The sequence below is a fragment of the Oceanobacillus sp. B139/18 genome, assembly GCF_055524595.1.
The window spans coordinates 1,441,786-1,499,456 of record NZ_JBVFXI010000001.1; the positions used below are offsets into that span (position 1 = coordinate 1,441,786).

General features: G+C 37.4%; 64 protein-coding genes and 1 riboswitch (1 of these 65 running past the window's edge). Of the genes, 13 read left to right on the plus strand and 51 right to left on the minus strand.

What is annotated here, in order from left to right:
- The 6 genes from ACZSMY_RS06985 to ACZSMY_RS07010 all read right to left on the minus strand — a co-directional run.
- On the minus strand, positions 1–346 hold the 5' portion of the coding sequence (locus tag ACZSMY_RS06985; protein WP_042533551.1) for a nucleotidyltransferase substrate binding protein. 74 nt of this gene lie to the left of the window's left edge; the window shows 346 of its 420 coding nt (coding positions 1–346); the start codon lies at positions 344–346; the stop codon falls past the left edge of the window.
- A gap of 678 nt (positions 347–1,024) precedes the next feature.
- The gene (locus tag ACZSMY_RS06990) at positions 1,025–2,518 is read right to left on the minus strand and encodes a tripartite tricarboxylate transporter permease (RefSeq protein ID WP_042533550.1); all 1,494 of its coding nucleotides are present in this window, start codon (positions 2,516–2,518) and stop codon (positions 1,025–1,027) included.
- 15 nt (positions 2,519–2,533) lie between these two features.
- Positions 2,534–2,986 carry a tripartite tricarboxylate transporter TctB family protein gene (locus tag ACZSMY_RS06995; protein ID WP_042533549.1) on the minus strand — a complete coding sequence of 151 codons (453 nt, stop codon included), beginning with the start codon at positions 2,984–2,986 and terminating at the stop codon, positions 2,534–2,536.
- Between the two features lie 13 nt (positions 2,987–2,999).
- A complete protein-coding gene (locus ACZSMY_RS07000; RefSeq protein ID WP_042533548.1) occupies positions 3,000–3,974 on the minus strand; it encodes a tripartite tricarboxylate transporter substrate binding protein in 975 nt (324 codons plus the stop codon).
- Positions 3,975–4,166: 192 nt separating this feature from the next.
- Positions 4,167–4,850, minus strand: coding sequence for a response regulator transcription factor (locus ACZSMY_RS07005; protein WP_042533547.1), 684 nt, complete (start codon positions 4,848–4,850; stop codon positions 4,167–4,169).
- Complete coding sequence (locus tag ACZSMY_RS07010) at positions 4,847–6,433, minus strand: ATP-binding protein (protein WP_212929311.1); 1,587 nt, start codon at positions 6,431–6,433, stop codon at positions 4,847–4,849. The genes ACZSMY_RS07005 and ACZSMY_RS07010 overlap by 4 nt, the downstream gene beginning before the upstream one ends.
- A 319-nt stretch (positions 6,434–6,752) precedes the next feature.
- Here ACZSMY_RS07010 and ACZSMY_RS07015 point away from each other — a divergent pair, with 319 nt between their 5' ends.
- Positions 6,753–7,934 carry a metal-dependent hydrolase family protein gene (locus ACZSMY_RS07015; RefSeq protein WP_212929312.1) on the plus strand — a complete coding sequence of 394 codons (1,182 nt, stop codon included), beginning with the start codon at positions 6,753–6,755 and terminating at the stop codon, positions 7,932–7,934.
- A gap of 63 nt (positions 7,935–7,997) precedes the next feature.
- Here the strand turns inward: ACZSMY_RS07015 and ACZSMY_RS07020 are convergent, their stop codons facing one another.
- From ACZSMY_RS07020 to ACZSMY_RS07030, 3 genes are all read right to left on the minus strand, one after another.
- Positions 7,998–8,336, minus strand: a complete 339-nt coding sequence (locus tag ACZSMY_RS07020; protein WP_052485037.1) for a DnaJ family domain-containing protein — start codon at positions 8,334–8,336, stop codon at positions 7,998–8,000.
- Positions 8,337–8,572: 236 nt separating this feature from the next.
- Positions 8,573–9,007 carry a hypothetical protein gene (locus ACZSMY_RS07025; RefSeq protein ID WP_042533545.1) on the minus strand — a complete coding sequence of 145 codons (435 nt, stop codon included), beginning with the start codon at positions 9,005–9,007 and terminating at the stop codon, positions 8,573–8,575.
- Positions 9,008–9,140: 133 nt separating this feature from the next.
- On the minus strand, positions 9,141–11,306 hold the full coding sequence (locus ACZSMY_RS07030) for a DNA topoisomerase (RefSeq protein ID WP_289585197.1): 2,166 nt from the start codon (positions 11,304–11,306) through the stop codon (positions 9,141–9,143).
- 232 nt (positions 11,307–11,538) lie between these two features.
- On the opposite strand from ACZSMY_RS07030, the gene ACZSMY_RS07035 reads away from it, so the two are divergent.
- Positions 11,539–11,688, plus strand: coding sequence for a hypothetical protein (locus tag ACZSMY_RS07035; protein ID WP_175297047.1), 150 nt, complete (start codon positions 11,539–11,541; stop codon positions 11,686–11,688).
- Between the two features lie 479 nt (positions 11,689–12,167).
- Complete coding sequence (locus ACZSMY_RS07040; RefSeq protein WP_042533543.1) at positions 12,168–12,923, plus strand: hypothetical protein; 756 nt, start codon at positions 12,168–12,170, stop codon at positions 12,921–12,923.
- Positions 12,924–13,150: 227 nt separating this feature from the next.
- Here the strand turns inward: ACZSMY_RS07040 and ACZSMY_RS07045 are convergent, their stop codons facing one another.
- The 14 genes from ACZSMY_RS07045 to ACZSMY_RS07110 form a co-directional block, all read right to left on the minus strand.
- Positions 13,151–14,497 carry a DUF6612 family protein gene (locus tag ACZSMY_RS07045; protein WP_289585198.1) on the minus strand — a complete coding sequence of 449 codons (1,347 nt, stop codon included), beginning with the start codon at positions 14,495–14,497 and terminating at the stop codon, positions 13,151–13,153.
- A gap of 241 nt (positions 14,498–14,738) precedes the next feature.
- Positions 14,739–15,650 carry a sensor histidine kinase gene (locus ACZSMY_RS07050; protein WP_042533541.1) on the minus strand — a complete coding sequence of 304 codons (912 nt, stop codon included), beginning with the start codon at positions 15,648–15,650 and terminating at the stop codon, positions 14,739–14,741.
- A 15-nt stretch (positions 15,651–15,665) separates the two neighbouring features.
- Positions 15,666–16,415 (minus strand): ABC transporter permease, encoded by a 750-nt coding sequence (locus tag ACZSMY_RS07055; protein ID WP_465147598.1) that lies wholly within the window; start codon positions 16,413–16,415, stop codon positions 15,666–15,668.
- Complete coding sequence (locus ACZSMY_RS07060) at positions 16,412–17,329, minus strand: ATP-binding cassette domain-containing protein (RefSeq protein ID WP_212929374.1); 918 nt, start codon at positions 17,327–17,329, stop codon at positions 16,412–16,414. Before ACZSMY_RS07060 ends, ACZSMY_RS07055 begins: the two co-directional genes overlap by 4 nt.
- Positions 17,330–17,434: 105 nt before the next feature.
- Positions 17,435–18,115: a response regulator transcription factor gene (locus ACZSMY_RS07065; RefSeq protein ID WP_465147599.1), complete on the minus strand. Its 681-nt coding sequence runs from the start codon at positions 18,113–18,115 to the stop codon at positions 17,435–17,437.
- Positions 18,116–18,272: 157 nt separating this feature from the next.
- Positions 18,273–18,644 carry a cupin domain-containing protein gene (locus tag ACZSMY_RS07070; RefSeq protein WP_042533537.1) on the minus strand — a complete coding sequence of 124 codons (372 nt, stop codon included), beginning with the start codon at positions 18,642–18,644 and terminating at the stop codon, positions 18,273–18,275.
- A gap of 36 nt (positions 18,645–18,680) precedes the next feature.
- Positions 18,681–19,481 (minus strand): GNAT family N-acetyltransferase, encoded by an 801-nt coding sequence (locus ACZSMY_RS07075; RefSeq protein ID WP_465147600.1) that lies wholly within the window; start codon positions 19,479–19,481, stop codon positions 18,681–18,683.
- Between the two features lie 104 nt (positions 19,482–19,585).
- The gene (locus tag ACZSMY_RS07080) at positions 19,586–20,560 is read right to left on the minus strand and encodes a quinone oxidoreductase family protein (RefSeq protein ID WP_193064577.1); all 975 of its coding nucleotides are present in this window, start codon (positions 20,558–20,560) and stop codon (positions 19,586–19,588) included.
- Between the two features lie 16 nt (positions 20,561–20,576).
- Positions 20,577–21,050 carry a GNAT family N-acetyltransferase gene (locus ACZSMY_RS07085; RefSeq protein WP_465147601.1) on the minus strand — a complete coding sequence of 158 codons (474 nt, stop codon included), beginning with the start codon at positions 21,048–21,050 and terminating at the stop codon, positions 20,577–20,579.
- Between the two features lie 509 nt (positions 21,051–21,559).
- Complete coding sequence (locus tag ACZSMY_RS07090; RefSeq protein WP_289585201.1) at positions 21,560–22,675, minus strand: 5-methyltetrahydropteroyltriglutamate--homocysteine S-methyltransferase; 1,116 nt, start codon at positions 22,673–22,675, stop codon at positions 21,560–21,562.
- Between the two features lie 96 nt (positions 22,676–22,771).
- Positions 22,772–22,874, minus strand: a riboswitch (SAM riboswitch).
- A gap of 114 nt (positions 22,875–22,988) precedes the next feature.
- Positions 22,989–23,462, minus strand: a complete 474-nt coding sequence (locus ACZSMY_RS07095) for a hypothetical protein (RefSeq protein WP_289585202.1) — start codon at positions 23,460–23,462, stop codon at positions 22,989–22,991.
- 287 nt (positions 23,463–23,749) lie between these two features.
- Positions 23,750–24,091: a Fic family protein gene (locus tag ACZSMY_RS07100; protein WP_354005231.1), complete on the minus strand. Its 342-nt coding sequence runs from the start codon at positions 24,089–24,091 to the stop codon at positions 23,750–23,752.
- 322 nt (positions 24,092–24,413) lie between these two features.
- The gene (locus ACZSMY_RS07105) at positions 24,414–25,817 is read right to left on the minus strand and encodes an MDR family MFS transporter (protein ID WP_289585203.1); all 1,404 of its coding nucleotides are present in this window, start codon (positions 25,815–25,817) and stop codon (positions 24,414–24,416) included.
- Positions 25,818–26,131: 314 nt separating this feature from the next.
- Positions 26,132–26,608 (minus strand): DinB family protein, encoded by a 477-nt coding sequence (locus ACZSMY_RS07110; RefSeq protein ID WP_256706079.1) that lies wholly within the window; start codon positions 26,606–26,608, stop codon positions 26,132–26,134.
- Positions 26,609–26,699: 91 nt separating this feature from the next.
- On the opposite strand from ACZSMY_RS07110, the gene ACZSMY_RS07115 reads away from it, so the two are divergent.
- Positions 26,700–27,395 (plus strand): ArsR/SmtB family transcription factor, encoded by a 696-nt coding sequence (locus ACZSMY_RS07115; protein ID WP_256706078.1) that lies wholly within the window; start codon positions 26,700–26,702, stop codon positions 27,393–27,395.
- 212 nt (positions 27,396–27,607) lie between these two features.
- Here the strand turns inward: ACZSMY_RS07115 and ACZSMY_RS07120 are convergent, their stop codons facing one another.
- The 5 genes from ACZSMY_RS07120 to ACZSMY_RS07140 all read right to left on the minus strand — a co-directional run bounded on the left by ACZSMY_RS07120 (position 27,608) and on the right by ACZSMY_RS07140 (position 30,885).
- Positions 27,608–28,153, minus strand: a complete 546-nt coding sequence (locus ACZSMY_RS07120) for a ClbS/DfsB family four-helix bundle protein (RefSeq protein WP_042533529.1) — start codon at positions 28,151–28,153, stop codon at positions 27,608–27,610.
- 88 nt (positions 28,154–28,241) lie between these two features.
- The gene (locus tag ACZSMY_RS07125; protein ID WP_042533528.1) at positions 28,242–28,646 is read right to left on the minus strand and encodes a VOC family protein; all 405 of its coding nucleotides are present in this window, start codon (positions 28,644–28,646) and stop codon (positions 28,242–28,244) included.
- A 41-nt stretch (positions 28,647–28,687) separates the two neighbouring features.
- Positions 28,688–29,689, minus strand: coding sequence for an alpha/beta fold hydrolase (locus ACZSMY_RS07130; RefSeq protein ID WP_256706075.1), 1,002 nt, complete (start codon positions 29,687–29,689; stop codon positions 28,688–28,690).
- Between the two features lie 31 nt (positions 29,690–29,720).
- Entirely contained in the window at positions 29,721–30,044 is a 324-nt protein-coding gene (locus tag ACZSMY_RS07135) for a MazG-like family protein (RefSeq protein ID WP_256706074.1), read from the minus strand.
- Between the two features lie 58 nt (positions 30,045–30,102).
- Positions 30,103–30,885, minus strand: a complete 783-nt coding sequence (locus ACZSMY_RS07140) for an MBL fold metallo-hydrolase (RefSeq protein WP_256706073.1) — start codon at positions 30,883–30,885, stop codon at positions 30,103–30,105.
- Between the two features lie 85 nt (positions 30,886–30,970).
- On the opposite strand from ACZSMY_RS07140, the gene ACZSMY_RS07145 reads away from it, so the two are divergent.
- The gene (locus tag ACZSMY_RS07145; protein ID WP_289585207.1) at positions 30,971–31,504 is read left to right on the plus strand and encodes a hypothetical protein; all 534 of its coding nucleotides are present in this window, start codon (positions 30,971–30,973) and stop codon (positions 31,502–31,504) included.
- A gap of 223 nt (positions 31,505–31,727) precedes the next feature.
- Positions 31,728–32,288, plus strand: a complete 561-nt coding sequence (locus tag ACZSMY_RS07150; protein ID WP_289585208.1) for a GNAT family N-acetyltransferase — start codon at positions 31,728–31,730, stop codon at positions 32,286–32,288.
- Between the two features lie 597 nt (positions 32,289–32,885).
- Here the strand turns inward: ACZSMY_RS07150 and ACZSMY_RS07155 are convergent.
- Positions 32,886–33,143 carry a hypothetical protein gene (locus ACZSMY_RS07155; protein WP_465147602.1) on the minus strand — a complete coding sequence of 86 codons (258 nt, stop codon included), beginning with the start codon at positions 33,141–33,143 and terminating at the stop codon, positions 32,886–32,888.
- A 257-nt stretch (positions 33,144–33,400) separates the two neighbouring features.
- Between ACZSMY_RS07155 and ACZSMY_RS07160 the strand changes: the two genes are divergently transcribed.
- The gene (locus ACZSMY_RS07160) at positions 33,401–33,973 is read left to right on the plus strand and encodes a DUF2087 domain-containing protein (protein ID WP_465147632.1); all 573 of its coding nucleotides are present in this window, start codon (positions 33,401–33,403) and stop codon (positions 33,971–33,973) included.
- A gap of 75 nt (positions 33,974–34,048) precedes the next feature.
- Positions 34,049–35,278 carry an MFS transporter gene (locus ACZSMY_RS07165; protein ID WP_465147603.1) on the plus strand — a complete coding sequence of 410 codons (1,230 nt, stop codon included), beginning with the start codon at positions 34,049–34,051 and terminating at the stop codon, positions 35,276–35,278.
- A gap of 423 nt (positions 35,279–35,701) precedes the next feature.
- On the opposite strand, the gene ACZSMY_RS07170 is transcribed toward ACZSMY_RS07165, so the two are convergent.
- From ACZSMY_RS07170 to ACZSMY_RS07210, 9 genes are all read right to left on the minus strand, one after another.
- Positions 35,702–36,532, minus strand: coding sequence for a GNAT family N-acetyltransferase (locus ACZSMY_RS07170; RefSeq protein ID WP_465147633.1), 831 nt, complete (start codon positions 36,530–36,532; stop codon positions 35,702–35,704).
- A 23-nt stretch (positions 36,533–36,555) separates the two neighbouring features.
- The gene (locus ACZSMY_RS07175) at positions 36,556–36,639 is read right to left on the minus strand and encodes a hypothetical protein (protein ID WP_425313064.1); all 84 of its coding nucleotides are present in this window, start codon (positions 36,637–36,639) and stop codon (positions 36,556–36,558) included.
- A 987-nt stretch (positions 36,640–37,626) separates the two neighbouring features.
- Positions 37,627–38,079: a GNAT family N-acetyltransferase gene (locus ACZSMY_RS07180; RefSeq protein WP_455725890.1), complete on the minus strand. Its 453-nt coding sequence runs from the start codon at positions 38,077–38,079 to the stop codon at positions 37,627–37,629.
- Between the two features lie 143 nt (positions 38,080–38,222).
- Positions 38,223–38,699: a GNAT family N-acetyltransferase gene (locus tag ACZSMY_RS07185; RefSeq protein ID WP_465147604.1), complete on the minus strand. Its 477-nt coding sequence runs from the start codon at positions 38,697–38,699 to the stop codon at positions 38,223–38,225.
- Positions 38,700–38,936: 237 nt separating this feature from the next.
- Complete coding sequence (locus ACZSMY_RS07190; protein ID WP_465147605.1) at positions 38,937–39,626, minus strand: DUF4097 family beta strand repeat-containing protein; 690 nt, start codon at positions 39,624–39,626, stop codon at positions 38,937–38,939.
- A gap of 110 nt (positions 39,627–39,736) precedes the next feature.
- Positions 39,737–40,318: a TetR/AcrR family transcriptional regulator gene (locus ACZSMY_RS07195; protein WP_256706064.1), complete on the minus strand. Its 582-nt coding sequence runs from the start codon at positions 40,316–40,318 to the stop codon at positions 39,737–39,739.
- Between the two features lie 388 nt (positions 40,319–40,706).
- A complete protein-coding gene (locus tag ACZSMY_RS07200) occupies positions 40,707–41,309 on the minus strand; it encodes a TetR/AcrR family transcriptional regulator (protein WP_256706063.1) in 603 nt (200 codons plus the stop codon).
- A gap of 239 nt (positions 41,310–41,548) precedes the next feature.
- Positions 41,549–42,271, minus strand: coding sequence for a hypothetical protein (locus ACZSMY_RS07205; RefSeq protein WP_465147606.1), 723 nt, complete (start codon positions 42,269–42,271; stop codon positions 41,549–41,551).
- Positions 42,268–42,975 (minus strand): fluoroquinolone export ABC transporter permease subunit, encoded by a 708-nt coding sequence (locus ACZSMY_RS07210; protein WP_465147607.1) that lies wholly within the window; start codon positions 42,973–42,975, stop codon positions 42,268–42,270. Before ACZSMY_RS07210 ends, ACZSMY_RS07205 begins: the two co-directional genes overlap by 4 nt.
- Positions 42,976–43,104: 129 nt before the next feature.
- On the opposite strand from ACZSMY_RS07210, the gene ACZSMY_RS07215 reads away from it, so the two are divergent.
- Positions 43,105–44,343 carry an IS256 family transposase gene (locus ACZSMY_RS07215; RefSeq protein ID WP_289584860.1) on the plus strand — a complete coding sequence of 413 codons (1,239 nt, stop codon included), beginning with the start codon at positions 43,105–43,107 and terminating at the stop codon, positions 44,341–44,343.
- A gap of 17 nt (positions 44,344–44,360) precedes the next feature.
- On the opposite strand, the gene ACZSMY_RS07220 is transcribed toward ACZSMY_RS07215, so the two are convergent.
- Positions 44,361–45,209, minus strand: coding sequence for an ABC transporter ATP-binding protein (locus ACZSMY_RS07220; protein ID WP_465147608.1), 849 nt, complete (start codon positions 45,207–45,209; stop codon positions 44,361–44,363).
- 228 nt (positions 45,210–45,437) lie between these two features.
- Positions 45,438–46,034 (minus strand): TetR/AcrR family transcriptional regulator, encoded by a 597-nt coding sequence (locus ACZSMY_RS07225; protein WP_465147609.1) that lies wholly within the window; start codon positions 46,032–46,034, stop codon positions 45,438–45,440.
- 93 nt (positions 46,035–46,127) lie between these two features.
- Between ACZSMY_RS07225 and ACZSMY_RS07230 the strand changes: the two genes are divergently transcribed.
- Positions 46,128–46,661, plus strand: a complete 534-nt coding sequence (locus ACZSMY_RS07230; protein WP_042533524.1) for a 2TM domain-containing protein — start codon at positions 46,128–46,130, stop codon at positions 46,659–46,661.
- Positions 46,662–46,834: 173 nt separating this feature from the next.
- Here the strand turns inward: ACZSMY_RS07230 and ACZSMY_RS07235 are convergent, their stop codons facing one another.
- From ACZSMY_RS07235 to ACZSMY_RS07260, 6 genes are all read right to left on the minus strand, one after another.
- Positions 46,835–48,259 carry an aspartate ammonia-lyase gene (locus ACZSMY_RS07235; RefSeq protein ID WP_374705755.1) on the minus strand — a complete coding sequence of 475 codons (1,425 nt, stop codon included), beginning with the start codon at positions 48,257–48,259 and terminating at the stop codon, positions 46,835–46,837.
- Between the two features lie 45 nt (positions 48,260–48,304).
- Positions 48,305–48,541, minus strand: coding sequence for a hypothetical protein (locus tag ACZSMY_RS07240; RefSeq protein WP_465147610.1), 237 nt, complete (start codon positions 48,539–48,541; stop codon positions 48,305–48,307).
- Between the two features lie 357 nt (positions 48,542–48,898).
- Positions 48,899–49,288: a hypothetical protein gene (locus ACZSMY_RS07245; protein WP_465147611.1), complete on the minus strand. Its 390-nt coding sequence runs from the start codon at positions 49,286–49,288 to the stop codon at positions 48,899–48,901.
- 215 nt (positions 49,289–49,503) lie between these two features.
- Positions 49,504–49,857, minus strand: a complete 354-nt coding sequence (locus ACZSMY_RS07250) for a hypothetical protein (RefSeq protein ID WP_465147612.1) — start codon at positions 49,855–49,857, stop codon at positions 49,504–49,506.
- Positions 49,858–50,016: 159 nt separating this feature from the next.
- The gene (locus tag ACZSMY_RS07255; protein WP_465147613.1) at positions 50,017–51,003 is read right to left on the minus strand and encodes an alpha/beta fold hydrolase; all 987 of its coding nucleotides are present in this window, start codon (positions 51,001–51,003) and stop codon (positions 50,017–50,019) included.
- Positions 51,004–51,199: 196 nt separating this feature from the next.
- On the minus strand, positions 51,200–51,340 hold the full coding sequence (locus ACZSMY_RS07260) for an FbpB family small basic protein (RefSeq protein WP_289585226.1): 141 nt from the start codon (positions 51,338–51,340) through the stop codon (positions 51,200–51,202).
- Positions 51,341–51,691: 351 nt separating this feature from the next.
- Between ACZSMY_RS07260 and ACZSMY_RS07265 the strand changes: the two genes are divergently transcribed.
- Together ACZSMY_RS07265 and ACZSMY_RS07270 are read left to right on the plus strand one after the other, a co-directional pair.
- Positions 51,692–51,904, plus strand: a complete 213-nt coding sequence (locus tag ACZSMY_RS07265; protein WP_465147614.1) for a helix-turn-helix transcriptional regulator — start codon at positions 51,692–51,694, stop codon at positions 51,902–51,904.
- On the plus strand, positions 51,901–52,299 hold the full coding sequence (locus ACZSMY_RS07270; RefSeq protein WP_193064558.1) for a hypothetical protein: 399 nt from the start codon (positions 51,901–51,903) through the stop codon (positions 52,297–52,299). The genes ACZSMY_RS07265 and ACZSMY_RS07270 overlap by 4 nt, the downstream gene beginning before the upstream one ends.
- A 67-nt stretch (positions 52,300–52,366) precedes the next feature.
- Here the strand turns inward: ACZSMY_RS07270 and ACZSMY_RS07275 are convergent, their stop codons facing one another.
- From ACZSMY_RS07275 to ACZSMY_RS07285, 3 genes are all read right to left on the minus strand, one after another.
- Positions 52,367–53,161 (minus strand): AAC(3) family N-acetyltransferase, encoded by a 795-nt coding sequence (locus ACZSMY_RS07275; protein WP_289585227.1) that lies wholly within the window; start codon positions 53,159–53,161, stop codon positions 52,367–52,369.
- Between the two features lie 127 nt (positions 53,162–53,288).
- Complete coding sequence (locus tag ACZSMY_RS07280; RefSeq protein ID WP_226895045.1) at positions 53,289–53,615, minus strand: permease; 327 nt, start codon at positions 53,613–53,615, stop codon at positions 53,289–53,291.
- 76 nt (positions 53,616–53,691) lie between these two features.
- Positions 53,692–53,901: a helix-turn-helix transcriptional regulator gene (locus ACZSMY_RS07285; RefSeq protein ID WP_193064555.1), complete on the minus strand. Its 210-nt coding sequence runs from the start codon at positions 53,899–53,901 to the stop codon at positions 53,692–53,694.
- A 256-nt stretch (positions 53,902–54,157) separates the two neighbouring features.
- On the opposite strand from ACZSMY_RS07285, the gene ACZSMY_RS07290 reads away from it, so the two are divergent.
- Complete coding sequence (locus ACZSMY_RS07290; protein WP_193064554.1) at positions 54,158–54,361, plus strand: hypothetical protein; 204 nt, start codon at positions 54,158–54,160, stop codon at positions 54,359–54,361.
- A 140-nt stretch (positions 54,362–54,501) separates the two neighbouring features.
- On the opposite strand, the gene map is transcribed toward ACZSMY_RS07290, so the two are convergent.
- Together map and ACZSMY_RS07300 are read right to left on the minus strand one after the other, a co-directional pair.
- Complete coding sequence (gene map, locus ACZSMY_RS07295; RefSeq protein ID WP_193064553.1) at positions 54,502–55,242, minus strand: type I methionyl aminopeptidase; 741 nt, start codon at positions 55,240–55,242, stop codon at positions 54,502–54,504.
- Between the two features lie 285 nt (positions 55,243–55,527).
- A complete protein-coding gene (locus ACZSMY_RS07300) occupies positions 55,528–56,535 on the minus strand; it encodes a ketoacyl-ACP synthase III (RefSeq protein ID WP_193064552.1) in 1,008 nt (335 codons plus the stop codon).
- Positions 56,536–57,671: the final 1,136 nt, after the last annotated feature.

The following is a 57,671-nucleotide window of genomic DNA, read 5'->3' on the forward strand; positions in this document are numbered from 1 at the left end:
GGAAATAACCTGCAATATTTTCATAAATATCTCTTGCCTTCTTTTCATCATATACATGGGAGGTTTCATTTCTATCACGGAGCATTTGCAGCCAAGCTTGTTCATTTTGAATCCAATCTACTGCATATGCTTGTTTTAATGTCTCTCTGGGGGATTTTGCTTCAATCCCTTCTTCTTCAAGCATTCGTTTTAACGTTTTCCAATAAAGCTCAAACGCAGTCTTAAAACGTTGAATTGTTCCATCGATAAACAAGCTATTCTTTGCACCTTCATTTAGAGCATCTTCCAGTCTTCCGATTGCTTTCTCCAAGTTAGCTAAGCTCTGCAATGTCTTTCTTGCCGACATATATTATTGCTCCCTCTATATATTTAAACGCAACAAGTTTATTGTTATGTATTTTACTATAATGCACGCTATATGGGCAGACCGATGGTAATTCAAAATAGTTCGCAGAGTTAAATACTTTTTCATTAGGTCTTACTACTCTTTTAAAATATTCCCAAATATTTTATCAAAAGCATATAAAATATGTTCTATCTGATCAAACGTCTATTTGGTTAGTTGTTTTTCACGGATAGAATATCCTGCTAGCAGAGGCGGATCGTTTTGACTTTTGACTCCTGAGGAATCAGCACCATCTGAAGATTCACTTTTGCCAAGTGCTCTTCTTGGCAAAAGTTAGCTGAAGAGCGTGCCCCTAGGCAGACTAACATCGCAACGTCCTGGGGTTGCGATTACTCACCCCATCGAAAAGAGTTGTTGCAACGTCTGCACTAGTACGTCCTGGGACTGCGATTACTCGTCCCATCGAAAACATTTGTACGTCGGAAAGCAAAATGGTTCGCCACAGCGGTGCTTTACACTTCACCTTTTATTCTTTGTCAAGGGTGTTATCGAAGGAACGATCAACGCCTGTTTCTATAGAATTGAAATTACTTTTTAATGTGCGAAAGTTGAATTACAAACAAAAAAAGCGGCACCTATTTGTTAATAATAGATGTTCGCTTTTTTGTATATGATATTTTATTTCACTGCCTTTCTTCTCTTAAAAACCTTCGCAATCAATGGATAACAAAGGGATAAAACAGTCAGCAAAGCAAGAACAATCGCAATCGGAGAAGCAAATAAAATATCCATTGGAGAATCATAAACAATCATTGCTCTCTGGAAATTTTGCTCCATATCTCCTCCAACAATCAAAGCAAGAATTAACGGTACAACAGGGTAATTCAGAATACGCATCAACAACCCAATAACACCGGCAATAATTAAAATATAAAAATCAATTGTACTGTATCCAAGCGTATATGCCCCTAAGAAGGAAAGAATAAGAACAATCGGATAAAGCACATTCGGCGGTGTTTTTAAGATTTTCACCAGCATACCGACCATTAAGATATTAATAATTACTAAGATAATGTTTCCAATAAACATACTGTTGATCAGCGTCCAAATCGTATCCGGACTATTTTCAAATAACAAAGGTCCCGGTGTGATTCCAATCATAACAAGTGCTCCCAGCATCACTGCTGTTGTCCCGGACCCAGGTATCCCCATGGTCAGCATCGGAATCAGCGAGCCGACAGCCGATGCACTGTTTGCGGATTCTGGTGCAACCAGTCCTTCTACAGCACCCTTGCCGAATTCATCTTTATTTTTGGATATTTGTTTTTCTGTACTATAAGATAACAAAGAAGCAATCGTTCCGCCAGAACCGGGAAGTACACCGAGGAAGAATCCGATCGGGCCGCTTCGGATAATCGGGGCAAGCGATCGCTTCCACTGCTCCTTCGTAAACCACTTGCTCCCGATGTCCTGCCCATTTGATTTTCCAGAGTATTGCGGTTTAAGTAAATTATAAAGCACTTCCCCTATGGCATAAATACCGATGATAATCACAATAAAATTAATACCATCTGTTAAATGCGGCAATCCAAAGGTGAAGCGGTGTACGCCGGATTGCAAATCCACTCCGATTGTACTGATACCCAATCCTAAAAACATGGTTAAAAAGCCTTTAATAATATTTCCTTGCGATAAGGTCACCACAGCAGATAAGGCAAATAGGAACAACAGCAAAAACTCAGCCGGCCCAAAATTTAATGCAAAATTTGCCAGCGGTATTGCTAAAAAGATAAATCCGAAGATTGCCATCACACCGCCAATCAGCGAAGCCATCGCAGCAATAGACATCGCCTGCCCTGCCAGTCCCTTCTTCGTCATCGGGTATCCGTCAAACGTAGCTGCAATCGAAGAACCATCTCCCGGCGTATTAATCAGAATAGAGCTGCGGGAGCCTCCAAATAAAGCTCCGTAGTAAATCGCTGCCATTAAAATCAATGCGCTGACCGGCTCCATTCCAAACGTTAATGGAATAAGCACTGCCACTCCTGTTGCCGCTCCAAGCCCCGGCAGAATACCGACAATTGTACCAAGAACTGCTCCAAGTAAAAGCCATAACAAATTAGCAGGCTGGAGCGCTGTCCATAATCCATCTAAAATAATATTTACATCCATTCTCGCACTCCTCCTCTAAGGCAGACTTATTTGCAGCAGCTCTGTGAAGCCATACCAGGTTGAAACAGAAACAACCAGTGTTACAACTACATTCAAGAGCCATTTCTTCATTCCGTTTAAATAAAACATAAGTGCTCCCATAAATAATATCGTTGCAATCAAATAACCGACATGTTCAAAAATAAGCGTATATATCACGCAAATTCCAATAATGATTGCAATTAATTTAAATGATTTCAGCTGGGCAATCAGCTCTAAATCTTTATTCTTCGCATATATTTGTTTACGTACATTGACTAAATCTGCGATAGAAAATACCAGCAATCCAGCACAAACAAATAAAGGAAAAAACTTTGGTCCATCCGGGTTGCCTAATGTTGCCGGATCTAATTGTATAATCATCGTGCCATAGATAACGCTGCCAATAATAAACATGACAGGCATGGCATACCGTATTGCTACCTGCATCCTATTTTCCCTCCTAAGGCGTTAAGCCAGAATCCTCTACTATACCTTCAAAAAATTCATTTTGATCTTGTAAAAATTCCTTTGTTTCTTCACTGTTCATATAGAATTCTTCCAAATTATTATTCTCTAAATCTGTTTGCCATTCTTCTGTTTCTACCATTTCACTCAAATAAAGGTCCCAGGAAGCAATTTCCTCCTCACTCATTCCCGGAGGGCCCATGATTCCGCGCCAATGCGGAAATTCCATATCAATACCCTGCTCTTTCCAGGTTGGTATATCCGGAAATGCGTCTAGTCTTTCTGGCGATGTAACAGCTAATATATCCACTTCTCCTGCTAAATATTGTTCGGACAGGTCAGATAACGAATTGCTGGTGACATCGATGTGTCCGCCAAGTAATGCATTCATAATATCGCCGCCGCTGCTGTAAACAAGGAACTGTAATTCTGTCGGATCAATGCCGTATTCAATCACAGCTTGGACAAAGGCCAGATGATTCCCGCTTCCTAAAGATGGACTGACACCAATCACCAGCGACTTTGGATCTTCCTTCAACTGCTCCAATAACTCTGTACCGCTGTCAATCCCTGCATCTTCCCGGACTGCCACAGCAAGCCATTCCGTAGATAACATGGCTAATGGCGTAAATTCTTCATGGGTTAATTCTGTCTGACCAAGCAATGGACCTGTAATTAATAGACTGGAATTTAATGCAGCAAAATGCGCATCCTGCTGCATCAAATATTGCCAGCCTACTTCCCCGCCGCCTCCAGGCTTGTTCACTACTGTAATATCCTCTTCTACGGTCCCGTCCGCATTCATCGCCCGCTGTGCAGAACGCGCTGTCCTGTCCCATCCGCCGCCCGGACTTGCCGGAGCAATAATCTCTATGTTTTTTTCAGGAAAGGTCCCTTTCCCTTCACTGGTATTCTCTGAACATCCTGCCAGAAGAATACAGCCAATAAATAATAAGCATAAACGCTTCATGTCAACACCTCTCAAAATAAATAATTAAGTAAACGCTTTCAATGATAGGGTAATTATTGCAAACCCAAAGAGGAAAAACAATATTTCGAATTTTATTCACTTAACATTCTTTAATGCCTTTTCGTCCTTTTTATCCATTAAGTGAAAAAAAGAGAATAAAAAAACACCCTGATACCAGGATGTTTTGAGGTTTTACTGTAAAATATATCTTCTTTCCGGCCGGCCGATAACCCCATAATTTAAAATGGTAGTAGCTTCTTCGTCAGATACGATATGCTCCAAATATCGTCTGGCCGTTGTTCTTGAAATCCCGACCAGCTGGCACATCTTATCGATGGTTACCCCTTCTGGATGCTCCCTTAACGCTGCTTTTACTTTTTCTAATGTAATGGAATCAATCCCTGTCGGCAAAGGCATATTTGTCCCTTTTTCTTCTATGCTTCGCTGGTATCCCCCTGTCAAAAAATAATCGGTATCGTTCGCTTTAAATTCTCCCGTTTCTTCAAACCATATCCGATCCTTTACATATTGTTTTACCGTATTTGTAAAATCATCCACCGTCACTGGTTTAATTAAGTACTGGTATACGCCATAACGTTTTGCCAGCTGCAAATGCTGCCGGTCTGTAGATGCAGAGACCATAATAATATCCAGATCCGGAGAATGCATTCGCAGGTAATGAAGCAATTCTGTCCCTAATATATCAGGAAAATAAATATCAAGGATGATCAGATCTACTTTCTCTTTTTCTATCAGCTCCTTGAGTTCTTTGCCATTCAGCGCTCTGCCAACAACTGTGATCTCTGAAAAAGCCTGCAGATACTTTTCATGCAATAAAGCTACCCGATAATCATCTTCTGCAATAACCACATTCATTTTTTCACCTCTTCTCCTTTTGGTAAATAGATAGAAAACACAGTTCCACCTTCAGCTGGGGAAGTCACTTCCATCTCTCCACAATACTTTTTCACCGCTTCATAGACATGAAACAGACCATAGCCTCTATTTTCCCCTTTGCTGGAATATCCTCTGGTAAAAATCTGCCCAGTCTGTTCTTTCGTCATTCCCGGCCCGGTATCTTCTATATCTATCACAATATCACTTCCAACATCAGTAACCATCACGGTGATTCTCTGTTCCTCCGATTCTAGTACAGCATCCATGGCGTTATCTAATAAATTGCCAAGCATGATAGCCATATCTGCAGCAGCTATTTTCGTTTTATCCAGATGACTTGCTTCTTCTATGATAAGTGCTATTTTTTTCTCAGCCGCCTTCGCTAGTTTCCCTAATAAAATTGCCTGCGCTCCAGGGTCTTTAATGTTCTTTAACATTGGGAATGCTTGTCGCTTATCAGCGGTTTCTTCTTGAATCACTTTTAACGCTTCCTCATATTGCTCAAGCTGGATTAACCCCAACAGCACATACATCTTATTTTTAAATTCATGTGTCTGGGCACGCAGGCTATCTGCATAGCCCTCTATCTGCATCACTGTTTCTTGAAGCTGCTTCATATCTGTTTTATCTCGAAAACTGCAAATCGCACCGACAATCTGTTTATTTTCATATAAAGGAATGCAATTCGTAATAAATGTTTTCCCTTGGTAGACTTTTTCCTCATCATAGCTCGGCTTTCCAGAGAAAAGCGTCTCCGGCAGGCCAAGCAGTTGAATCGACTGCCGGAGCTCCATCGATGAATCTAGTAATGCCTTCGCAGAGGGATTAATCAAGGAAATCGCTTGCTTATCATCAATCACAATAATCCCTTCTTTTACTGCGTTTAACATGGCCTCCCGCTCACGGAACATTTCTGCGATAACTGCAGGCTCAATGCCCATCGTATCCTCCTGAATACTTCTGGCTAAAAACAACGCTCCGCCAACGCAAAGAATCATCCCAATGGATGCCACGATAACTAATCTTGTGAGCTTACTTACTATGATAGCGTTGATCGATTCTTCCAAATACTCGACTGTAACCGCACCGATAATTCTTTCCCCGCCATTGGCATCCACCTCTTCATAGATTGGTGCAGTGGTCATAATAGCAGGTCCAAGCGCCCCTTCCCCAGACTCTGTCACATAAGAGCCATATAACAGCGTCTGGTCAAATTGCTCTGTTTCTTCCGTTATACCGATGTGGTTTTCATCTGGATGGATAATATATTCTCCGTCTCGTGTAACTACGGTCACAACCGGATTTTCTGCCTGCAGCCGCACACGGTCAATAATTCCCTGTAATTCGTCATGGTCACTGCTGCTGACAGCTTCCTCCAAAGCCGGCATAAAGGCCAGTCCATTAGCCGTCTGTCTGGATAATTGCTTGTATGTATCCTGGGCATTGCCAATCTCAAAATAAGCAAACACAGAAATAAATAATAAAATAAGAAAAGTAGATAAAGTCAGAAATATAAAGACAATCCGCTTTCGAATCGTCATATTTTTAATCAAAGAAAACATTTATACCTCCTTTTCTATTGATCCATGAGTCTATTTCGTTTTATGTAATGGCATTATCAGTTTATCGGAAATCTGGTGTTGGGGCAAGAGAACTAGATTCGTTGTAGCCCTGTTTCTATATACAATATGGATTATCTCTTTTGTTCTTGTCACATGAAAGAAAACCCTTACAAACAAAATACACATAGTAGGTTTATAACATCTCCTCAATTTAACTAGAACTTTTTCTCACAATTTCTTCTCTTTTTATGATATATTGTTCTTTATTCTAAAATATTTCACACACCCTTAGAAAAACCTATCACGAGGAGAGACAAGAATGACAACCATCTTATTTAAAAATGCCAAGGTGTTTACCGGCAAAAATACGGATTTTGAAGGGATTGACTTTGCTGTAGATACAGAAGCAGGCCAATTTATCAACAAAGAAACAGCAAACGCAGATGAAACGATCGACTTAAAAGGGAAATATGTCATGCCCGGCTTAATCAACGCCCACACGCATATTATCTTAGATCCTTTCTTCAAAATCGGCGGCCTTTCTTCGGTCAATGCATCTCAGACGGGAGCCGTCGTAAACACGTATATTGCAATTGATAACCTGAATAAACTTTTAAAACACGGCGTTACGTATATACGTGATGTTGGTTCTTCTGACAACATTGATTTACAGTTATCTAAATTAGAAAAAGAAAATAAAATAACAGCCCCTGGAATTATCGGATCCGGTCCTGCCATCGTAATGACAGGCGGGCATGGCGTAGAACTCGGATGGGAGTCGGACGGCGTAGATGAGATTCGTAAACATGCCCGCACCAATATTAAAAATGGAGCACGAAATATTAAAGTCATGGCAACCGGCGGCGTCAGTATGGATGGGGAAACACCTAATGATGTTCAGCTTAGCGTCGAGGAAATGCGTGCTGCGGTGGACGAGGCACATCATAAAGGCTATACTGCCTGTGCACATGCTCAAGGAACAGAAGGAATCAAAAACGCCATCCGTGCTGGAGTAGATTCGATTGAACATGGGATTTATTTAGATGATGAAGCCATCCAGATGATGCTGGATAATGATACTTATCTTGTTCCAACCTTAATGGCACCTTGGGCAATCAATCAACATCCGGAAAAACTGCCTGATTTTATGGTAAAAAAATCACTTGCTGTTCAAGAAGCACATATTGAAAGTATTGGCAAAGCAGCGAAGGCTGGAATTAAAATCGCAATGGGGACAGACTCCGGAACTGCTTATAATGACTTTGAGAAAGGGCCCTCTCAAGAGCTTGAACAGATGGTCGATGCTGGTTTAACACCATTGCAGGTATTACAATCAGCTTCTATCAATGCAGCAGAACTGTTGAAAATAAATGATTATGCAGGCTCTATTGAGACAGGCAAGCTTGCTGATTTTATTATTATTGAAGAAAATCCATTGGAGGATATCAAAGCTGTCCAAGCGGATAAAATTGTTTATAAAAAAGGGAAGAAAGTAGAATAACTCTACAGAAAATAACTGGACTTGCAAAGGTAAGATATATCTTGCAAGTCCAGTTGTTTATATTCACCACACTTTTTTTGCGTTTTCCAAATCAGTTAAACTGATAAAGCTCTTTTGCATTGGAGGCGGACAAATGCGATTATGCATTTTTATTTGTTTATTTATTTTCTTAATATCCTTTTCAGTTTGAGCTTCCTGTACAAATACACTGATTTCCTTTTGCAGCTTCAACCATGGCGGTAAATAGCCTGCATCCTTCGCTATTTTTTGAAAATGCTGGAACGTATCCTTTTCCATATAATCCTTCGTTAGCGGTTTTCCCTTTCCCGGCAAATTCTTTTCATAGCTATAATCGTTCTCTTTAATCATATCTCCAATTAAATCATTGTATTTCCTTTCCAAATAAATCCCCCCTGCTCTTATTTGTTTAAGCAATCCAATGAACCATTAAGATCAAGTGAATTTAAATAATACTTCTACTTTTCAGTATACTGTTTAATTATATATCGCGCTATTAATCTTCTTTATTATAAAAAAATGAAACGTGCTATGCTTTCTTAACAACTATCTCCACATAAAAAAGCTGCCCCATAAAGTAAAATACCTCATGGAGCAGCCAGACTGCATTGCAGTAACATCTATTGTGACATTTTTTTCTTTTCGGAGAAGAGCTTCCCTCTTTCCAGCCATTTTTGTTTGGCTTCTTTCCTTCGCTTTACTTCTGCTTTTACAAGCTTTGGATAAGTATCTTCAGCAAAGTCCTGGACGCTGTCCCAATCTGAAAAGAAAAGAACCTTCATATCTCTGGAACCATCCTCATTACGGCGTTTATTCAGGCAAACGCCAAAAATCCGGTTCGATTCCTCAATCATTTGTTTAAATAAAAGGGGATGTTTTTCCTGATCTCTGTACAGTTCTTCCATCATTCCCATATAATGCGAATCGTAATGATGGAACGGCATTTCGGAATCAATGCTTTTACTGCTGCGATAAACTTTACGGTTGTTTGCGTAAATCCATATTAAAGTACCATAATCCAGATTTTCCTTTGTACTTACGATAACTTTTTTCATGTTTGTCATCCTGTCTAGAGGAAAATTTAGCATGGTAAATATCATTCTTAAAATCTCCGTTTATTAAATAATGCTACCTCTACTCTTTAGTATACACTACTTTCACTTTAAAAGCTTGAAAACTTCGAAGAACCTACTTTGAAAACTCCATATTCCAGCTGTAGTAGTCATTTTCTTTATTCTTTTCATAGCTTAAATAAGCATTGAATTTCTTTCCTTTTTTACTTGTCAGACCTTTCACAAAGACTTTCTTATCCTTCAACAGTTTTTTCACCATGGTTTTCGTCGGCTTCTTCCGCATCGAAGCTAAATATTTATCATTTTTCCAAATGGCAAATGTACAGCCCTGCTTCCGGTTGCTGCAGTTAAAGGCTTTATAGCCATCTATTACCTTGCCTCCGCACTGCGGACAGGTTCCCACTACTTCATTGGTTGCCCGTGTCTGCGTTACCTTATTGATAATAACGTCCTCTCCATGCTTGATTGTTTCAACGGATTCTGATGTAAAATGAAAAACGAGCCGGAGAAATTCCTGCTTGCCCGCTTTTCCTTTTTGAATATCCGATAAGGCTTTTTCAAGACGTCCGGTGAACTCTAAATCAAATAAATCTTTTACAGGAAAAGTGGTAACCAGCCGTTTACCAAGCTCTGTACAAAGCAAATGCTTACTTTCCGTTGTAATATAGCCTATATCCTTCAACTTTTTAATGGTTTCAGCTCTTGTTGCAGCAGTGCCAATACTAAAACCGGTCAAAATACTGCCCATCAGCTCCTCGCTTTCATCCTCCTGGTAGCTTTTCCCGCATGTTTCCATGACACGCAGCAAGGTTCTTTCAGTATGATGCTTCGGCGGCTTGGTAACATGGGAAGTGACCTCAGAATCGCTCACCTGGACACGCTCCTGCTTCTCCACCGATGGCAGCAGGGTATCCTTAGATTGGATATTCTCTACCTTTTTCCATCCTTCTACCAGCTGTACCTTCCCTTTTGAATGGAAAACACCAGATAAATCCACATCCAGAATTTTGGTAGTCAGCTTTGTCTCTTCATATTCTGCTATCGGCATAAATTGCATAATAAAGCGGTTTTTGATGGCTGTGTAGACAATTCCTTCATCTGCCGAGAGCCGTTTAGGCTTCATATAAGTGGGAATGATTGCGCTGTGACTTTCCACTTTTGCGTTATTAAAGACACGCTTTGTTTTCATAAACTTCATTTCATCCTTATAAGGAAGCTCTTCGGAATGCACCTTTAAGACATGGGCTGTTTTTCCAACCAGGCTTTCTTCTAAGGCAGTACTCGCAGTTCGCGGATAGGTAATCAGTTTTTTCTCATAAAGTAACTGAGCCACCTTTAATACCTTATCAGATGTCCATCCCTTGAACTTATTCGTTATAAACCCTTGCAAATTGGATAAATTGAATAGAAACGGCGGAAATTCCTTTTTCTTTTCCACCTGCTTATCGGTAATTATGGCTTGTTTGTTCTGAATCGCTTCGTTAATTGGCTCCAATAACTCTTTTTTCTTAAATTTATCCTCTTTGTTTTCGACATAAGTCCCTTCGTATTCGTGGTTAGCCGCCGTTTGAAAGGTTGCAGTCAGTTTAAAATAATCCTCTGGCTTAAAATTTTCAATCTCTTGATCGCGGTCATAGATTATTTTTAGAGTTGGGAGTAGCACCCGGCCTATATTTAACGCTTTGCTTTTACCCTGCTGATATTTTAACGTTGCCACGGATGTCAGGTTAATACCGATAACCCAATCTGCCCATTGTCTGCTGATTCCCGCATCGCGCAACGGCTTCATCCTATCGTTTGATTGGAGATTTTCCAGGCCTTGCAGTACTTCATTTTGCGTCCATTCATTTAAAAGCAGGCGATATACAGCTGCCTTTGGCTTCACCCCGCCCCGATAGATGATACTGTCTGCAATCAGCTGTCCTTCCCGGTCATAATCACATGCTGAAATAATTTCGTCCACATCATTCCGCTTCATTAAAGCATGAATCGTTTTTAACTGTTTTGCAGCTCCGCCATCTGTCTGCGCCCGATTTCTTGGATTGCTTTTCACTTTATATTTAAATTCAGAAGGGATAAAAGGAAAATTATCCATTTTCCAGCTTCGCATTTTCCCATCATAGTCCTTTGCATCATACAGCTCGACAAGATGGCCAAATGCCCAGGTAATCACATAGCGCTCCCCTTCAAAATAGCCGTCTTTCTTCGATTTTATATTTAATGCATCTGCAATATTTTTTGCGACAGATGGTTTCTCTGCTAAGATTAATCGGACTCCCATTTCGAATTCATCGCCTTTCCTTAAAAGCCATATCAGCTGGTTTTTCGCTATCATTTTTTTATATTAGAAACATTCGTTCGATATCTTATTATGCCATAGATTTCACTTTTTTTCTAATAGATACCTAAAACCGCAGTTTATCATTCGTGCTCGCTTATAATTTATCGTTATATGGTTAAACTAGCTTCATTGGTGATTGTAATCACCATATTTACTTACAGGAGGTGCCCCCATGTCTGAGCAAAATAAAAATCGCAACAAGGATAAAGGAAAGCAAAATAATCGCAATAAACACAATAAGACAGGCAATGATACAGAGTTTGCGAGTGAAAATAGTGAATTTCTGAACTTAGACAATAAGAAAAACAAACGAAAAAGGTAGCATCTTTACGAAAGGGCTGAGTGACCAGTTGACTCAGCTTTTTTGTTGCCTAGTTGTAAAACCGCTTCCCTTTTTTCATATTTATATGGAAATGTTTGTTGCTATCCATTATACTAAAAACAGACGAGGGTCAAAGAAGCCCTGTCCGCTTTATATCTTCATCATTTCCCTGCCTGAAAACATCTTCTTTAAAAATTCCTTCACAGCCTGATTCCATTTTTTATCGCTTCTGCTGCCACTGTATTTTTCTTCAAAACAAAGCCCGTACCTGGTTAAAATCCTGCGTATTTCTTTCTAGTGCAAATATTTCTTTTTATGCTCCTGTCGCCAAACCCGTTCCCAATAGTTTTTACAATTCTATATGTCCATTTACTTTGACTATCGAAGTTTTACAACCCGGCTAGAATACTTTATGATTAATTTAACATACTTACCTATTTATTGAATTGAAATTACACAAAAGGAAGGAAAGTCTAAAAATGAAAAAACATATAAAATTCTCCTGCTACAGTCTTCTGCTGCCTCTCATTTTTTTGCTTATTGCCTGTTCAGACAATACAAATAATGAAGATAACTCTGGTTCTGCCACAGATAAAACTACTGAAGAACCGGGTACAGCAGACGATGAAGACTTACCGGATGGAGAGGAATCAGAAGACCCTTCAGAATCAGATAACTCATCGGAAGATTCCTCCGAAAATGACTCTGATGATCAGTCAAGTGATGAAGCAGAAACAGATGCTTCGGAAGATAGCTCTGTTGAAGAGGAAGAAAGTAACGATAGTTCTTCGGAAGACGAAGAAGCGGGGAACGATCAGGCATTATCGGACTATTCTTCCGAAGAAATTGAGTATGCCCGCGTCTGGCTGCAGCTTGGGCCAAATCAAGATATCGATGAACTATACGTCGAACATATTCCAGCCGGCACCCCGCTTGATCCCAACGATGAAGAAAATGATATCAGCTACCCGGAAGAGGTGATTCAGGTCTCCGGTTCCCGTATCGCAGATGGCATGATTACGTATAGCGGAAATGGAGACGGTACCATTAATGTATATGACATTCCATATGGAAATCGCTGGTACGGAGGAATGCCTCGTCCGGATGATGTTGATTTAGAAGAGGTAAAGGAAGATATGCGAGAGATGATTGAAAATACCGAGACGGTCACCATTGAGCCTGGTGAGGAGGAAGATGTTATAGCTATTATTGAAAAAATGTATATTATTGATTAAGACGATTGGGGATTCTTGCAGAAAGCCTGATTGAATATAATATCGATTAAAGATAAGGCGGCTGGAAAGTATCTATTCCAGCCGCCTTATCTTTTATTTACACGTTAGGAAAGCATAAAATTTTAACGAAGAAGAATTTCAATGTAGTAAAAATTTTTAGGTACCAAGTCGGTTTTGATGGGGCGAGTAATCGCAGTCCCAGCCCCAACTAAGGCATTCGTTATCCTTTATTGAAAAAATCCTGCTAAATATTGATCCTGCGCGATAACGACATAGCTGCCATCAGGATTTTGCATCACATGAACAGTAAGCTCTACAGGAGGCAGGAGCGTATCGATGGCATTATATTTTTCAATCAACAGCTCGATGGTTTTCGAATCAACTTCTTCACGTGTAATGTCACCATTTTCAATAAGCTCAAGCAATTCCTGGTCTACTTCCTGATAAATGGACGTATCACTGATTCCTTCTATGGAAACCGTAACCATAATACTATCTGCCGATTCCGCCTGTGCTTCAACAATCTCATAATCCGCAGTAGACAATGCATACATCACAGCATCCGCTAATTCGATAATTTCTTGTTCTGCCACATTGGTCCCTTGCATATTTCGTTCCGTGTTTTGGATATATATATCCTTGAACATATCCCGCTGTGTCTCAGCTTCTGTTGTTTTCTCTTCTTCCGAATAAGTGTCTGGCAAACGCTCGATAGAGGCTTCCGCATCCTGGAAGACCGTCGCCTGAATAAGTGCATCCAAATAATCCGATGCTCCTGTTTCCAGTGTTTCCCTCTCTTCCTCGCTTATATCTGTTGTTTCCGCATCTGCGGGCTCTGTATCCTCTGCTGTCACAGTGACTGCCGGAATTTCAATTGGTTCAGCATCATTATGATTAGAGTATGTATACAAATAATTCTGATCATTCGTCAAATCATGAAACGTATACGTAAATTCCTGTTCCATTTCCTGCAGATGATGGGTCTCTTTTTCAATAACCATTTCAAGTGTGAATTTATCAATGTCAAAATCGGCGGGGTCAAAATCCACTCTTTCCGAGCCCTCGGTAATTCGGAGTGTTTGTTCCGCGATTCCTCTGCCTAACTCTTCGATATCTGTTTCATCCCCATTGTATGTAAGGACATAATCTTCATCTCTTGCTTCCATATCAAATTTGTTATGAATATCCGGGTCTATGGATACGAAAAAGGCAAATGGCATTTTCATCCTGCCTAATTGATTATTAAAGATATGTTCGAGTTCCTCCTGATCAGCGGTTGTTGTTGCAAAGCTCTCCATGACCTCCCCTTCAGCAGTTTCCATCAAAAAGTCACTATTGTCTCTATACAGAGCAAAGTTCCCCAGGTTGTAATAATCGATATCCTTTTCAAAGTCAAACACGCCATTCCCCGATAACGTTTCGCCTTCGATATTTTCTTCAAACTTCACGTCTAACGAGGTCATATCCTGCTCCAACTGCTCCATTTCCTCCAAAACCTCTGCAGCCTCAGGCTCGGAGCACCCGGCTAAAAATAAAATAATAATGAATCCAGCTCCAAAGATATAATTTTTCAAAATAAAGCTCCCTCTCCCTTCTTTTTTAATGTAAACGTTATACATATATTATACGGAGAGAACAACTGGTTGACTAGAGAGAAAGAGAAAAAAAGGTATAAATGCCCATTTAACATGCCACAGTACAAAATACTGTGGCAGCACCCATGTTATATACTTTTTTAAAGAAAACCCGGGAAATCATTCTATGAAAATCTGTGAATTGCCCCTAGTCGCCCTGCGATTATTTATTCCATGCGATTTATGACCACTTCTTGAATAATACAACAAGCTGAAATTTATTATCCTCCAGCTTAGCGTCTATCTGACCACCTAATTTCATAACCAATTGCCTGACAATATGCAAGCCTAATCCTAGCTGTCCGCCAGCTCTGCTGCTGTCCATCCGATACGACCGGTCAAAAATCCGATGGAGTTCCGTTTTGTCATCCAATACGGTGATATCATTTTCTGCTTCCAGCCTGACACATTCCTCTTCTTCTGCCAGCCTGATGGTAAAATAACTTTCCGCATATCGTAACGCATTTTGAACAATATTACTGATAATCCGATGGACTGCTTTTTCATCTGCTAAAATGGGGGGTACAGCCGTCTCGTCTATTTCTATCTGCAGCTTATTTTTCTCAAAATCATGGTAAAACAGCAGCATCGTATCCACTACCAGCTGATTCAAAGATACCTGCTGGATACTGAATTTCTGGTCCGAAGATTCTATTTGGGAAAGCTCATAAAACTGATCCACCATCATCGTTAAATGATCAATTTTCTTTTGAATAATAGCCAAAAAATCTTTTTTTTCTGCATCCGACAAAGAGGGATCTGCCATCAATTCAGAAAATCCTTTTATTGATGTTAACGGCGTTCTTAAATCATGTGAGAGATTGGTGATTTCCTGCTTTAATGCTTCTTCTCTCCTTTGCTTACGCTGTTGATCCTGCTTAAATAGATGAATTAACTGATTGATATTTTCAATAAACCGGAGCAAACCTCTGCTGTGTGTATTTGTACGGATTAGTTCGTTTGTGCCAAAGTTCTCATTAATGCCTTTGAGCTGACTGGTTATCCTTCTGATATCCCAATAAAGTAACAGCAGCATGCTGATACAAACGACTAATAATATACTCAATATAACAATAATCAACCAGCTGCTCACTGTCACCCCTCCTCCTTAATCCATATCCTGTTTCGTAAATCTGCCCGCTCCTATCCACAAAGCAATGATGCTAATGACAGCACCGGTCACCCAATAACGATAATCCAATTGTACAGATTGATTCATAAAGTGCATTAAATTATCCGTCAATAACGCACCTGGAGCAAATGTATATAACTCATTTAATCCATTCACCTGACGGAAAATAAGGCGCAACACATCATCGAAAAAAATATAGATAACTGCGACAATAATGATATTATATATATCAGCGATTTTCAGCATTTTTAATGCATGTATCAAAATAAAACCGCTGAGCACAATCGGCAGCATATTAAAGCTTGCAATGAAGAAATTGCTGACTACTCCTTGGTCCTCCGCAAAAAGACTCTGCCCTAATCCTATCATCAGAAGTAAACCTGCTGCACAAACCAACCAAAAATAACCTAGCGTCACAAGCAATTTTGACCAGAAGATGACGCTTCGAGAGATACCGAAAGAAATTGCCTGTTTTGTCAGCATAATATCCTTACCAGTCAATATGCTATTATACAAATAAGAGATAATAATTATTTGTATCCCCATACCAATGACATTCGAATAGAAAAAGCTGCTTGTGCCGTAACGGAAATCTGCATCTACACTGCTAAAAAAATATAAACAAAATGCAGCACCTGTAATTAGGAGAAAAAAGATAGCAGTAGTGAGATATAAGCTTTTCCTATGCAATATACGGTAGTTTTCACTTTTCAAATAGTTAATCATTTTTCGCCACCCCCCTCCACTAAACCTAAGAAATATTCCTCTAAATTCAGTGCTTCTAGCCGGAATTCCATCACCAATACATCATTTTTGATTAAAAGGCGGTTTATTTCTCCAGCCTTCTCAATGTGGTTTTGTATCGTGATAACCTGGTCAGGAAGGGATTTATATTGGATATCCTCATAAGTGCGTTCTAATAGCTGTGCTGTCTTGGCTGTGTCATCCACCTTTAAATGGATTTGTTTCCTGCTTTTTTCATCCAGAAGCTGCTTGCTTACATCCTCGACAATCACCCCGTTTTTGATAAATACAAACCGCGTTGCCAACAGCTGCAATTCCGTTAAAATATGGCTGGAAATCAAGATGGTTATTTGCTTTTCTTGATTTAACCGGATCAATAACCTGCGAATTTCCGTAATACCTTCCGCATCTAAACCATTAATTGGTTCATCAAGCACTAAACAATCCGGGCTGCTTAAAAGAGAAAGCGCGATTCCCAGCCGCTGCTTCATCCCCATAGAGTATTCTCTAAATTTTTTCTTCTTTTGATTGGCCAGCCCGACAATTTCCAATACGTCATATATCCGCTTCTTTTCCGCAACTCCCCTTTGAATCCGGAAGTACTCCAGGTTTTGAATTGCTGTAAAATCCGGGAAAAAGACCGGCGTCTCTATCATAAATCCCATTCTTTTTTTCGCCTGCATCATTTCTTTGCCGGACTTACCAAACAAGTAAATTTCTCCCGTTGTCGGCGTTAACTGCCCTGCAAGCATTTTAAAAATAGTCGATTTACCAGCACCATTTTTACCAATTAAGGCACAAATCTCTCCTTTTCCTACAGAAAAATCAAGCGGTTTAATGACTTCTTCCTGCTTAAATTTCTTAGTTAATGTATACGTCTGAATAACAGCACTCATTTTCTCGGCTCCTTCACTCTATTTTCTTGTTTCCAGTTTAGCGCAAGAGCCATTAAAATCCTTTAAGCAAATCATAAAGAATTCATAAAGAAAGACAGAACAGAATCAAACCAGCATGAACCCGACACCCCAAATGGTTCTGATATACTCTTCAGGTGTGACTTCAGCCATTTTTCTGCGCAGATTGGAGATATGGACACTAATGGTATTATCATCCCCGACATACGTGCCTTTCCAAATTTTTTCGTAAATCTCTCTTTTAGAAAAAGCATGCTCCGGATGACTCATAAATAAGAACAAAATATCAAACTCCGCATTGGTTACCTGCAATGATTTGTTCTCTAGTGTGACAGACAGCTTTTCAGGAAAGATAGTCAGACCACGCCATACCTTTTCGTCTTTTTGTGAGGGCTGGCCAATCGATTTTCGCAGCTGAACCTCTACACGGGCTTCTACTTCTTTCTGGTGAAATGGCTTGGTTATATAATCATCGGCTCCCATTTTCAAGACTTGGACTTTATCCTCTATTCCAACCTTTGCGGAAATCACAATAATGGGGATTGCGCTTTCCTCTCTGACCTGGGTAATAAATTCTTCGCCGCTTATCCCCGGCAGCATCAAATCTAATAAAATCAAATCGAATGGATTGCTTTTCAGCTGCAGCAGACCTTCTGTCCCTGAATAAGCAGAAACTGGCGCCATCCCCATTTTTGTTAAAATTACCTGCTGCAGTTTGCTGATTTCCTGATCATCTTCAATAATTAAAATTCGTTTCTCTTCATTCACGTTTACCACTCACTTTTGTATGATTGCTATTACTTTATTATAATAATCACTCTTTTGTCGTTTGAAAAGTGCACCTGTCTAAATCTTCACCAAAACAAATAAAGGAGTGCATAGGAAATTTAAAATGCATACTCCTTTATATAGAAAAAATAATCAATTAATAACCTGTTACAGCATTCTTTAATATAGGCATGTTTTCTGTGTTTAAATGCTTCCCCTCCACACATAAAACAGTCATCTGAGAATCTGTTCCTGCAGCATGAAGCGCTCCTTTTTCCCAAAATGCTGCTTTACCGGCAGTCAGAGGGATTTTGTTCTCCTCCTCGCCGCAGACCCAGCCTTCTCCAGATACAATCATGAAAAGCTGATCCGCCTGTGCTTCGTGGAAAGGAATGTTATCCTCTATTCTTAAATACATATAACTCATTCTTATATCATCGGCATCAAATAAAAGACGATGCGCAGTAAATTTCGTTGTCTCTGAATCCATCGATACACCGGATTCTTGCTCAAACGAAATAATCTTCAAATGAACCAGCCCCCTATTCTGATTAAATCGCAAAACCTATTCCGCTTCATAACGAATCATCGTCCACATCCCAATATCTTTAAAGCCCATTCGTTTATAAATGCTTCCAGCCGCAGGGTTATCATAAAAAAGACAAAGCGACTTCCCCTCTGCTAATAATGCAGTGCATAATTTCTCCATACACTTCGTTGCATAGCCTTGACGCTCATACCCTGGGCGCGTACAAACAGCAACGATCATGGCAGAATGGGAATTTTCAGCGGTCGTCGATGCAGATGCAACCATCGTCCCTTCCTCATCACGAATAAAATAGGTGCGTCCTGTCTTATTTTTCTCTGCATGCTCCCTCGATTCAACAGTTATATTACTTGCTGCAAATTCCGGAATAGACTCCAGCATTTTGATGTTCTCTTCATAATCAACAGGCTGCAAATATTCTACCTGCTCAGCTTGTTCTAAAGTCGTTGTGTAGCTTAATTCTTCACAAGCTGCATAATACATTTCTCTATGTACACGAATGACTTTATCCATGTGTTTAAGCAAAGGGGTGACAGCCAGTTTCAGACCACTCACATTGCACCGCTGTTTATAGTCGTTAGTCCTCTCCGCAAACCCTTTTACATCATACTCCCCTTCACTGTAAATAATGAAATTCTCACGATAGCGCAGGAGAACAGCGATTAAATCTTCCTGTTTCCATTCTCCCCAGACATCTTGAATATCTGAGTCATAGCCAAACGCTTCAATGTCTCCAATAATAAACAAATTTTCTGCAGCCTTAGGCTCAACTAACTCCATTACTTTTGCATGATCCTCTTTTGTCAGTTTTCGTATCATCCTGCTTCCTCCAATAGACGTCAATAGTAGCTTCTACATGATTAAAATCTTACATTCTTCCAGTTAAGACATTATTTCTTCTCTTACTCCTCATCGCATTCCCATCAATCAGAAACATGAATCAATATCTTCCCAGTACTCTTCCTGCTGCTGATAAAATCATGTGCTTCCGCTATTTTTTCAAGAGGAAACACTGTACCGACTTTTATTTCTAATTTTCCGTTCACTATTAATTCAAGGACATTTTGAGATACGGCTTCCAATGTCTCCGGCCTTTCTTTTCTTGTCGTACCTAAGCTGAACCCCAGTACAGACCGGCAGCTCGCGTGCACTTCCTTTGTATTAAAATTTCCAATACTGCCTGATGAATTCCCAAAATGAACCAGCTTGCCAAAATGCGATAAAACCTTCATACTTCTTTCGGTTATCTCTCCAGCCTGCGAATCAAAAATAACGTCTACACCTTTACGATCTGTTGTTTCTTTTATTTTTTCATCAAAATCTGTATATGTATAAACATCATCCGCTCCTAATTCAAACGGCACGCTGCTTTTTTCAAGGCTGCTGACCGTACCAATAATTCGTTTGGCTCCGAGCAATTTGGCCATCTGAATAATCGTTGAACCGACTCCACCGGCCGACGAATGGACTAAAACCGTATCATCTGGAGTTATTTGTGCTAAATCATATGTTAATTTATAAGATAAAAAGCCGACAGTCGGGCATGCTGCAGCCATTTTAAAATCTAATTCATCTGGAATTTTAAAAGTAAGTAACTCCGAGGCCAGGACATATTCCGCATAGGCGCCCCCTTTTGGAAAGCATATAACCCGGTCACCAGGCTTGACGCTTTCTACAGATGCTCCAACCTTCTCGACTACTCCAGCGGCATCTAATCCTAAAATCATCGGGAAATTTGCCTTCGCTTTGTTGCCGGTTCTATTCTTAATATCAGCATAATTCACGCTGGTATAAATCACTTTAATTAAAATTTCATCGGTTTGAGGTTCCGACTTTGGTATTTCTTTGAATTGCAGCACATCTGATCCGCCAAATTCATTCATTATAACCGCTTTCATCTTATTTCCTCCCTTTTTATGTCAGCTCTTTCTTAAACAGAACGCGATCATTGCCAAACCCATCATAATTTGCTTTTACTGCTGCACCATCTACTGTTTTGTCTCCTCGCTCCAACACAAAGCCCATTTTTTGATGAAACGCAATCGACGTTTTATTCACGGGAGAAGTGATGGAGCGGATGATTTTCCGATCAGACATTTTAACTTTGGTGAAAAATTTCTCATAAAGTGTTTTTCCAATGTCTTTCTTTCTGTAATCCGGGTGTACACCTACAAAATGGATATATGCTTCATCTGACTGATCCTGTGATAAAAATCCAATTAAAAAACCTACCATCTCGTCATCTTCTTCTGCGATAAAACTGGTATTCTTAAAATGTTGAAAAAATAATTTAGGCAGCATCCCTGCCATATCACGCCCGCCCCACCAGTCGTTTATCTGCGGAATCAGGACATCATAATCCGAACTTTGCAAACTGCGAATTTCCATTCTACATTCTCCCTTTTATTTGAAACGATGTACTATCATTCGTATAAATTCTTTTATTTCCCATGATCAAACAGCTGAATATCCTTATTGTTATTACTAATATATCAAAAAATTATAATGATTTCTTTCTTTGTTTGAATTTTTTTAGAATTTATATTTAATTTTTCGCGCCCGCATGTTAACCTTAATTTAAATTAGGTTGACAAAGAGAGGAGCGTTTTTTTGTTCAAATCGTTTAAAAATCAATTCATCCTTTCGTCAGTTGTTTCATTATTATTCATCATAAACACTTACTTACTTTTTAATTTTACTTATCGAATCAGTGACATAATGGCAAATTTATTTTTGTTCATCACCTTAGCTTCCGTTTTCAATACTGGTTTATTAACTCAAAAGTATTTTCATTCAAAACAATCTTCTCTAAATGACTCATAGTACGTATTCAAAAAGTTCGGCAAAAAGGAGATTTGGAAAGCCCACCTCTCCAAATCTCCTTTTTCTCATATCCCTTATTTCCACACATCTTCAGCAATTCGCACAACATGCCGGATTTTTTCCCATTGCTGTTTCTCACTCAATAAATTCCCTTCCTCTGTGGAAGCAAACCCGCATTGAGGACTCAGGCAAAGCTGATTCAACGGTACATAGCCCGCCGCTTCTGTAATTCTTGCTTTAACAGCCTCCGGATCTTCCAGCTCGCTGAACTTAGACGTGATAAGACCCAGCACAATGAATAAATCATCACGGTTCACATGGCGTAAAGGTTCAAATCCGCCCGAGCGGTCATCATCAAACTCCAGGAAAAGACCATCCACCTGTAAACCGCCAAAAATCGTTTCTGACACCGCCTCGTAACCGCCGCTTGACATATAGGTAGATTGGAAATTCCCCCGGCAAATATGCATTGTTACCAGCATATCATCCGGTCTGTTCGCAATCGATTCATTGATTGCTCTCGCACATAATTCAGCTGTTTTCTCTGGATTTCTTCCTTTTTCAAGCAACGAATTTCTGCCCTTCTCTGAGAAAAAGGTTGCCCAGGACGTATCATCCAACTGTAAGTAGCGGCAGCCTTCATCGTATAATGCCTGAATCACCCCTTGATAAGCAGCAACCAGGTCATCAATAATGGCTTCATCATTTTCATAAATTCCTTCTTCAAAATCCGCCCGGAAAAAGAGCATGTTCGGACTCGGAATCGCAAATTTTGCAACCGCATCCCCGGCAATACCATGCAGGAATTTATAATGCTCAATCATATAATGATTACTAAAACCAATTTTACCGGTTACCTTAATGCCTCGTTTTTTCGTTTCCACACCAGTGAATTGCAAGCCTTGCTCCGCGGTATAGCCTTCCACGCCATCGAAGCCTTCCAGAAAATCAAAATGCCACCAGGCACGGCGAAACTCCCCATCTGTCACCGATTGAAGACCTGCTTTTTTCTGCTGTTCTACCAGTTTGATAATTTCCTCATCTTCCAATTGACGCAATTGTTCTGCACTGATTTCTCCTTTTGCCCTCTGGGCACGCGCTTCTTTTAAACGCTTGGGACGAAGAAAACTCCCTACATGATCTGCTCTGAATGGAGCCCGTGTATTTTTTGTCTCTGCTGATATCGCCATCGAATACCCCTTCCTCTTTGTCTCCTATATTCATTCTATATTCCATTAAAAAAAACCCCTTCCGAAAATAGAAGAGGTTCGATATGATAAAATCTCTTCTTATCTTCAAGCAAAAATGCTTCTGGAATTAGCACAGTACAAATCAACGTCTGCTGCTAAGGCTTCAGCGGGCCAGTCCCTCCACCTTTCTCGATAAGAATATATGGAATTATACGAATAATTACAGTTTACTTTACATGGAAGCAATGAATTCGTCAAGGAGAATCCCAAAATATAGGAATCTTTCTGCGATCGATTTTAAATCAAAATTGCGTTACCTTTTTTTATCGGAAAAAATTTTATAATCTTCACTGATCACAAAAGCAGAAAAATACAAGCAAAAAAATAAAATAGCTGCTCCTTCCCATGATACACTAACCCTCGTAAATAGGGGCTCAATACATATTTTATAAAAACTAACACTAAGCAACCATTGAACGACATAACTCCAAAGCATTACTTTCTTTGTCTGTTTCATTTTCGCTGCTTTAAGGATTAGCATATATAACAAATCAAACAGCATCCCCACCACGTAAGACAGAAAAAGCAATCCTCCGAAGTAAAGAAAATTAATAAAAATACTATCAAAAAAATGTATTTCGATAAGATTCCAGCCTGCTAAAATATTAGATAAACCATATGTTATTAAAATAGGAATGGCTACAATAACTGCGATACTACCCATTACTAGACCAACAGTAAGCAAATTGGCAACAAGGGTAGAAAAATCCATTTTTTTATTATTCAAAATTCATTGAATCCTCCTTGTCTATACCTATATTATAAGGGACTATTACATCCTAATGAATATATATTCTTTTAACTCACTGTACTACAATATCAACTGAAGATTTCCCTAAATTTTCATGTTTCTGAAACGACAGTAACAACTTTTTTATCGCTCAGTTAGTTTAGAGCCATTCGCTCCCCAAATTTTGAGCTGTAGTTTTCGTAGCAAATTCATCTTCTTTTTGATTTAATTCCATCCTATCACATCCTATGTGCCGATAAACTTCTACTAAATGAAGGTTCTATTTATAAATCTTTTAAAAAAGCTAAATAATTTTCTAACGTTTTCACCTCTCGCTCGGCTATAAACAATAGAAAGGGTTCATAATCCCCTTCTGTTCCAGAAATATCTAAAGCCTCGTAATACTTGAATCTATCGTCCTTTTCAATTGTAATTGGAGGAAATCCAGACTTCATCAATTCAAAATTCATAAGTAATCTAGAGGTTATTCCATTTCCGTTAGAAAAAGGATGAATATTTACAAATTTTGCATGCAGCAGACAAGCTTTTCCTAAAGGGGGAGTCTTGAAAGCGTATTTTACTTTCTTAGAATCCCTTATACTCTGGAGTGCAAGCCTTTCGCGAATGCCTTAGTTGGGACTGCGATTACTCGCCCCATCAAAAACGTTGCACTTATACTTTATTCCTTGAATTCTTTATGCTTTCTTAAAGTGTAAAAAATAACGAGTTCTCTGATCTTTAAATTTCTTCCATTATATTTTATTCGTCCCAAATGATGCTAACCACCATTATACCATATACCAAGTCCGATCAACTTTCTTAGAATTCTATGAAGGAAACTATAAATGTAAATACTCTCTTCAATACTCCATCAAAAAAAGTACCAGACATCTAACAATAATCAATTGTTACAATGCCTGGTACTTTATTTAGCTTGATATTAGAGCCTTAGCTGACACGATTTCCCGGTTTTATCTCTTCTTTTAATTTAAAAGAAAGAATAAATCCAACGATAGCAATAATTGCTGCTACGATAAAGGAAACATTCACACCATGAATAATACCATTGATATCCTCACCTGGTATAGCTGCAGTGGACATGATTGTTACAAGCACTGCTGTACCAACCGAGCCAGCTACTTGGCGGAATGTATTATTCATTGCTGTCCCGTGCGGAATCAATTCGTTAGGCAGCTGGTTCAATGCCATGGTTGTCATAGGCATCATTACCATGGCAATCGAAATCATGCGAATGGCATTCATGGTTGCCAGATAGTTGAAGCTTGTATCCGCAGATAAATTCGTGAATGCAAAAGTTGTCAAGGCTAGCAGTAACAAGCCGCCCCGAGCAAGCCATTTTCCTCCGAATCTATCAAAAAGATAACCGGTAATCGGGTTGGAGAATCCCATTATAATCGCACCGGGCAACAAGACAAGCCCAGATTCAAGCGCCGAGAAGCCAACCATATTCTGCATGTATAACGGCAAAATAACATTTGTCCCAATCATCGCAGCGAAGACCAGCATTCCAAGCGCCGTTGCTAACGTGAATGTGCTGTGTTTGAATACCCGGAATTCAAGAAGCGGTTCTTTCAAGTTCAACTGTCTGGTAATAAACCAATAGAGAGAAATGCTGCCGATAACAATCGTAAGAATGACCTGAAGACTGAGCCACCCTGCGTCGCCGGCGACACTGAAACCGTATAGAATTGCACCGAAGCCGACTGTAGAAAGGATGACCGATAAAATATCCAATTTCGGTTTCTTCAGCTCTGTTACGTTTTTCAATAAGAAGTAAGCCGCTATCATATCTAAAATAGCAATCGGCAGTACAACATAGAATACACTGCGCCATGGGAACTGATCCACGAGCCAGCCTGAGAGACTCGGGCCAATCGCCGGCGCGAATGCAATAACTAGTCCAAACAGTCCCATTGCTGTACCTCTTCTATGAACAGGAAAGGTCAGGAATAATATCGTCTGCATCAGCGGCATCATAATGCCGGCCCCTGAAGCCTGCAAAATCCGCCCAACCAATAACAATGAAAAGTTTGGTGAAATTGCTGCAATAAACGTGCCGATAGTGAACAATCCCATTGCAGTCATAAATAATTTACGTGTTGTGAATTTATCAATTAAAAAAGCCGTAACTGGAATCATTATCCCATTTACGAGCATAAAAACCGACTGTAGCCATTGCGCTGTACTCTCACTTAAATTCAAATCTTTCATGATGGGTGGAAGTGCAGTCCCTAGCAGCGTCTGGTTCAATATGGTGACAAAAGCACCGGATAATAATACCGCGAAAAGCGGAATATATTTTTTAATTTCAAATGTATTTTCGCTTTCCATTTTATACCAACTTCCTTACAAAATATTTACTTTTTAATCAACAATAGAACATAATATCATATTTGAAAGAGAACAACAAATCATTCCGCTTATTTTGTAACATTTTTATTCAGTTAAGCCCTCTTTACATCAAAGGATTTTGCTTTGGTTAATATGGATAAGCTGATGAAAAGCTTTTCCGATGTACACTGTTTAATTTCATAAAAAAACCATTGCGTGCTCTATTGATGAGATACATGAATGGTTTTAAAATGATTGGTAATTTATTTTAACTTAAAACAGCTTTTTATAATCTATCATAATAAAGAAAAAAATTAATCCCATATATTAGGGCGTTCTACCCCCATTGTTCTCATATAACTTAACAGTTGTCCTGTATGCACAGATTCATGATATGCAATCCGCAATAACATATCGCCCAGTTTTCTTTTATAACCAACATCTGAACGGTCAATTTCAATATTTTCTAAATCATTTATATGTATTGTCTTAATATATTTAATAAATTCATTGCGGTACTTCTTAGCAAATTCCAATTCATCATCCACTGTTGTAAATACTCTATCCTCAAAAGGATTAGATATATTGGTTAACGCCCTACTCCCTCTGCCAAGGATAATTTGATGATAGAGAAACTCCCCTTCTAATACATGCCTAATCATTTCAGAGCAGCTGATTGCATTTTCATCAGGTCTCCATTGCAGCAATTCTTCTGGGATTGCTCTCCAAACTTTTTCGCTTCTGCGCCGGACTTCTTCAAAATTAAGAGTAATCAATTCATTTGTATTCATTTCATAATCCTCCTGTCATATTGTATAACCTATTGTAGCACGCAGATACTTCGGCTATAATCGAAGTATGAATGTTTTGGGAGGAATAATAATGGGCAGCAGACCTGATTTTTCATATGTTGCAAAACTAATGGCTGATTCATCAAGAGCTGCGATGTTAGAAGCTCTTCTTGATCTTGATGGACTTCCTGCAAGCGAATTAGCAAAAAGGGCAAATGTATCTTTGCAAACGGCAAGTGGTCATTTATCAAAACTGGTAGAAGGAAATTTACTTCGCGTGGAAAAGCATGGCCGGCATCGTTATTTTCGAATTGCGAACGCCGAGGTTGCTCAGGCAATCGAAATGTTGACTGTTCTTGCTCCGTCTGCCCAGGTGAATTCGTTGAAGGATTTTTCACGCTCTGAAAAAATTCAAATTGCCAGAACATGTTATGACCATTTAGCAGGTAAGCTTGGTGTATTAATAACAGAGGCCTTGGTAGAAAAAGAATATGTGGTGGAAGATCAAGACGTTTTTATAGTAACGAAGGCTGGAGAAGAATTCTTTAACAGCTTTAAAATCGACCTGGATGCTTTACGACAAAAACGAAGACACTTTGCCCGAAAATGTCTGGACTGGAGTGAAAGACGTTATCACCTGGCAGGATCTCTCGGAAATGCCATTTTACTTCAATTGTTTGATTTAGGCTGGATTGAGAGATTACCTGGCCGTGCTGTAAAAGTTACTGATACAGGAATAAAAGGATTAGAGAAATCCTTTGGTATGGATACGAGTAAGTTGGGTTGATTTATCCTATAGCCTTATGGGAAAAAACATCATTTGAGCTGTCGCAAATTCGGCTTACTTCAAATGATGTTTTATTTCTCCCAGTTATCAGCATTATAAAGCGCTGTGATGTACGCTGTGCACATTAATTATTTAAGAAAATCATTTCGCTCTTCTTGATTATTGTATAAGCCATGTCCTCTGAAGTATATCCAGTATGCCTTCTCAAATCTTTACCTAATTATTCTTCTTTTATTCAAGCTATTTTCCCCTTCTTTAATCGACTTTGCAATAGCTTCACATTTGGAGATTGCCCATATGTAATGTTTGAAAGTATTCGCAGCAAAATATCCATATAAATTACTGGTCTTTGTCCATTTATAATATTTCTTCGTCATAATTTCTTCATTTGTATGAGATTGGATCAACTTCATTACCCGATGATGACTTAACTTCAATTTTTTTATGGCTTGATTCATCGTTACATCCTGATAGTTTTCCCGAATTTGCATATTAAGCGGCTTGATTGTTCTCCACATATAACCTGGTGCCGGCATAAACGGCGTATCTCCATCCATCCCTTCTCTGTACCATCTTTCAAGCATGGCATGCCATTCATATAAATGCATCAATACATCCCGAAAATTTTTATCTCTTTCTTCTGTCTCTATTGTCATACTTCTTTTTCTAGGGGGTATAGATTCAATGATTTCAAATAACGCTTTAAAATTCTGTTCGCTCTCTGCTAAAAGAATTTCCTTCCCGTTCTTTTCTGTCATGATAATTACCTCCTCTTTTACTACATTTTAACATCAGCATGAAAGGTAGGATAGCTTACTAATTTTCTAAAAAATAACACATCTCATTTTAATCATAGGAGCGGTTCATAAAAACGACTCTCCAGCCATCTGGATCTTCGATGGTAACTCCTTTGTCTTTCCAATAGGGATTCTCTGGCTCTACTTCGTTATATCCCATTTGGGCCAAACGATTTACGACATGCATGATTTCATCTTTATTTTCTATATAAAAAACCAGCAGATTATCTTTCGTAGGTGCAGGGCATGGGCTTCCGTCTTGATGAGATGTAAATTCTAAATGATAGTCTGTATGAGGCAATCCGAAGATAACTCCCTTAATCCCTCTGTCTCCTTCAAATACTTCTATTTTTGTTAAACCTACACCCGTTTCGTAAAAGCTGATTATTTCATCAAATTTATCTGTCGGTCTGGCTATCCTTACTTGCACTGCTGAAAAATTATTAAATTTCATACTGCCACCTGCTTTTTAATATTTTTATTTGAATACACGATTTAAATAGAATAGATCTCTTCCTCAACCACAGGCAAAATATCATTTTCAATAATTTGATAAAATAGCACTTGTTCTTCAATAAAAGGCGTGTGTGCGGAATTTTCAAAGGTATACATTTTCTTGAACGGAGCTTCGATGGAATCATAGAAACGTTTCGCTTGTGTGTAGGTTGTTTGATAATCATGCTGGCCTTGAAGAATAAAGACAGGCAACGGAAGCTTGGGAACAAGCTCTGCTAAATCTGCAGCGGCCATTACATGCCCCAGTGACTGCCAGCCTAAAACAGCCCCTTTAAAACTATTGATTCGTTCATTAAATGTATAATTCGCACACGAAAAAACGTGCTTCAACCTTTCCAGATTGGAGTAACCCTCTCTTTTAAAGCCCCCGCCATACTTCTCGGTAAATTTAGTCCTGATAGCGCCATAAGTTCGATTTTCATAAAATTTTTCATCAAAAGTCACATTTTCAATTTGCTTAACAGCACGTTTATCCTTCCTGTCCTTTGCCGTTTTTAAAATATATTGATAGGCTTCTTTTTCTGATTCCAGCTGAGAACCTATCTGCCCCACTCCAATATACGCATAGAAAAGATCCGGACGTTTTTGCGCCGCCAGACTGCCCAGGTAGCTGCCCCAGGAGTGACCAAGAAGAAACACTTTATCCCGTGCGTATTTATTTCTTAGATGATTTGTTACCTCAATTGTATCTTCAATTAACTGCTCCACCATAACCCCTTTTTTAGCTGTCTCCGCATCATACGACATTCCAGTTCCTCTCTGGTCCCAATAACACACATCAAAATATTGCTCCAGGTTTACCCCATGTGCTTTATTGACGGGATAAGCTGGAAACCCGGGCCCGCCGTGCAAGAATAAAAGTAATGGTTTATTTTGATTTAAAGATTCTACAATGATCCCTTGCTTTGCACCATTGATTTCTACATATTCCTTTAGGATTGTTTTATTGTGTTCCTTGTTTTCCGTATACGCTGATTGCATGTTGACAGCTCCTTATTTATAAAATACGATATTATCCGTCCGCAGAATAACGCTCTAAGAGCTTCTCTTTATGAGACTGAAATACTTCCTCCAAAGAGATATTATATTTATTGGCGATAACGATAACATTCCCCAGTACATCTCCTAATTCCTCTACTAAAGCATCTCTATTTTCGGCAATTGATTCCGTTATCTCATCCGGTCTGTCCCTGCCAATCTCCAGTGCTCTTATGGCTCTTGCTACTTCTCCTGTTTCCTCTGCTAAAAAACCGATCCGGATGAAAATATCTAATTCCGACCAGCCTCTATGTTGGTAATAACTATTTACCCATTGTTGAAATTCAGTTACATTCATTTTTTACACTCCTTGATTCAGCTATTGAATTTCCCTTCCCTCTTAATGATATTCGAAGTTAAAACTGCACACGAAACCCATGAAAAGTATGAACTCCCGTGCCAAATCGCACAAAATCATGCTTCCGTAAATACTCCACTGCATTTTTAACTTCATCTAAAATTTCAGGAAGAAGTCCCAATGTATTATGCGCTCCATAAATCATGGAGACATGATTTATTTGCGTGAGCCTCTCTAACGAATTTACTAAGTCTGCCGGATTGGTTGTCGGATAAAAAGCATAGATTGGAGTTTCATCATATAGCAAGTCCCCTGTAAATAAATATCCGGTCTCTTCATCAAAAATCACAATATGACCTGGAGAATGGCCGGGAGTATGGTAGATAATTAATGTTCTGTTCCCCAGCTCCACCCTATCACCGTCTTTTAAAATTCCAGTTGGCTCACCCTGGAAGGGTTTATATGTATTCGGGTCAAAGCTTTCTGGCACAGGAATCGTAATATCCCTTGCTGTATTTTGTCTTATTTGTTCTAATGACAACCCTACAATGCCATGAACAAGCCAATCTCTTTCCGCTTCATGAACAAATATCCGGTCATATTCTCCATGACTTCCAATATGATCGGAATGTACATGCGTCGTGATAACATCAATGGGCAGAGGCGTCAGCTGATCTGTGATTCGCTTGATATTATCAATACCTAAGCCAGTATCAATTAAAGCTGCTTTTTTGTCTCCGATAAGCAAAAATGAATGCACTTTTTCCCAATGACCAAGCTCACTAATGGCATATGTTTTTTCATCTATTTTTCGAACGGTAAACCATGGATCATTTAACATAACATTACCTCCCTCTCAGACTATTAATACTATATTATCAGAAAATATGACTTAGACACTCTATTTCCCCTCTGCTATTATTTATATGAAGAAAAAAATAATTATATTTTCAGGAATTCTTCTTTTTATCGTAATCATTACTATATTTTCTAACAACTTTTCTTTGGAAGAAAGAGAGGAGGATGAAATTATAGCAGAAGAAATACTGGATTATACATTTGAAAATTACGATATACATGCTGCATCAAGCGGGCATGATGATGGAGAGAATCCCGTGTTATTTTTTGATATCAATCCGGATACGGTGGATATAGAAGAATTTCATTCAGATATATTAGATAAACTGAAGCAATATGATTTAGCAGATAAATACACAATCGAAATTGAACAGACGTCGACTGAAGAAGCAAGATTGGAAATATTAGAAATGAATATTACCGAGATGGTTCAAAATTATTTAAAAGAGAACGGCATGGATCAGAATGTTACTTATGCAGCAAATATAGATGAAAATCTCCATATTAATCTAACTATACGTGATGGAGCAAATATTGATAAAGAGGAATTAGAAAAGATAATGGACGAATTTTTCGACTTTGAAGTTAGTGTAGAGGAATAAGTTCATTTTTACTGAAGAAATACATTATGATGCACGTTAAACAGCGTTTAGAACAAAGCTCATTTTGCGTATATTGTAATATGCCCTCTCACTCTGTAATAAAAAATGGTATGATAAATACATAATCTAGTTGAAAGGTGTGATGTCTTATGGCAAATAAATTAAATCAAAAAAGTAGAGCGGAGATATTCTTTGGAAAAAATCATGCTAAGGAGATGTCGCATTGGAAACAGAAAAACAAAATCTTTATTCAGAAACGGAAAGATTAATATTACGGCCGCTGGAGAGCCGGGATTATGACAGATGGCTGGAAGGCTTCCGTCATACCCTTCCTCAACAGCATAAACATGACAGTCCCAAAATGGACTTGAACGGTTGGACACAAGAAAAGTTTAATGAGGCAGTGAAGAGGCACGAACAGCTGGCTATGCAGGATGAAGGATATATTTTAAGCGTTTTTCGCAAGTCAGATTCCAAACACATCGGTATGGTTGGATTTTGGACGCTTATGAGGCGCGAATTTCAATGGGGATTTTTAGAATACCGAATCCATAATCAATTCTGGAAAAACGGCTATGGCAAAGAATCTGTCAACGAAGGGTTAAAGTTTGCTTTTAACAATCTTCATTTTCATCGAGTAGAGGCTCATATAAACTTAGATAATACACCTTCTATCCGTCTAGCAGAACGCGTGGGGTTCACCTATGAATGTATTAGAAAAAAATTTATTTATGAGTCTGATGAATGGGCTGATAATCTGATTTATTATATGAATTCTAAGTAAATATTTTAAAATGAAATGCTACACGGGCACGTCCTATTCCGTAATAGGGCGTGTTTTGCGATAAGCCGGATAACGTTAAAAAACTTGAAAGATATCTATTATTAGAACGCTTTACACTAATTTTTAAGTATAGTATCCTTTCGAATAAGTATATTTATATCTTATTCAAGCAGAACAGTAGCATGGAAGGAATGCCCTTCATACACTTATGACTTTGAAATTACGGTAATAACCCATCAGGAGTATCGATATTTTTTGATTATTATTTTACGATTTAAAGGAGTATTCAATTATGTTTTCCGTTTTAAATATATTATCTAAAGTCTGCTTTATTCTTTCCGGTCTGGCCATTTTAATTTTTACTATTATTTTGGATAAATATCTTGCAGGTTTTATCCTCTTCTTTTTATTTTTTATAACAGCAATTGCTATTCTCATATATACGAATAAAAAAATGAATAAGAAATCTGCTTAGACATGCTATCGAACGATTAAGCAGATTCCTTATTCATGAAATGTTGTTTTATTTTTCTAAATAGGGTTGATTATTTTCAATTTGCGTTTCTCAATAATTATATACGCTTGATTTATTCGTTTTCAATAATCGTCAATTAGGGATTCATCCACTTCCCACTTCGAATCAGGAGTATCTGTTTTTCTCCAAACCTGCCCTGTGACCGTATCATACATATAAAGCGTCCCCTCTTGCACAATTAACCTGTACGAATCATCTGTTTCTTCATCCTGCTGATTGATGCTGTCTGCCCCACCACTGAGACTGCCGCCAATAAATCCTCCCGCGATTAAAATACAAATTCCTAAAAAAATAAAAATACCATTCTTTCTTTTCTCCAACTTCATTAACTCCTTCGGTTATTCACGGCATATTCTTCCTTTTTTACCTTTATTTAACAAGTATAATCCATTTATGTGATAAAATGAATTCCAATTCGATGTATTTAACTTATTTTTACATATATATTACAATATACTTTGGGAGTACGAATGCTTTTTGGGTAAAAACTGTCCTGCCTCTAAATATTAATTTAGATAAAAGGGTTTTCATATCCATCTAATTAGATTATAATCTAATTAGATGAGGAGGCAAAATGATGCAACTAGATCGAATCGTTCATTTTCACAAAACCATTGGAGATAAAACCCGGATACGCATTATTAGCTTATTGAAATCAGGGCCGCTCCATGGTCAAGCAATTGCAGGCAAATTAGGGTTGAAACCGCCAACCATTTCGCACCATTTAACAAAATTAAAAGAAATTGATGTGGTTTATCAACGACGTGATAAAAATACGATTTATTTTTACTTAAATAAAGATAAACTGGAACGAATGGCGCAGGAGATTATTCGAATCGGGAGTGATGAAATGTTTGGAAAGTTTGATATCACAAAAGAAGAAAAAGCAATGGTTATTCAGAATTTCATTGATCATCAAGGAAGATTAAAGTCATTGCCTGCTCAAAGAAAGAAAAAGCTGATTCTCTTAGAATATATGCTGCGTGGTTTAGAGCACGGAAAAACGTATCCAGAAAAAGAAATCAATGAACGTATTCAACAATATCATCCAGATTATGCAACGATTCGGCGTGAATTTGTGATGGCACATTTTATGTATCGCCAAAATAATATTTATGAACTTAATCCGGTTGATATGTGGCCTGTTTAATCAGGCTATTTTTTTAAATAACTAATTAGATATTCATCTATTTAGATATCCATCTATTTTACTGGAGGAGATAGTTTGCTTGTTTTTCATGTTTTAAAAAAAGAACCCAACTATCAAATTGTATTCTGGAGCTCTGTCTTAAATGGGATTGGTGGAAGATTCGCTCAAGTCGGTTCCTTTGCGCTCCTTTATCTATTAACAGAATCCGGAATTGCATTAGGAATACTTATGGCTCTGCTGGTCTTACCCACCATTCTATTTGCTCCTATCAGCGGTTATCTGGCTGATCGTTTTCACCAGGCCAAATTATTATTTTGGACAGATTTGTTGAGAGCACCGTTCGCATTACTTCCGATACTGGGAGCAATAACAGAGCAGCTGTGGCTGTTATATCTTAGTACATTTATTATCTCCAGCGGGCAGGCTGTGTATAGACCCGTTCGTTTTTCGCTTATTCCGGATATTGTCGAAAAGAAAAACCTGGTTTCCGTTAATGGGTTAGAGCAGAATGTCGTAGGGATAACACTTGTTTTCGGATCAATGCTTGGAGGAATCATTGCTTTTTTAACCAATGTGAACGTTTTATTTTCCCTTCATGCAATCTGTCTAATGGCAGCAGCGATTTTAATAAGGCGTTTAACAAAAAGTAACATTACCAAAAGTTCAAAAATAAAAGCTGCAGAATCTTCATTGCGTGAAAGTGGATTTCTAATTATAAAAGTTGCTTTATTACGTGTATTTTTAATGGTTATGCTGCTCATGCCGCTTGCAAACGGCGTAGACAATGTCATATTTAACCTGATTGCGTTAGAAGTATTTGAGAAAGGAGATCTGGGAGTTGGTTCCATTTATGCATCCTTAGGAATGGGCTTTGTCTTGAGCTCGACAATGGTTAAGTGGATTCGCGGAAAATATATTGTAATAGGAGTTTTCATGATTTTACTGGAGAGCACAGGTCATTTACTACTCAGCCAATCGGGATTTTTTGTGCAAGCTCTAATGCTTGCTATATTTATAACATTTGTAGGAGGAATAAGTGACATCTGCTTTGATACGGTGTTGATGAAAATACTTCCTGCTTCTAAACGGGGATTTTTATTTGGTTCGTTATCCATGTTTCAGAATAGTTCCATGGGTATCGCGATGATTGGGGCAGGTTTTTTAACAGAATGGCTTTCCCCCTTGCAAAGTTCTTTTCTCGTTGGCGTGACCTATATCCTTTTTGCATTCATCTTTATTTTAGCATTTAGAAGTGTAGATTTTCGTGCTTCCATCCGAAAATTAAAAAGATTAGATTTCAGGTAATGATAAAGGTGATATTGATACAAGACGAGTATCTATCACCTTTTTTAGGAAATTATTTATACATACACATCCGGAATTAGTGAAACAAATAACCAAGCCCCAAAGCTACCGAAAAAAGAAGAAAAACAGCCGGAATGGCTAATAATATGATCAAAGAAAATGTTTTCCAGAAACCTCGATAATTGAAGAGCCAACAAGCAAATATTAGTATAAATGCAATTAGCAGCAGTGGCATTGCTCCCGTTTCTGTTCCTTCGATGGAAGATTTATATATCCAATATGTAAAATAAGCAATATTGGTATAGTTAGAATCCCTAAATATTTCCTCATACGAATCACACCTATCTTCACTTATTTATCACAAAGCAGGCAGCAAATTTATATCAGATAATGAATAAGAAATTACAAAGATTGAAGCAACAATCACTCCAACTTAAAATCGTACCCTAAATAATGAAACTTCATTCTAAATCCATTTCTTTCTGCAACCGCAATGGAAGGCTTGTTAGATTCCATACAATCCCAATACGGAATGAAATTATTTCTCATGCAATCTTCTACATAAGCTAAGGCAATCTTTTGTGCTATTTTTTTACCTTGATGCTCTTCCAATGTTTCAATAGCAATACAGTGCACATTATCAACGACAAAACTCGAAATACAAATACTAACAATTTTATTTTTATATGTAACACAGTAACCTATTCCTTTGCGAAAGAAGCTGCTTGCTGAAGACCAGCTATCTGCAATTTTGGAGTGTAAGAAATCAATATTATTAATGGATTTATTCCTATTTTTAAAAAGCTCTTCATTGATTTCGACAATATCATATCCTTCTTCAATCATAAGGTTAAAGTTACTTTTGTAATCATTTTTTTCTAATGTGTAAACCCTCTGTTTCCAGCTGCCTAAACGACGATTTGCAAACACGCTTTTTATCGTATCATCCCATTTATGATGATTTCCAATTCCCTCAAACCAGGATAGCTCTACCTTCTTTGCCTCTGGTGTAATTACTGTATCAACAAAATGATTTAATTCATTATTGAATTTCTTATTTCTTTCATTTCCAATAAAGAAAAAACCATCATTATTCCCTAGCCAGATCACTCCAGATGTTGGAGCATCTATATTATCAACAAAAATACGACCTGGATTTACTCCTTCTACTACGGCTTTGGCTTCTAATTGACCTTGTGCATGCAACAAGTTTTTACATTTATGGAATTCAGACTTTTTTAATTCAGTAATCATCATTAACTACCATCCTGTCCTTATTAAATATAAGAATGGTTCATAAAAACCACTCTCCATCCATCTGGATCTTCTACAGCGACAGCCTTTTTCTTTCCAGTATTCATTTTCCGGCTCTACTTTTTACATATTCTTTCTTTATCGGTCTATGACCAACATGCATCATTTCATCCTTACTTTCTATATAAAAACATTAGATTATCTTTTGTATGTGCTGGGCAAGAGCTGCCATCTTAATGTGTGATAAATTCTAAGTAGTAGTCTATATGAGACAGCCTGAAAATAACGCCTTTAAATCCTCTTTTCTCTTCGGACGCTTCTATACTTGGTTAAGCTTCCCCCCTGCATAGAAGCTGATTACCTCTTCAAATTTATCTGTCAGCCTGCTGTCAATCTAAACATAAATATTCTAATTGTTTTAAACATAAGGATAGCCTATTCTTTATGATTTCTTTATTTCCCATTTGTTGTAAAGTCTTATAACTTACATTTTCTTCATTCAAGACTTCAAAATGTTCATAAACCTCTAATAAAACCCATAAAATATACTCATTCATTATTCGCTCAGTAAGCCTTTCATCATTACCTGCGTAACCGCTTATAAAGCCATCAGCAATTTTACTTAATGTATTCGCGCATTGATGATAGGAATTATTACGATATCTTGGTGCGTCAGAATAAGCTGGAAGAAGGAATTTATAACAAAAAACAAAAAAACCAGCATATTTAAAATCAAAGTCTAACTTCGGTAATGGATCAATTATAGCAAGGTGTTCTACATTTTGATATTTTTTGTGGATTTCTAGGGAGTGTAAACTAAACTGTGTAAGTAAGAGAGCGTACGGCTCTTACTACGCAGTTTAGTTTACACTCCCTTATAACGAAACTACCTCCTGTTACTTGAATTCACCAAATAACAGGAGGCAGTTTTTCAAAAAACCTCGATTATTCCGTAATGATCTCAACATCATCTTCTGCCCCTGTAATGCCGATAGTGGAAGTTTCTAACTGCTCTAATTTACTACCGATTTTTAAAGGTTGTCAGGAATACATGTATTTTAACTTATAACAATGGTAACTTTACCTTCATAACTTCATTTGGGCGTTTTAACCATTTTCACAATTTCTTCTTCATATCCTAAGTGCTTATAAAAATTAATCGCATTGTCATTTGCCCTGAACACATCTAACATAAGCTGGGTACATTGTTTATCTAAACACCACTCTTCTGCTTTTTCCATGAGCATTTTCCCTACTCCTTTTCCCTCCCCTAAGCTGGTTACTGCAATTGCAGAAATATACGCTACAGCATTATTTGTAAAATAGTCTTTGTCTTCAATCAATTCTATGTATCCTAAGAAATCTCCATCGTGTTCAACCACAAAAATATCTGATTCACTGGACTCGATAGAATTTTTCGCTAGCTCTAATTGTTTTTGTTCCATAATTTCTCGATTTCTATAGTCCATAAATGGGATATCATTAAAGCGAGTTGATAAACTGATTATGCTTTCTTTATCTTTTTCATGATACGGTCTAATGTGCATTTACTTTCATTCCTTCCTATGCTCTTCTATTTTTTCTATCGTTTTCTGTATTACATATAAATCCAGTTCATCTATACTATGTTTTTCATGCACCCGTGTAATAAAAAAGAACAATATGACTTTACTTCCAATATTTATAACTCTTATTTCAAATTATTCATTACTATAAAAAGGTATTCTCCCCCATTCGTTTTTTGTATTTTTTCAGTAACATATTTAAAACCGGCTCGTTCATATACTTTGATTGCTCTTTGATTAAAGTCAGCTACTGACAGCCATATAACCTGGAAGGAGAAATGCTTTTCGATGTACGATAATATTTCCTTAACAAATTGTTCCCCAAATCCTTTCCCGGTTATTCCCGGTTTCATACCAAGACCAAGTTCAATCTCATTCATAGCGGAATCTTTGGAAAACAGACAGAAGTAACCAATTAACTGTTTATTATCTAAAACAGAATAGAATGTATCGGTTCTTTGATGGGGATCAATGAATTCTTCATAGTCCTCCGGATCATCGGTCATATCATAAAAATCATAAGGTTCATTATATTTCCAGCAGTCGGCAATTTCCATTGCTTCTTTCTGGTCCATTATTTTGAATTGAATATTCTTTAACATTCAACAGCACCTACTCTATTATTCTCAGTTATACCTTTTTAGATTTCAAACATGTTTATGCAATAATCCAGTACAGTTACAGCCTCGTATAAAAATTTTTATCAGATACCTGCTTCAGACTGTGTCTATACACAGTTTTGATGGATTTCTGCTATAGTAGCTCTGTTTCTGCACTATAATCACTTCCTCTATTTAATGTGCTAATCTGTTACATACCTGTCTCTATCTATCTCCCTTTTAAACTCTCGTAATATTTCCAGTGGTAGTTTTGACAGTTATCTTATTTTGGGGATTGCCTGCAATTTCTGTGTTATCTCCGCTGATTTTCTTACGCGTTTTATAGCGGATACAATAATCCGTTAGATCGGGGTTGATTGCTAATTTAATATTACCTGTTGTCGTTTTAATATTTTCCACATGAAATAGTCGATTATGATTAACAGTAACCTTTCCAGTAGTACTTGAAATATGACTGCGACTGTTTTCTCCTTCACTCTTCAGATTATCCAATGAAATATGCCCAGTAGTTGTTTTAACCGATATATCCTGACCAGCTAAAGATTGAATCGCTATACTTCCCGTTTCCGTTTTAAAGGAAATCGTTGGAACAGCAAGATCCTGCGCCGTGATGGAGCCGGTTATTGTTTTGATTTCTACTTTTCCTGCATAAGCTTCCGGAAGTCTGATATGAAAATAAACGCCATTAAAGAATTGAAAAGGCTTCAAAGAATTTGCTCTTTTTAATTGAAGGATACACCGTCCTTCCTTTACATCCTCCGTAAAAACAAATGACTTGGCATGCTCCTCCTTCGTAAAATAATATTCAATCTTCATACTATTGCCTGAAATATGCTCGATTGTTCCCTGTCCTCTCTCAAAAAATATTGACAATTGGTCCACCTTGGATAAATCAAATGTCCGCTTCATCTTTTCTAATTCCTCCCTTAATTGAAAATAAGCTTTATCCTTTTTAGTTCGTTTCAGCTTCTATATGCATAAATCAACGAATTCCTTGTTTATTCTGTGTCTCTTTACATTTATTCAAATAAACCGTCGATGATATGCTCCAATAAAAAGTCCAACACTTCCTCCTCATCATAAGCAATCGCCTCCTTTTGCGCAGAGATTGCTAACAAAGTGGATAATATGCCAATTATCTTAGGTAACGGCTCCTTACAAATTAAATTATTTTTTTCTATGATTTCACCTAATTTATCCATTGTGTATTGAGCGTTGTGAATCATCAGCCGATCCTCAGGCAAGCGATTTAATAATGACTGAAAATCATCTCCGGATAATGTTCTAATCCAATTTCCTTGATCGTATTCCTGATACAACAGTTTAAATCCTTCTATAAATCCTTTTTTATCAGGAAATTTTGCTATCGCTTTATTCATGTGCGTAATCATCCTATCCTGTACTTTGTCCATGACATCAGCAAAAAGATCTTCTTTACTATCAAAGAAAAGATAAAATGCACCTTTAGAAATACCAACTTTACTGCAAAGCTGATCAATATTCGTTTTTCTATATCCATTACTCACCCAGCTTTTTTCACATTCCATATACAAATTTGCTTTGATTTTTTCTTTTTCTTCTTGTGAAAAACCTCTAGCCATCCTTGATACGCCCTTTCTTTCTATAATTCATCAACTTATATCTATATGACCAATTTCGCATTTACAGTCATATAGATGTATAAAATTAACTTTGCTTTCGTAAAAATCGAAACAAAGTTTTTCTTTCGGCTTCCTATTCTCTTTTTTAAATGCTCCAGCTTCACTTACTCAGGAGAAACAATCGTATAAAATACTTCTTTAAAATGGATTGTATAGCCTACATCTCTATTTGTCAATTAATTTCGAAACTTATGATTATATTTTTGTTCTTTTTTAATTGAGCAGTAACTATATTTTCCAAAATACTAAAAAACCTGGATTAACTTCCAGGCTTTTCATTGCTTGTTTTGGATTTATTCATAACCTTCATAGAAGTGGAGATTTAATATTAATCATTAACTAAGTCCTCTGCAATCATTGTAATAAATTGATTCATCGTCGCTTTATAATTCCTCTCACCAATCATTTCCTTTTGCAAAGATAAAATAACCAAAGAACGAATCATACTAACAATAATATCTGGTTCTAATTGTTTCATAACCCCATCTGCTTGCCATTTTTCAATATAGGGAACTAAAAAATCGATATCCCCTTGATGATTACTTTCTAATTTTTTATAAGGCAGTTTGCGTAGCAGCTGTTCCATCGTTGATTTATCAAACAGTTGTTTGATAATTGGACTTTCGTCTAAGAATTGTAAAGCTTGCTGTAAGAAATGACGGAAGGTTTCCCTTGTTACCTTTTCTTTCAGCAGTATCTTATGAAGCAATTCCTCGCGAATATATTCTTCTTCCTGTTCCAGGATTTCAAAATATAGTTCTTCTTTCGATTCATAAAAAAGATAAAAGCTTCCTTGTGCGATATTAACCTGCCTCGTTAAATCACTAATACTTGTCTTTTTTAAGCCCAGATCTCCAAATAGCTGCCTTCCATGTTCTAACAACTTGCTGCGAATATATTCTTTTTCTTGCTCGTTAAATTTTCCCGCCAAGATTCCCCGCTCCTTTATACACATCATGCTTACCTTTTTCTTTAATATAAACTACCAATCCCAGGAAAGAAATCAATATACCGCATATCCATATCACAAAACAAATCTATCGTGCATTATTTATTTTACAATAAATATCGGATAATATTATCAAACAGTTTTGAATGGGATAGCTTTTCCATAACTACACTTCTCTCTACACTACTGTTTTTAAAATCCAGTTCAATTTTACTGCAGGATTAAGTAGCTTTGCGGTTAAATTTTTTAAATAACACATATAAATATATTCCCTGCACACAAAAGCCAATCCATACGTAAATATTATGAAGCAATGCGATTTCATTATTTTTCATGAATGCTTCCGAAATCCAAAATGTTGGAAACACACCTAACAAAAACAACCAATTTGACTCCACAAAGTATGTTAGAGCAGGAATAACTACAATGATTCCTACTGCTTTTCCAATAGCCAGTCCTTCCACTTTATTATTTGCAAAGCTTGCCAGAAACAATGCGATTATCGGCGTAAGCAGTGCTGCCTGGAGAACTACAGGCAATAGGCTCATCGTGAAATTAACAAGACCTGTATATATCATAACAAAAATTGTTAAAATGATACTGGTTACCATAGGAACTAATAACCGATATAACAAATAGCTAGACTTTGACACCGGTGTGACAGCGATATAAGACAAAATATGATCGTCTATTTCTTCTAAAATCATTAAACCTGCCATGACTCCAAGCATAAATGGCGGTAATAAGATGACAAAACTCATGATAAAAAGGAAGTGCTGTTCTATAGAAAACGCGTACATTGCCTGAAGGTCTTCTGAAAAGGAAGAAATAGAATATTTAACGAATAACGCTAAAGCAACAGGTGCTAACATAGCCCCAAACAACATGGAATCACGTGTGATATTTTTTATATCTCCCACAAAAAAAGCGATAAACGTTCTCATTTTTTATCACTTCCAATATGTAAGATGATTGATTTATAAAAAGAATGCTTCGCAAAAATATACGCGACCCCAATCCAAATAACAAGCATACCTACAGCATATATCATCTCCCAAACCGATATACCTAACATTCCACCTTCTATCAAAATAAGTGTTGCATAGGAAGGGATGAAATAAAACAGCCATGTATGAAAAATGTTTAGATAATCTAATATAGGCAGAAAAAATATAATGGAATAGAGAGAAGAAATCATAAAGTACATATTAAGTGTTTTCGCTCGAACCGCCAACGTCAATCCGAAAAGTGTAAAAAAGATAGCGCTTAAAAATGCTCCCAATAAAATGGTGCCTATATTTATTTTAAATCCAGTCGTTAAAATGATAATACTAAGACAGACTACCACGGTTAGCAAAGTCAGTGAACCCACTTTGCTTATGATATACTCTTCCATACGAAAGGGAGTTACAAATAGACTATCAAACGTATTTTGGGACTTTTCTAAGAGAATGATTCCTCCTATAAAATAGAATCCAAGGACAACAGGGTCTGTAAATATTACTAAAATACTTGCTGTAGCAGATCCTGATTCTGGCATCATATGAAGTAAGAAAATATAAAAAATGGTGAGTAGGAGATAAGCATGAACGATACGATACCGATAGAGAGAAAGCATATCAAACTTCAAAGCAGATAAAAGTCTCATGTAATTGTCCTCCCTGTCACTTTGAGGGGGTGTAAACTAAACTGTGTAAGTAAGAGAGCGTACGGCTCTTACTACGCAGTTAGTTTTTTATTGTTAGAATAAGTATATAACGATTGGGAGGTTATTCTATTGTCTAAGTCAAAGCGAGAAGAGAAATCAGCTGAATTAGCCAAACAAATTCTAGAAAACTACCAACCAGAGAACGTAGAAGACATGCAAAATGCATTGAGAGACATATTTGGACCGATGTTTGAGTCTATGTTGAAAGGTGAAATGAATCATCATTTAGGTTATGAATCCAATGATAAAGCAGAAAAAACAACGGAGAATAGACGAAATGGTTATGGTAAGAAGACCATTAAAACAAGCTCAGGAGAAGTAGATATCAAGGTACCAAGAGATCGAGACGGCTCCTATAAACCGGAACTGATACCGAAACGAAAAAAAGATGTATCAGCCATTGAAAATAAAGTGATTTCCATGTACGCACGAGGCATGTCCCAGCGAGATATTTCCTCCACCATTGAGGATATTTATGGCTTTTCTGTCTCTCATGAAATGGTATCGGACATTACCGACCAAGTTCTTCCTGATTTGGAAGAATGGCAAGATCGCCCCTTGAGTAACTGTTATGCCTTTGTTTTTGTCGATTGTATGTATACCACCATCCGCAACCAATATGAAACAAGGAAATATGCAGTCTATACCATTCTGGGCTACACCATCGAAGGAGAGAAAGAAATACTTGGATTATGGTTAAACGAGACAGAAAGCAAGCATAAGTGGATGCAGATTTTTGATGAAATCAAAGCGAGAGGTGTAGAAGATATTTTCTTTCTATCGATAGACGGAGTGAGTGGCTTAGAAGAAGGTGCACGAGCTATTTTACCTGAAGTCATTGTGCAGCGTTGTATGGTTCATTTAATTCGTAACTCGATCAGATACGTGCCAAGCAAAGATTACAAGGCTTTCACCAAAGCTTTAAGAAAAGTGTATGGAGCACCAAGTCTCAAGGCTTGTTTAAGTGCCTTTGAATCCTTTAAACAACAATGGGCGGCTTACCAGGGCGCGATTGATGTATGGACAAGGAATTTTAGTCATGTAGAGCAGCTTTATGATTATGGAAGTGCCATCCGGAAAGTCATGTACACCACAAACGCTGTAGAAAGCGTCCATTCCAGTTTTAGAAAAGTAACGAAAAAAGGAGCATTCCCTAACGAGAACGCTCTGTTAAAAGTGTTATTTTTACGGATCAGAGAACTGGAATCCAAGTGGGAAGGCGGTCATATCCAAAACTGGGCAATGGTCATGAACCAACTTCTACTTCATGATGAACTGAAAGATAGAGTGTTAAAGTACCTTGAGTGAATGGGAACTTACACACTTTATTTGACAAACCCCACTTTGATGAATATATCCTGCAGTTTGGCCTCTTGTGTGTGCATTCTTTCAATATCTTTGAACTTGATCATATTTAAGAAATCTGTATTATCTCCCAGTCCTTCCATCGAAAAAATAGATGACTTCATTTGATTATTTTCTCTGTATTCCACCTGCAGTTTTTTCTGACCATACCGCAATTTCAAATCACGAGGAGAGTCAATGATATTAATTTGACCGTCCACGACAAAAGCAACCCGATCACAAATTTCTTCAGCAACATTCATATTATGGGTAGTTAAAAAAATAGTTTTTCCTTCCGCTTTTTTCTTTAATATAATATCTTTTATCTTTTCCATATTGACTGGATCAAGTCCTGATGTAGGTTCATCGAGGAAGATCAGTTCTGGTTTATTCAATAGGGAACGCACGAAGTTCAACCTCATTTTCATGCCCTTTGAATAATTGGAGACTCTTGTTTGGGCATCCTGTTCCAGCCCAACCATTTCTAACAGCCGTTTCGGGTCCTCTTTTGCTCCGGTGTAGAAAGAACTAAAAAATTTCAAATTTTCTATTGCAGTAAATTTATTGTATAAATTCGGTAATTCAAATGACACGCCAATTTTCTCGTAGTAATCCTTTCTAACATTCCTAATTTCTTTTCCCATCACCTTTACACTTCCTGAATACCCCTTAAGAATTCCAATTAATATTTTTTGCGCCGTACTTTTCCCTGCACCTGAGGGACCTAGAAAGCCAAATACTTCCCCTTCTTCTATTTTAAAACACATTCCTTTAATGGTTTCATCCTTGTTTGCCGGGTAAGTAAAATATAACTGGTTTACATGGATCATGCCTTCCTTTCTCAAAAGAGCAGGATGTTTGTTATAAAAAATCATTTTATTGATTTTATGAATTTTTTTATTTTATATTCACAAGAATACATTATATTAATTATTATGTAAACCTAAATATTTCGTATACGTTTATCTGTAAAGTAATTAAGAGTATAAAAATAGTACACAACTAATCTAGCAGAAAGAAAAGTTACTCAACTTTTCTTTCTGCTAGATGCCTTTAGATTACTTTAAAAGAGAATGAAGATGATACTTTAAAGTCTCCATCATTTCTTCATGTGTAAACTGCTCTGGATTTAATAAGTGATGCATCGCCATCCCATCGACGATAGCATGAAGCCTGTTAACCTCCATCTCTAGGTCAAGTCCATCTTTTGCTATATCTAATAATTGCAATGCGTGAACAACATTTTTAAATCCTTCATGCATGTCATCATAGACTTTATCACTTAACTCCCGAAGTGTTTTATCGACCAGAACTTTTGCTGAAAAAGCTAACCATACCTCCATTTCTATTTTTCGTTCTTCATCGACAGGCAGTACTTCACTTACACCCTCTGTCACAAGCTCTAACGGATCCCTGTCTTTTGAAAATTTCCTTGCTTTCGCTCTTTGAATAACCCGATCAGATACAAGCTCCATGGAAAAGTGCAGCAATTCCGACTGCGTTGCAAAATAATGTCTGACAGCACCAACTGATAAACCTGAAGCTTGCGCTATTTTTCTGACGGTTGCATGTTCAATCCCCTCTTCTACAATAACTTTCCATGTCGTTTCTGCAATTTGAATTTTACGTTTTTGATGATCTACTTTTTTTGGCATATTTTTATTTTAGCACACTTGTATTAAATAAACAATCATGCTATTATTAATTTAATACAGTTGTACTAAATTAATAAAAAGGATGTGTTTCATTTGATTGGTTGGCTGATTATAGCTTGTGAAATTGGATTTTGGGTGTTTGTTTTAGCTGGATTATGTTCCAGATATGTATGGAAAAAGAAGAAACTAGGTACCTTCCTGTTGATTTGTACGCCTGTTGTAGATCTCATATTGCTTATTGTAACGGTCATTGATTTAAAAAATGGCGCTGTTGCTACTACGATACATGGAATAGCCGCGGTTTATATTGGTGTAAGTATAGCCTTTGGCCACCGGATGATTCAATGGGCAGACGGCCATTTTAATTATCGATTCGGAAACGGTGATAAGCCGGTAAAAATAAAGTACGGGAAAGCGCATGCCAGAAAAGAACGTGAAGGATGGTACCGGCATTTGCTCTCCTTGTTCATCGGCGGCGGGATATTAATAATCATCACTCTCTATATTAACAATTATGCTCAGACTGAATCATTAATGCGTATTATGCTGCTCTGGTCACTTATTGTAATCATCGATTTTGTAATAAGTTTCAGCTATACACTTTTCCCTAAAAAACAAAAAGTATAGTGTGAAATTGGGGAAATTGGCTTTTCGATTAGAAGGATAGGTCTTCACAGTGAACTACTCTCACCGGTATAATCCTAACTAGTTATTTAGTGAGGAGCGCTTCTTTTGGAAGGAAGTGATAATCAAAAGGTAACTGCGTTCTTTAAGCAAGAAATCAGTTACCTTTTTGATATTCATTTTTTCATCAGAAACTCATTCCCGGCAATTCCAGGTGTTGTCATCTCTTTTGGATCCAGAATCGTATCCAGTTCCTTCTCTGATAAAAGGTCGTGCGCCTTGCAGATTTCTTTGATAGTCAGCCCTGTTTCAATTGCCTGCTTAACTACCTTGGCAGCTGTTTCATATCCTAAATGTGGATTCAATGCGGTGATAATGCCATAACTCTCTTCCACATACTCACGGCATCTCTCTACATTTGCTTCTATACCGCTTACTGCATAGCTTGTAAACACATCTAAGCCATTGTCCATTATTTTAAGAGACTGCAGCAAATTAAAAATAATAACAGGCCCCATCACGTTTAATTCAAATTGCCCGGCTTCAGATGCCATACAAATCGACTGGTCATTGCCTGCAACTTGAAAAGCAACCTGGTTGACCACTTCAATCATGACCGGATTTACTTTCCCAGGCATAATGGAAGAACCCGGCTGCTTTGCAGGAAGAATGATTTCCTGAAAGCCTGTCATTGGTCCGGATACCATCAAACGCAAATCATTACAAATTTTGGACATATTCATTGCCAACACTTTCAATGCCGCTGAAAGTGCCGTATAAGCATCTGTATTTTGTGTGCCATCCACTAAATTTTTCGCTGAATGAAGCTTTACACCAAGCTGTTTAGATAGTTGTGTTACCGCCTTTTCCATGTACTCGGGTTTGGCATTAAGTCCTGTCCCAACAGCTGTTGCACCAATATTGACCGTCAGCATTGCCTCTGCTGCCTGCGTAATTCTATTAATATCCCTGCTAACCACTTCCGAATAAGCGCTGAATTCCTGACCTAACAGGATTGGTACAGCATCCTGAAGGTGAGTTCGTCCCATTTTTAGCACATTCTGAAATTCTGCTTCTTTCTTCACCAGTTCTTTTTCCAATCGCTTCAAGGTCGCTATCAATTCCTGAGCCATGCGATAGGAAGCTATTTTTAATGCCGTTGGTATCGTATCATTGGTGGACTGGGACATGTTGACATGGGTATTAGGCGAACAGAAATTATAGTCGCCTTTTTCTTTTCCCAATATTTCCAAAGCACGGTTGGCCAGCACCTCATTCATGTTCATATTAATGGAGGTGCCTGCTCCTCCCTGAATGGAATCCACGACAAACTGATCCAATAGTTTTCCTTCCATCACTTCTTCGGCAGCGCTTACAATTGCTCCCCCAATAGATTCTGGCAGCATTCCAGTATGCATATTGGCCAGTGCCGCTGCCTTTTTCACCTCGGCGAGCGCGAGAATCAGCTCTTTATGAACTGGGATTTCCGTGATGGGAAAGTTCTCAAGGGCACGTACCGTTTGAACGCCATAATAAGCATCCTGAGAAATCGTTTTTTGTCCTAAAGAATCTTTTTCAGTTCTAAATCCTGTTTTATTCATCATATACACTTCCTGTATAAATACTAATCTATCACGTTCATTATACTACCAAAAGGGAATAATTCCTACCCAATCTCTATTTTCCTGTTCGTTCCCTGCTTCTCTAATAATATTTGTATCATTTGCTGCTTTATCTATAATTGTTAATAGTTCTTCCTGGTCTGAAAAAGAAAGCGTATCTGGAACAGCAAAGGGATAGACTATTTTATTTTCTAAAGTGAGAAATGAAACAATCTCTTTATTTTTGTTTCCGTCAATTATCTGTGGCCTTTCATATAACAATTAAAATAGCATCAAAAAATCTGTGAGCTTTTTTAAAAGTGATATTAAATTTGTGATTAAAAGATAAATCGTTATAGGCAGTTTCCCGTAACAGTTTATCTTTTTCTTGTTGCCCGATATGTGAACGTTTTCATTATTATAAACTAGTATTTTAACACTCAACTCTATTACTCTATCACGATAATTCATCCGAATAATTATATTAAATATAATAGCAACAACCCAATGGATAGCTGCTCATCCATTGGGTATACGTGCGTACTCTAATTACGCCTTCACCTTACCTCATATATCTATGAAAAATTTGGAATGTTAACGCAACGCCACAATACCATTACTTCTTATAATTACAATCGCCTATTCCGTAATCAGATACGCATCAATTACTTTTTTGACATCTTCCGGATTGCCTGTATCTACCTCTACTAGTTCTACTTCTTCCAAAATTTTTTTATATGTGTTCTGCAATGCTTCCTCCCCCGCATTATTTCCCCATCGTGGAGGAATATTATATACATTAATTGTTCCATTCTCATTACTGCTGTAAGTTATAACACCAGGCTGCCTGCCACCATCTAATACAGTAACATCCTCAGGATATCCAGCACTTTCCTCATCAACTTCATTCAATGGTTCACCTGCAGAAATATGCCGCACATATACATTTTCATTTGAAGGTTCTTCCAATTCACTAAGCTGCAGCCATATACGAGCATATTCTATTTCTTCCGCGGAATAACCATACAATATGCTGTCTGTTTCATTATCAGATGCTTCTCCTTCCGTATTTCCAGAAGGTTCACTATCCTCATTTTCCGATCCATCTTCTTCTGTATTTGCAGAATTATTACCATCCCCAATTAGTAGTTATCTCTATGTTAATCTGCAACACCATATTGTGGTATAACATCTAGTTTTATTTCCCGCCCTTCAAACTTTTCGTTATAAGAAGTTCCATTTCTCTAATCTAAGTACATCAGATTTAAACGGTATTCTCCAATAAAAAAGGATGTAGGAAATCGAAATTTCTCTATGCCCATATGATATTTTGTGTTGGTATTAATATTTTCCCAAACATCTTCCGTGAAATTATGATTCTCTTCATTATAAATAAGTTGTGTTTTGTCATTAATTTCAATTAGTTGTTCCTTTCCTTCATCTATTAATTCAACTTTCAACTCAAATTTATCATCTGATTTTTGTTTATCAACTACTTCAAAGCTGCCAAAAGAAGAAGTAGTATATAAAATGTAATTTGTAAGAACATAATAGGCAATGATAAGACCTAAAAATATGAAAATACTTCTTTTTTTCATCAAATCTTCCTTTCCAGGAAAATATATCATTTTTTATTATAGAATGAAATAACTAATTTAATTTATGGAAGCTATGTACCGTCTATTAATCTGATTACAACTGGATATGTTTCACTTTGATAAAAATGTCTATATTTATAGGTGCTATAACTCCATGTTCTATTTTTCACCAGAAATTAAACCAATAAATGCACGAACTTCTTCACTTATTTCCTTATAACGCGTCCAATGCAGATAATGATGCCCCTCCAAGGTAACAATTTTACTGGCAGAAAAATCCGTTACCTGTGTTTGATAAAATGTCAGCATATTTTTTCCATCCGCGGTTTCCAGATCTTCTTTTGGAGTAAAGAGTAAAACAGGCATATCCGCCGAAAATGTCATCGCTGCCGTTTTCTCAATATTATTGGCTATTTCATTGGCTTCGGCAACAACATTTTTGTTATTTATTTTCCAAGCCGAAATAGCCTTGGTCATTTTTAAATTATCTTCAGAATATGTATCGTCAGCAGCAAGCGGCAGGAAGTCTTCAGAGCTAATATATGTTGCTAACCTTGCCAATCCGGAAGGTGCTAAATAGCTCATATATCCAGGTATTGCTGGGGCAGCTTCATCAAAGTACGCTAACGCCTCTGGTAAAGTCGGGTCGATGCCTATGACAGCTTTGACCTCTTCTGGATATACGTTGGCAAAATACATGCCGTATATTCCTGAAACGGAATGGGGCATCAATATATATGGACCATGGATATCCGATTGCTTTAGAGCGGTTCTTAATCCTTCAACAATATTTTCCACTGTTCGTTCTTTTTCGGTTAATTCACTCCAGCCATAACCAAATCCCTCGGCCACGACTACTTTATTTTCCTTTGCTAATTCATTTAATAACGGTTCAAAATCTAGGGCTGGGGCGGCGGTTCCTAGTCCACTCATTAAAACAATCGTATTATCTCCTTCCCCTTTTATATAAATATGCATATCCTTTCCATCCACTTCAACAAATTCTCCGATTGGCGGATACGTTTTTTGCTCAAATGCAGTCATGATATTATTAAAAAGAAACCACATGACAAACGCAGCAACGGTAATCAATAATATATTCCTTAAAATCCTCCAAAGTCTAACTTTCCTTTTCGTTTTCATCATTATTTCCTTTGGCCTTCTTTCTTTTTAATTCTATCTTACCGTGCCAACGAACGTATAAGAATGAACCTGAGGAATATTTATGGATAGGCCTTGAGGCTTATCGGATATCGCTGACTAATTACTGCTAATCAACTTCTATATAATCCTTTTTTAGGCATTAAAAAACCACTTTAGTAAGCGGCTCTTACTAAAGTGGTTAGCTTTTTTTATAACCTGAAAAAGCTTCTTGTTTCTTCTCTAACTTCTCTTCAATTTGGGAAATTCTTTTTTCATCGTTTAATAATTCTTGTCTGTTTAAATCGACAAGCTGTTCAAAATTTAATGTTTTTGGTCTCAATTTATATCCTCCTCTCTTCCTATACCTTTATTATAACTTATAATCGTTTGTATAAATCAAAATTGTTTGAACATTTATTGAATTTTTTATAGTTTTTATAAGAAGGGTTAATAGATTATATTATGTTTTTTTATTCATTAAAAAAAGGCAGGATATTGGTGAAACCATAGATGCAAAAATTCTCACCCAGTCGCTAAGAGAATAATATTGTTTAAAATTTATATCCCTGGCCTTTAATACGAATTTTTAAGTAATTCATTTATATTTATGTAAAGATATATTTACATAATTACAAGTTCATGTTATAAATTATGTAAAGGTATATTTACATTTTATAAAGGTGGCGAGCGAATGCCTGTACAAAACAACATCAAAGAAATAAGAAAACAAAGAGGCATTAAGCAATTGAAATTAGCAGAGAATTTACAAGTATCGCGGCAAACGATGACGGCAATTGAAAAAAATAAATACAATCCAAGCTTAGAACTCGCTCTAAAAATTGTTAAGTACTTTGAACTTCCGATTGAAGAAATTTTCATTTTAAAGGAGGACGACAAATCATGAATAAGCATTTACAACCTTGGGTTTGGACGGTCGTTGGGAGCATTGGTTTTATTACTTCGCTGCTCGTGAAGACCATTATCTATTTATTTACTGGTCAATTTGATTTCTCCGGGCTTCTCGGATTGCTTGCCGGATTATTTATTATAATCATCATCAATATAATCATTGTTAAAACGAAAAAAGATAAAACGCCTTCGATAGACGAAAGAACCCTGAATAACATTAAAAAATTCTATGCTATTTCCCCGCATATTTATTTAGGAATCATCATTATAGGTCTCATTATTCTTTCCATAAAGGGAATGGAAGTGATTTCAATCACTTATCTGTGGGCAGCAGTTATGTTGTATTTGGTGTTAAGTGGAATTGGGTCACTCGTAATCCATTTAAAATAAGTGAAAGCTTTTCTAAAAACAAAAACAGGATAACATTTTTATCATTCTTACATGTTATCCTGTTTCTTTATTTTATATTTTTTCCTGTAAAATCAACTAAATCAGGCTGATAAATCAGCTTTGAGCGCGCTTCTCCAACATAGCCTTCCCAAATGGCAAATTCCTTTTCAAACTTTTCTCCGATTGCGGGGAACTTTTCCTCATCATAATCGAGCTCTTTATACTCTTTCCATACCCTCTGACCGTTTTCTAAAATCGGACTCATTTTATGAACTTCTTTTATTCCTGCAGCTTTATGTTCTCCATAATGCATGGAGGTGTTGGTTCCATAATCCGTTCCAAGCATCAACACATAGCCTTTGTTACGATATATATAAGCAAGCGGAGATTTATCTCCCAATCCATTATCTAATGAGTGATTACTTGCGATTTCACCCCTGTTCTTTCCCCATACAGAAAAAGAGAGTGCAGGATGATAACTGCGCCTAACATTGGGGTATGTTCGGAATGCCTCTGGTATAGTCCCCATTCCAAAGGTCGGTGTTACATCGGGATCAAACGGCGGTAATTCCTTCATTACTTCAGGAATCCATTCTTCTGGAATTGCCGGATTACTCCACTCTCTTGGATCCGATATGTCACCACTATGAGCTGGCATGATAATCGTCCCTTTTGAAGTTATCACGTCCTGTAAAGCATGAATAATAGCTACTGGGCCACCACAGACCCATCCTAATGATCTCATGGAGGAATGGACGATTACCGTCATTCCTTCATATAAGCCCAGCTTTCTGAAGTCATTCGCAAGCGAGCTGCGCGTTTGCGGTGCATTGGATTGTTGGATTAATTCTTCCTGACTCATAATGAAAAACTCCTTTGTATATGAGAGAAATCACAGTAATAGACGGACATGATTTCATATGATTCCATTCTTTCTGATATTTTTCTGTCCATATGTATTATCGATTATTTCATCAAACTAGAAAATATTAATACTTTTTCGCAGCGATGACCATGCAAATAAAGACCGTACAAATGGTTAATGCTGTCAGAATATAGAGCACGTCTAATGCAGATAGTGTTAAGAGATTAAACTGCAGAATAATCATTAGGATCATAAAATAAACTAATAAGGCGAAATAAGCATACTCCAGCCCCTTTTGCCTAATTAACTTCATTCGTTCATCTTTTTGTTTGAATTGCGGATAAAGATAACTCATGCAAAAAGCCATAATACCTAATGATGGCATGATATAGGTGGAAGTTGGCGGAAATGCATTTGCCATCACCGCTGCAAATACAATAAAACCAAACATACCTGCCTGAAAAAAACCTAAAATTAAAAAATAGCCCCCGGCTTGCATCTTTATTCACGATATCCCTCCTGCTCATTTATTTTTTATAATCTTCTTCCTCTAAAATAAAAACATTCTCTACATTAGTTTGAAAAAGTTCGGCAATAATCATGGCTAAAGGAAGTGATGGGTTGTATTTTCCCTTTTCAATTGAAATAACGGTTTGTCTTGAAACGCCAAGCAGCTCAGCAAGTTTTTCCTGAGAATAATCAAATTTTCGTCTGAATTCCACCATATTATTTTTCAATCGATTTCAGCCCCTTCATGATTAATGCTAAAGTAAAGGACACTTGACGTCAAGTGTCCTTTACTTTACTTATTTAACGTGTCCGTCCGAATGATGCAGTCTAACGGACATGTAAATTATTTATAAAATCATAACTAACAGCCGCTGTATTTCGCACGCTTTTTGTAGTTTGGAAATTTTGATACAATAACCCCAGAAAGCAGGTTTTGACAATTCCATAATCGAATGACCTAACAAAGGAAAAAGGGGGATCTTATTGGCAGGCTTATTAGAAAACATATCCCAATTATCTGGAGCAATCCTCTTGATATGCGCCGTTTATTATTATTTTCATTTTAAAAAAATCAAAAAGGAAAGAAAATTAACAGCCATGGAGCGAACCGTTTATGTCCTGACTCAAATTGCGATTTTCCTATGGATGGGCAGTAATTTAATTCTGTTTCTAGATCGAATTTATTAAAGGGCGGTAATGGCCTTTATTATGCCATACCGCCCTTTAATGGAATGAAAATCTATAGTCTTTAAATAACGATGGAGATAACTAAGCTCAAAAACAAAATGGCTACTTAAACAATCTGGTTTAAAACATTAAAAACATACTTACAATGTAGTAATAATCGGTCCTTCCTTCGTCAGAATAATCGTATGCTCATATTGCGCTACAAAGCTTTCATCCGTCAGGAAAGTCCACCCGTCATCCGATTGGTAAACTTCCTCTTCCAGTGTAGAGATAAACGGTTCAAAAGCAATGACCATACCGTCTTTTAAAATTTCATCATCCCAGCGGGAGTAGTAATTGAAAATATGGTCCGGTGCTTCATGAATAGATCGGCCAACGCCATGCCCCGTAAGGTTTGTTATAACAGTTAAATCATTTTGCTTGGCTGCATTGTGCACCGCTTTTCCAAGACCGCTTTTTTTCGCACCCGGCTTTGCCTTTTTCAGACCAGCATCAAATGCTTCTTTAGCAACGTCACATATTTTCTGCAGGATTTCCTCTCCATTTCCGACTACAAAGGAAATTCCAGTATCGGCAAAATAACCGTTTTTCGAGCCTGACACATCAATATTAACAAGGTCGCCTTCCTGAATAATCCGTTTCCCCGGAATACCGTGGGCTACTTCTTCATTTACGCTGATGCATGTATATCCAGGGAAATCATATTCTCCTTTTGGTGCAGATTGTGCTCCTTCTTTTTCAAACATCTCGCCTGCTATTTCATCCAGCTCTTTCGTTGTGATTCCAGGTTTTGTATATCGGACTAATTCATTTCGAATGGCTCCACAAATTTTACCGATTTCTTTTAGACCTTGAAAGTCTTCTTCTGTCTTTGCAATCATTGTGTATCCTCACTTTTTAAGTATTTTATAATTTATATTTCATTTTGATTTTATCATAAACAGTATGGATTTTTCTTCAACTAAAAATTCTTTGTAAAAAATAAACAATCAAAAGGGCTATCTTTTTTATTCTTATAATGGCGTATCATACAGCCAGTTATATATAATAAATGCTACTCTAACTATTTTTAGAATTTGACGGATTGTATCGCCATGATTTTATTAAAAATAAGAGGACTTTCGTACATAAATGCATTACGAAAATCCTCTCCTATACATATTTAATTATAATGGTCTCGGCGTATTAACTTCCTCATCAAAATTTATTTTTAACAGCTGCCCTGCATGCACCAAGCCGGAACCGAAGCCGTACAGAAGCGCTTTATCTCCATTCTGCACTTTTCCATTCCGAACACCAAGGTCCAGTGCCAAAGGAATGGTTGCTGCTGAAGTGTTCCCAAATTTCTCAAGACTATAAAGTGTTTTTTCGATCGGGTGTCCTATTTTTTCACAAATCGGTTCAATCAATCTCAGGTTGGCACTATGCGGAATAAACCAATCTACCTCATCTAAGCCGGCTTCCGTTTTCTCTAAAAGCTGTTCAATGCTTTTCGGCACCTTCCTTACTACCCATTTAAAAACTTCTCTCCCGTTTTGGACAAGATATTTTGTGTCAATTAGCTCTACATCATTCACCTTGTTAGCTAAGCTGGTTTGATATACATGCTGTGCGCCGCTACCATCGCTGCCCAAATGGAAGCCGATAAAATCTTCAGCGTCCTCATCTTTTTCCACTAACACTGCACTGGCAGCATCACCGAATAAAATACAGGTGCTTCTGTCGGTATAATCCGTTACTTTTGAGAGCGTTTCTGCTCCAATCACAAGCACCTTCTTATGAAGGCCGGAACGAATTAAACTATTCGCCGTATGCAGACCATAGACAAACCCCGCACACGCTGCACCTAAGTCAATGGCCCCTGCCTGCTTGATTTTCAGCCGATTCTGTATAATGCTTGCAACAGACGGGTAAGGAAAATCCGGCGTGCTGGTTGCTACAATAATCATATCGACATCTTCCACTGTTTTATTATATCTTCGCATTAAATCTTCCACAGCAGCTACACATAAATCACTCGTAAATTCATCTGAACGCGCTATTCTTCGTTCGTGAATTCCAGTTCTCTGTACAATCCAATCATTTGTTGTCTCCACCATTTCTTCCAGATCGAAATTCGTTAATTTCTTCTCAGGTACATAGCTTCCGATCGCAGTCATTCTTGTTCCAATCATCGAATCCCTCCAAAATAATTAGAAGTTAGTATTATTATCTGGTACTAATTATAACATAAAACGAAACATCAGTCAGTGGGAGTTTTTCGGACGGTTCTACGTAATAAAAAATATATGATAGGTTCTGTAAAATATAATGCATGGTATTTATCATTCTATATCAAATCATTCCAATCCATATTTCTCAGTGTAACATGGTGAGCCTCTACTTCTCTCATCTATGCTGTCAGATGGCGTAAATCCAATAAAAGTAACATCGCATAATTGAAGGCACTTCTTCCAACGACTTTTTTATTTTACTTAGATAAACTGCCTAAACACATTCTTTCCAATCATTATAGCAATATTCGCTATTCTTCCCTCATTTTCAACAAAAATGTCAGATTATGCGCTTTCCCGGGAAATATTCCATGTCATTAACGATAATATTTTTAGCAATGCAGAATATGAAGCCAATACCTTCATTAATTATAAAACGAAAAACTTCACGCAGCAGGAGTTTTAGACACACAAAAGTTCTTCTTCGGGGTAGGTAATCGCAATGGTTTCAGTGGGCGAGTAATCGCAGGCCCAGTCTCAAGGCGTGGCGAACTTAGTCTGTTTCCTTTCTCCCACTGAGTTATCTTGAGTAATTCAGGAAGTTAGCTCACCAGATTTCCCGCCTAAATAAATTCATTTCACGCATTATTTTAATGTCTCCAGACTGCCGATATTCTAGAAGTCCGTTATGTTTTATCATTGTTTCGGTATTCATAGGATTTCACTTTAATATCTAATGATTGATATAATCCTTTTCACAAAGCTTTAAACAACTTTCTTCAGCATATCAATCGACATTAGTTTTTTATAAAATTTTTAACTAAAAGTCTAAAAAAATATTTATTTAAATATTATGAATAATGTAAATTATAATTATAAAAGGCAAACAAATTTTATAATAGCCAAATGGAAAGAGTCCTGCACAAATCCAAATTTGAAACATCACTTTTGAATAAATTCTATTCATCATTTCCATTTGCTTTTGTCTCTTTATTGAAAAACAAACGTCAAGGGGTCCCCTTGACGCTGTTTCAAACTCTATTTTTCATAACACTTTAACAAACTGCTAAAAAAAACCTTAAAGAGATAAAATAACA

Bases quoted from the DNA above. Each gene is read 5' to 3' on its own strand.
- ACZSMY_RS07160 (WP_465147632.1), top strand. From the start codon at position 33,401: ATGCAACTAGATCGAATCGTTCATTTTCACAAAACCATTGGAGATAAA.
- ACZSMY_RS07195 (WP_256706064.1), bottom strand. From the start codon at position 40,318: ATGGCTAGAGGTTTTTCACAAGAAGAAAAAGAAAAAATCAAAGCAAAT.
- ACZSMY_RS06995 (WP_042533549.1), bottom strand. From the start codon at position 2,986: ATGCAGGTAGCAATACGGTATGCCATGCCTGTCATGTTTATTATTGGC.
- ACZSMY_RS07210 (WP_465147607.1), bottom strand. From the start codon at position 42,975: ATGAGACTTTTATCTGCTTTGAAGTTTGATATGCTTTCTCTCTATCGG.
- ACZSMY_RS07030 (WP_289585197.1), bottom strand. From the start codon at position 11,306: ATGGGAGTCCGATTAATCTTAGCAGAGAAACCATCTGTCGCAAAAAAT.
- ACZSMY_RS07250 (WP_465147612.1), bottom strand. From the start codon at position 49,857: ATGAAAAAAAGAAGTATTTTCATATTTTTAGGTCTTATCATTGCCTAT.
- ACZSMY_RS07060 (WP_212929374.1), bottom strand. From the start codon at position 17,329: ATGAGTGCTGTTATTCAGACGTATACATTAACTAAGAAATTTAAGCAG.
- ACZSMY_RS07000 (WP_042533548.1), bottom strand. From the start codon at position 3,974: ATGAAGCGTTTATGCTTATTATTTATTGGCTGTATTCTTCTGGCAGGA.
- ACZSMY_RS07125 (WP_042533528.1), bottom strand. From the start codon at position 28,646: ATGAAATTTAATAATTTTTCAGCAGTGCAAGTAAGGATAGCCAGACCG.
- ACZSMY_RS07180 (WP_455725890.1), bottom strand. From the start codon at position 38,079: ATGCACATTAGACCGTATCATGAAAAAGATAAAGAAAGCATAATCAGT.
- ACZSMY_RS07170 (WP_465147633.1), bottom strand. From the start codon at position 36,532: ATGATTACTGAATTAAAAAAGTCTGAATTCCATAAATGTAAAAACTTG.
- ACZSMY_RS07120 (WP_042533529.1), bottom strand. From the start codon at position 28,153: ATGACAGAAAAGAACGGGAAGGAAATTCTTTTAGCAGAGAGCGAACAG.
- ACZSMY_RS07005 (WP_042533547.1), bottom strand. From the start codon at position 4,850: ATGAATGTGGTTATTGCAGAAGATGATTATCGGGTAGCTTTATTGCAT.
- ACZSMY_RS07255 (WP_465147613.1), bottom strand. From the start codon at position 51,003: ATGATGAAAACGAAAAGGAAAGTTAGACTTTGGAGGATTTTAAGGAAT.
- ACZSMY_RS07185 (WP_465147604.1), bottom strand. From the start codon at position 38,699: ATGTTAAAGAATATTCAATTCAAAATAATGGACCAGAAAGAAGCAATG.
- ACZSMY_RS07075 (WP_465147600.1), bottom strand. From the start codon at position 19,481: ATGATACGAAAACTGACAAAAGAGGATCATGCAAAAGTAATGGAGTTA.
- ACZSMY_RS07275 (WP_289585227.1), bottom strand. From the start codon at position 53,161: ATGAGTCAGGAAGAATTAATCCAACAATCCAATGCACCGCAAACGCGC.
- ACZSMY_RS07080 (WP_193064577.1), bottom strand. From the start codon at position 20,560: ATGAAAGCGGTTATAATGAATGAATTTGGCGGATCAGATGTGCTGCAA.
- ACZSMY_RS07110 (WP_256706079.1), bottom strand. From the start codon at position 26,608: ATGAATACAAATGAATTGATTACTCTTAATTTTGAAGAAGTCCGGCGC.
- ACZSMY_RS07140 (WP_256706073.1), bottom strand. From the start codon at position 30,885: ATGTTAAATGATCCATGGTTTACCGTTCGAAAAATAGATGAAAAAACA.
- ACZSMY_RS07220 (WP_465147608.1), bottom strand. From the start codon at position 45,209: ATGATCCATGTAAACCAGTTATATTTTACTTACCCGGCAAACAAGGAT.
- ACZSMY_RS07025 (WP_042533545.1), bottom strand. From the start codon at position 9,007: ATGAAAAAAGTTATCGTAAGTACAAAGGAAAATCTGGATTATGGTACT.
- ACZSMY_RS06990 (WP_042533550.1), bottom strand. From the start codon at position 2,518: ATGGATGTAAATATTATTTTAGATGGATTATGGACAGCGCTCCAGCCT.
- ACZSMY_RS07105 (WP_289585203.1), bottom strand. From the start codon at position 25,817: ATGGAAAGCGAAAATACATTTGAAATTAAAAAATATATTCCGCTTTTC.
- ACZSMY_RS07265 (WP_465147614.1), top strand. From the start codon at position 51,692: ATGCCTGTACAAAACAACATCAAAGAAATAAGAAAACAAAGAGGCATT.
- ACZSMY_RS07145 (WP_289585207.1), top strand. From the start codon at position 30,971: ATGAAGAAAAAAATAATTATATTTTCAGGAATTCTTCTTTTTATCGTA.
- ACZSMY_RS07055 (WP_465147598.1), bottom strand. From the start codon at position 16,415: ATGATTAACTATTTGAAAAGTGAAAACTACCGTATATTGCATAGGAAA.
- ACZSMY_RS07115 (WP_256706078.1), top strand. From the start codon at position 26,700: ATGGGCAGCAGACCTGATTTTTCATATGTTGCAAAACTAATGGCTGAT.
- ACZSMY_RS07130 (WP_256706075.1), bottom strand. From the start codon at position 29,689: ATGCAATCAGCGTATACGGAAAACAAGGAACACAATAAAACAATCCTA.
- ACZSMY_RS07225 (WP_465147609.1), bottom strand. From the start codon at position 46,034: ATGCCAAAAAAAGTAGATCATCAAAAACGTAAAATTCAAATTGCAGAA.
- ACZSMY_RS07280 (WP_226895045.1), bottom strand. From the start codon at position 53,615: ATGTTTGGTTTTATTGTATTTGCAGCGGTGATGGCAAATGCATTTCCG.
- ACZSMY_RS07085 (WP_465147601.1), bottom strand. From the start codon at position 21,050: ATGGAAATTCGCAGTTTGCAAAGTTCGGATTATGATGTCCTGATTCCG.
- ACZSMY_RS07040 (WP_042533543.1), top strand. From the start codon at position 12,168: ATGAAAAAACATATAAAATTCTCCTGCTACAGTCTTCTGCTGCCTCTC.
- ACZSMY_RS07015 (WP_212929312.1), top strand. From the start codon at position 6,753: ATGACAACCATCTTATTTAAAAATGCCAAGGTGTTTACCGGCAAAAAT.
- ACZSMY_RS07205 (WP_465147606.1), bottom strand. From the start codon at position 42,271: ATGAGAACGTTTATCGCTTTTTTTGTGGGAGATATAAAAAATATCACA.
- map (WP_193064553.1), bottom strand. From the start codon at position 55,242: ATGATTGCAAAGACAGAAGAAGACTTTCAAGGTCTAAAAGAAATCGGT.
- ACZSMY_RS07270 (WP_193064558.1), top strand. From the start codon at position 51,901: ATGAATAAGCATTTACAACCTTGGGTTTGGACGGTCGTTGGGAGCATT.
- ACZSMY_RS07010 (WP_212929311.1), bottom strand. From the start codon at position 6,433: ATGTTTTCTTTGATTAAAAATATGACGATTCGAAAGCGGATTGTCTTT.
- ACZSMY_RS07035 (WP_175297047.1), top strand. From the start codon at position 11,539: ATGTCTGAGCAAAATAAAAATCGCAACAAGGATAAAGGAAAGCAAAAT.
- ACZSMY_RS07300 (WP_193064552.1), bottom strand. From the start codon at position 56,535: ATGATTGGAACAAGAATGACTGCGATCGGAAGCTATGTACCTGAGAAG.
- ACZSMY_RS07135 (WP_256706074.1), bottom strand. From the start codon at position 30,044: ATGAATGTAACTGAATTTCAACAATGGGTAAATAGTTATTACCAACAT.
- ACZSMY_RS07090 (WP_289585201.1), bottom strand. From the start codon at position 22,675: ATGGCGATATCAGCAGAGACAAAAAATACACGGGCTCCATTCAGAGCA.
- ACZSMY_RS07235 (WP_374705755.1), bottom strand. From the start codon at position 48,259: ATGAATAAAACAGGATTTAGAACTGAAAAAGATTCTTTAGGACAAAAA.
- ACZSMY_RS07190 (WP_465147605.1), bottom strand. From the start codon at position 39,626: ATGAAGCGGACATTTGATTTATCCAAGGTGGACCAATTGTCAATATTT.
- ACZSMY_RS07175 (WP_425313064.1), bottom strand. From the start codon at position 36,639: ATGAATACTGGAAAGAAAAAGGCTGTCGCTGTAGAAGATCCAGATGGA.